Raw genomic sequence first — 40,874 nt, 5'->3', positions numbered from 1 at the left:
GCGCCGAAGCTCCCGGGTCTGGCGAAGAGCCTCGGGCAGTCGATGCGCATCCTCAAGAAGGAGGTGCGCAACGACGGCGAGGCGGGTACCGCGCAGAGCGACGCCGCGGAGTCGGCTCCGCCCGCTCCGCCCGCGGCTCCTCCGGCTCCGAAGCCGCAGGCGAGCTCCCCGGATCTGCCCGCCGTGCCCCCGGCTCCGTCGGCTCCCTCCGCCTCACCCGACCTGCCCGCCGTGCCGCCCGCGCCTCAGAGCGGGCCGTCGAACTCCCCGGACCTGCCCGCCGTGCCGCCCAGCTCCGACGATGACGGGTCGAGCGGCGACGACGAGGGCCGCACCGACAAGCCCCGGGCGTAGGCCCGCGGGCACCGCATCGGGCACGCGTGAATCCGCCCGGGTGCTCACGACTCAACGATCCGAGTCGCGAGCACCCGGGCGGATCTCTGTGCGAGGCCGGGATCCTCAGCTCTCCTGGGTGGCCTCCACCCAGCTGAGGTACTCCTCGCTCACGTTCCCCGCGATGTACTCGCCGGTGAAGCAGCTCTGCTCGAGCTCGGTGACGCGGTCCTGTCCCGCCAGGATCGCGCGGTTCATGCCCTCGACGCTCATGTAGATGAGGTGGTCGGCGCCCATCTCGGCGGCGATCTCGTCGGTGGTGCGCCCGTGCGCGATGAGCTCCTTGCGCGAGGGCATGTTGATGCCGTACACGTGCGGGTACACGACGGGCGGGGCGGCCGAGGCGAAGGTGACGGACTTGGCCCCCGCGGCACGGGCCATCTCCACGATCTCGCGCGAGGTCGTGCCGCGCACGATCGAGTCGTCGACGATGAGCACGTTCTTGCCCTTGAACTCCACGCTCATCGCGTTGAGCTTCTGGCGCACGCTCTTCTTGCGCACGGCCTGCCCCGGCATGATGAAGGTGCGGCCGACGTAGCGGTTCTTGAAGAAGCCCTCGCGGTACTCGATGCCGAGTTTCTGCGCGACCTGCATGGCGCTGGGGCGGGCCGAGTCCGGGATCGGCATGACCACGTCGATGTCGACGCCCTGCAGTCGTTCCGCGATCTCCTCGGCGAGCACGTCGCCGAGCCGCAGCCGCGCGTCGTACACCGAGATGCCGTCGAGCACCGAGTCGGGGCGGGCCAGGTAGACGTACTCGAAGGCGCACGGCACCAGACGCGGATCCGTCGCGCACTGCTGCGAGTACATCCAGCCGTCGGGCGAGATGAGGATAGCCTCGCCCGGCTCCACGTCGCGCACGACCTCGTAACCGCCCGACTCGAGCACCAGGGACTCTGAGGCCACGACCCACTCGTCCTGCCCGTTCCCGCCGGTGCGCCGGCCGAGCACCAGGGGGCGGATGCCGTACGGATCCCGGAACGCGAGCAGCCCGTAGCCCGCGATGAGCGCGATCGCGGCGTAGGATCCCTCGACCCGCTCGTGCACGCGCGCGACCGCGTCGAACACCTGCCTCTTGTCGAGCGAGAGGCCCGTGATGCCGGCCTGCAGCTCGTTGGCGAGCACGTTGAGCAGCAGCTCCGTGTCCGAGTGGGTGTTGAGGTGGCGGCGGTCGACGTTGTAGAGGTCGGCGGTGAGCTCGCGCGTGTTCGTCAGGTTGCCGTTGTGCACCAGGATGATCCCGTAGGGGGCGCCCACGTAGAAGGGCTGCGCCTCCTGCTCGGCCGCCGCGGACCCCTTGGTGGCGTAGCGCACGTGCCCGAGGCCGACGTTGCCGAGCAGGCTGCGCATGTCGCGGGTGCGATAGGCCTCGCGCACCTGGCCCCTCGCCTTCACCATGTGGAAGAAGTCGCCGTCGAGCGTGGCGATGCCCGTCGAGTCCTGACCGCGGTGCTGCAGCAGGAGCAGGCTGTCGTAGATCTGCTGGTTGACCGGCTCGGACGAGACGATACCGACGATGCCGCACATAACTGTTGTGTTCGCTCCCTGCAGGATGGGGTGAGACGTCGAACAGACGCGACCTCTAGTGTCCCACACGCCGCTGTCCGTCGGCTTGCTCTCCGCCCGCCCGCTCTGCGCTCCCCGGGGGCCGGGCCGGGAGCGGGGTGGGTAGACTGACCGGGTGAGCGAAAACCCCTCGAACAGCGCCCTCTCAGCCTACGTCCGGTCCGGGGTGGACACGGCCGCCGGCGACCTCGCCGTCGAGCTGATGAAGTCGGCCGTCGCCCGCACCCACGGGCCCGAGGTGCTCGGCGGCGTCGGCGGCTTCGCGGGCCTGTTCGACGCGTCGGCGCTGCTCGGCTACCGGCGTCCGCTGCTCGCCTCGTCGACCGACGGCGTGGGCACCAAGGTGGCGATCGCGCAGGCCGTCGACAAGCACGAAACGATCGGTCAGGACCTCGTGGCGATGGTCGTCGACGACATCGTGGTGGTGGGCGCCAGGCCGCTCTTCATGACCGACTACATCGCCTGCGGCAGGGTGGTGCCCGAGCGCATCGCCGACATCGTGCGCGGCATCGCCGAGGCCTGCGAGGCCACCGGCACCGCGCTGGTCGGCGGCGAGACCGCGGAGCATCCGGGCCTGCTGGGCGTCGACGAGTACGACGTGGCGGGCGCCGCGACGGGCGTGGTCGAGGCCGACCGGATGCTGCGGCCCGCCCGCGTCGCCGACGGCGACGTCGTGCTCGCGATGGGCGCCTCGGGCCTGCACTCCAATGGATTCTCCCTGGTGCGCCGCATCCTCGCAGACCGCGGCGTCGGGTACGGCGACCGCAGCGAGGAGCTCGGTGCGAGCTACGGCGAGGCGCTGCTGACGCCCACCGCGCTGTACACGGCGCCGCTGCTGCGGGTGCTCGAGGACCCCGCGCTCGACGGCGCGATCCACGTGCTCAGCCATGTCACGGGGGGCGGGATCGCGGCCAACCTCGCCCGGGTACTGCCCCGAGGGGCGTGGGTCGAGCTGGATCGCGGCACCTGGTCGCCGCTTCCGGTGTTCCGGCACCTCGCCGAGATGGGCGGCCACGCACTCGAGTCGCTCGAGGGCGCGTGGAACCTGGGCATCGGCATGCTCGCGGTGGTCGATCCGGATCGGGCGCCGCGGGTCGCCGCAGCGCTCACCGCCGAGGGGCTCGAGACCTGGGTGGCCGGCGTCGTCTCCACCGCGGCGCGCGACCTCGAGGGCTTCGAGCAGGGCGCGAAGGGCGTCGACGGCGGCGCGGTGCGCCTGGTCGGTGCGTATCGCTGATCCACCGGTTCCCGACGCGCACCGGTTGGACGGGCGATCGACGCCCAGGAGGACGATTTGCCGATCTTCGTCCTCCTGGGCGTCGATCGTCTACTCGGTCGGTGCGCGCTCGATCAGGGCCGTCGCGATCGCGGCCAGGCCCTCGCCGCGGCCCGTGAAGCCGAGGCGATCGGTGGTCGTGGCCCCGATGCTCACGGGAGCCCCGACGAGCCCGGACATGGCGCGCTGAGCCTCCTCGCGCCGGGGCGCGAAGCGCGGGCGCTCGCCCACGATCTGCACCGAGACATTGACGGGGCGCCAGCCGTGCTCGGCGAGCCTCGCGATCGCGACTCGCACGAAACCCGCGCTCGCCGCGCCCGCGGTGTCCGGCTCGTCCACGCCGATGAGCCCGCCGATGTCGCCGAGCCCCGCGGCCGAGAGCAGCGCGTCGACCACCGCGTGGCAGACGGCGTCGCCGTCGCTGTGCCCCGAGAGCCCCGGCTCGCCCGGCCAGTCGAGGCCGGCGAGGCGCAGCGGTGACCCGGCGTCGTAGGCGTGCACGTCGAAGCCGGTGCCGATTCGGATCACGCGTCGTCCTCCAGGCCCAGCACGTTCGCGGCGAGGAAGTACTCGAGGATCGCCAGGTCGGCGGGCGTGGTGAGCTTGTGCGCTCGGAGCTCGCCGGCGACCGTGCGCACCCGGCCGCCGGCCCGCTGCACCACCTCGGCGTCGTCGGTCGGCGGGCGGGCCGACGGGTCTGCGCCAGACTGCAGCTCGTCGGTGACGTGCGCGGCGGCGAGCGTTTCGCGGAGAAAGCCCTGCGGGGTCTGCACCGCGACGAGCGGGGCCCGATCCACCGTCTCGTGCACGACCCCCTCGTCGTCGACCCGCTTCAGGGTGTCCGCGACGGGCAGGGCGGGCACCACGGAGCCGCCGGTGCGGCGCACCTCGGCGATGACGCGCTCGAAGAGCGCCGCGCTCGCGAAGGGACGCGCGGCGTCGTGCACGAGCACGGTGTCGACCGTATCCGGTAGCGCGTCGAGGCCGAATCGCACCGACTCGTGGCGCTCGCGTCCGCCCGGAACCACGGAGACCTCCCACGGGGATCCCGGCGGCAGTACGAGCTCCACGAGTTCGAGGGCGCGCGCCGCGTGCGACTCCGGCACGACGACCACCAGGTGCCCGGCGTGCGGCAGAGAGGTGACGACGCCGATCCCGAACTCCACGAGGGTGCGGCCGTGCAGTTCGACGAAGGCCTTGGGCTGATCGGCCCCCAGCCGTTCGCCTCTCCCCGCCCCGACCAGCACCACCCCCAGCGCGGCGAGCTGATGCGGTGTTGTCCCGGCCGATTCGTTCGCGAGTGCTGACGAGCTCATGGGCCCAGCGTACCCGCGGGCCGGGCGCCGATGCAGAACGGCCGCGTGCATCGGCTGCCCGGGGATCCGAGCCGCGTCGTCGCGGGCCCCCGCGAGGCGCCCTTTCGCGTGGTCGTTCCGAGGCGAGGCGCCGGGTTCAGAGACCCTGTTCGCTCAACCAGTCGTCGGCGATCGTCCCGATATCGTCACCGGCGGCCACTCGTCCGTTCATCCGCATCAGCTGCTCGGTGGTCAGCGTTGCCGAGATACGGTTGAGCACCGTCCTCACCTTCTCGGTGGCTGCTTCTTCGCGGATCACGGGCAGGATGTTGGCCGGCGGGAACAGCCCCTTGTCGTCGACGAGCGCCACAAGACCGTTCTCCGCGATCGCGGGATCGGAGCTGAACATGTCGCCGACCTGGGCTTGGCCGTTCTGCAGCGCGGCGAGAGTCAGCGGGCCGCCCGCATCGAGCACTTTGAACTCCTCGAACTCGAGGCCGTACACCTCCTGCAGGCCGGGCACGCCCTCGAAGCGCGACTTCCATTCCGCGGGGCCGGCGAGCGTGAGCTTCTGCGCGATCGGTGCCAGGTCGGAGATGCTGACGAGGCCGTACTGGGCGGCGACATCGGAAACGGCCACGAGCGTATCGGCGTTCTCGGCCTCCGCCTCGTCGAGCACGATGATGCCCTCGGGCGCGAGCAATGTGTCGAGCTGGGCGCGGATGCCGGTGCGATCGCTCGAGTCGGCATCGTTGTCGAGCTGCTTCAGCAGCGAGCCGTTGTATTCGGGCAGCAGGTTGATCGAACCGTCGCGCAGCGCCTGGAGGTACACCTCGCGGCTGCCGATGTTGAGCTTCTCCTCGACCTCGACGCCGGCGTTCTGCAGCGCCCGTGAATAGATCGTGGCCAGCAGTTGGCTTTCGGCGAAGTCGGCCGAACCGACGATGATCTTGCCGGGGTCTCCGCCGGCGCCGCCCGTGTCGGAGCTCATCGGGTCGTTGCCGGAGCAGGCGGTGAGGACGATCGCGGCCGCGGCCGCGATCCCGGCGAGCAGGAGCTTCTTGCGCATGGGGGTCCTTTCGAGTGGTGGTTCTGTCGGAGGGCTTAGGAACGGGTCAGGCTGAGCACCGCGGTCTCGGTGTCGAGGGGCGTCGGAGCCTGCGCTCTGGCGCGGCGGGTGAGACCGGGCGAGACGAGCACGCGACCCAGAGCCGCGAAGCCCAGCTCGAGCAGGATCGCGAGCACCGCGAGCGCGATCGCGCCGCCGGCCATCTCGGCGTAGTCGTTGCCGGCCCGGCCGTCGATGATGAACCGTCCGAGGCCGTCGAGCGAGACGTAGGCGGCGACCGTCGCGGTCGAGACGATCTGCAGGGTGGCGCCGCGGATCCCGGAGAGGGCGAGCGGGAGCGCGCAGGGGATCTCGACCTTCCAGATGATCCGCGCCGTCGAGAAGCCCATGCCTCGCGCCGCGTCGATGACCGAGCGGTCGATGGCCCGGATGCCGCTGGCCACTCCGCTGAGGATCGGCGGAACGGCGAGCAGGACGAGCACGATGAGCGAGGGGACCACGAAAGCCAGGTTGCTGCTGAACACCGGTGAGATCACGAGCACCAGCAGGATCAGGAGACCGAGTGTTGGCAGGGCTCGCATCGCGTTGACCGATCCCATGATCAGGCTCTCGCCTCTGCCGGTGTGTCCCACGAAGATGCCGAGTGGCGTCGCGATCAGTACGGCCACGATGAGGGCGATCAGCGAGTAGAACAGGTGCATGAGCGCCTGGTAGGGGATCGATCCGGCGCCGCTCCAGTTGGCGGGATCGGTGAGCCATCCAAGAACATCCATTACAGGGCTCCCTTCTGGCTCCACGGCGTGACGACCTTGCCGAGCAGCACGAGCAGCCGGTCGAGTACCAGTGCGAGCAGCAGGCACACCACGAGACCGACGATGATCGGAACGAACAGGCGCCTCGTGAATCCCATGGTGAAGAGCGAACCGAGCTGCGCGATGCCGATCACGGCGGCCATGGTGACGATCGAGATGTTCGAGACCACCACCACCCGAAGACCGGAGAGGATGGCGGGCACCGCGATGGGCAGCTGAATCCTGAAGAAGGTCTGGGCGCGGGTGAAGCCGACGCCCTGCGCGGCCTTGACTACGTCGGGCGAGACCGAGCCGAGTCCGTCGGCGACCACGCGCACGAGGAGGGCGACGGTGTAGATGATGAGCGCGACGACGACGTTCATCGGATCGAGGATCTTGGTGCCCAGCGCCTTCGGCAGCAGGATGAAGAGCGCGAGCGAGGGGATCGTGTAGAAGAGGCTCGTGCCGCCGACGATGAGGGGGTAGAGCCGGCGGTGCGTGAAGGCGAGGTAGCCGAGCGGGATCGAGAGGAGCAACCCGATCAGCGTCGGCAGCAGCGTCAGCCAGAGGTGCGCGACGGTGAGCTGGAGGATCTGATCCGCGTTGCCGATGATCCAGTCGAGCCTCATGCGCGCCGCTCCTCCGCGAGGGCGTCGACCGCACTGCGGATGACCGCGTCGGAACCGAGCGTGCCGATGTACCGCCCGCCGCCGTCGACCACCACGGCGCGCCCGGCGGGGCTCGAGAGCGCGGCGTCGAGCAGCTCGCGGTAGCTGCCGTGATCGTGGGAGACCGGGGTGGTGGGGCTCAACCGGTCGGTCGCTACGATTCCGCCCTCGGCGCGGGCCCAAGCGACCGGCTTCTCGAGGGCGTCGCAGACCACCACCCAGGCGTCGTCGCGCACAGCGACCGGCGCTTCGAGCTGAACGGACGGCGTGCGCTCGGGATCGAGGCTCGAGATGCGCTCGAAGTTCAGCGCGTGGTAGCCGCGCGACTCGCCGAGGAAGTCGGCGACGAACTGATCCGCGGGGTTCGCGAGGATCTCGGCGGGCGAGCCGATCTGGGCGAGGACTCCGCCCTCCTTGAGCACGATGATCCGGTCGCCGAGCTTCAGCGCCTCGTCGATGTCGTGGGTGACCATGACGATGGTCTTGGCCAGGTCGCCCTGGATGCGCAGGAACTCGGCCTGCAGCTGCTTGCGCACGATGGGATCGACCGCGCTGAACGGCTCGTCCATGAGCATGTAGGGAGGGTCGGCCGCGAGGGCGCGGGCGACGCCCACGCGCTGCTGCTGCCCGCCCGACAGCTGCCATGGGTAGCGCGAGCCGTAGCTGCGGTCCAGGCCCACCAGCTCGAGGAGATCGAGTGCCCGGGCCTGGGCGCTGCGTTTGTCGCTCTTGTTCAGATAGGGAACCGCGCAGACGTTGTCGATCACCGTCTGGTGCGGGAAGAGGCCTGCGTTCTGGATAACGTAGCCGATCTTGCGCCGCATGCGGATGGTGTCGGTCTTCGCGTTGTCCTCGCCGCCCAGCAGGATCGACCCGGAGGTCTGCTCGATCAGGCGGTTCACCATGCGCAGAGTCGTGGTCTTGCCGCACCCCGAGGGGCCGACGAGCACGGTGATCTTGCCCGTCGGGGCGACGAACGAGAGGTCGGCGACGGACGTGGTGCCGTTGTCGTAGGTCTTGACGACGTCGATGAACTCGATCATGCGCGTTCTGTCTCCTCGATTCGGTGCGCGCACGATCCGTGCCGCGCTGCGGTCGCGTCTGAATGCGCGGTGTTGTTGCTCGTGGTGTGGGGTGACAACTTCGTCTCCGTAATCTCTGCGTCGGCGCATCGAGGTGTACGAGGGGGCTCCGAGGCCGCAATACTCAACTATTTTCAACTAGTGGAATTTATGTTTTTTATAGAGTAATAAAGTAGGGAGAAAGTTGCAATACTCCCGAACACGACGGCAGGGGCAGATGACGTACACACTCCCGAGCAGACTTACCGTTCACGATGTCGCGGCTATCGCGCGCGGTGCTGCAGTGCGGGTCTCGGGCCCGGCGCGCGCCGAGATCGAGAACTACTATCACCAGGCGAACAGGATCGCGGAGGAGCAGCCGGTCTACGGGCGCTCGACGGGGGTCGGAGCGAATCGGTCGTCCGCCGCTTCGAGCGACCCCGTGGCGCACGGGATGAACCTCCTGCGGAGTCACGCCGTGGACGCCGGACCCCCGTTCGACTCCGAGACCACTCGTGCGATGCTGGTGGTGCGCCTCAATCAGCTCCTGCACCCCGGTTCGGGGATCGACCCCGTGCTGATCGACGGGCTCGAGCGCATGCTCGTGAGCGGGAGCCTGCCCGAGGTGCGCCGATACGGCGGGATCGGTACGGCCGATCTGTCGGCGCTGGCCGGCACGGCGCTCGCCCTGGTCGGAGAGCGCCCCACGAGCGGCGAGGGCTTCGAGCCGATCGGGCCGATTCGGGCCGATAGCGCGCTCCCCTTCATGAGCTCGAGCGCGTTGACGCTCGGCGGAGCCGCGCTCGCCTGCGCTCGCCTCGCCGCACTCGCGGACGCGGGAATCGCGGCTTTCGCGTTCTCCGCCGCCGCAGCTCGTGCCAACGCCTCGGCGTTCTCCGCCGAGGCGGCTCTGGCGGTCGGGAGTCCGACGGCGGCCCGGACGGCCTCCCGGCTCGCGGGTGTCCTCGGAGAGCAGGCGTGGGACGCCGTCCGCATCCAGGACCCGTTCGCCTACCGGGGCTTCCTACCGGCGATGAGCGTGCTCACGAGCGCGACGCAACGCCTCGGCGAGTCGATCGAGACGCTGGTCAGCAGTTCGCAGGAGAACCCGCGGTTCTTCGCCGAGCAGGGGATCGCGGTGCATCACGGCGCCTTCCTCGAGAACTGGCTGGCGCACGAGCTCGATGCCACGGCGATCGCGCTCGCGCAGACGGCTTCGCTCGTGCTCGGGAGGCTGCGCTTCATCAACGACGATGCCTTCTCCGGACTCCCGCGCTTTCTCGCGCCCGAACCGGGAGCGAGCTCGGGCACGATGATCGTCGAGTACGTCTCGGCCAGCGCGATGGGGGAGGTGCTCGCCGCCGCCGCGCCGGTGTCGACGCACAGCGCGGTGCTCTCGTGCGGCATCGAGGATGACGCGACGTTCGCCCCGACCGCGCTGAGCAAACTGCAACGCGCACTCGACGGATACGAGATCATGGTCGCTTGCGAGATCGTGGTCGCCGTGCGCGCCCTGCGGTTGCAGGGAGCTGCGACGACGGGAGTCTCCGCCGCACTCGTTCGGCTGCTCGAGATCGCAGACGAGTTGCCGGACGATCTCGGCGATCGTGATCTGCGCGAGGACCTGGAGATCGCGGCTCGTCTGATCGGCCGGATCGCCGACGCGGTCGACGCCTCGGAGGCGCCCGCACCCGGCGCGCACTGAGCGAAGCGTCGGACGGTTAGACTGCGATATGACCGAACGCAGGCGATCGACACGGAGAACGAAGATGGCCGATAAGGCGACGGCTGGTCAGGGGCAGGAGGTCGACGCGTCGCTCGGCCCCCAGGCGGTGCATCGGGCGCTCGAGGTGCTCACCCTGGTCGTGGATCAGGGCCCGCTGCCGCTGAGCGACCTCGCCCGGGCCAGCAGACTGCCCACCAGCACGACGCTGCGCATGCTGCGCGCTCTCGAGAGCTGGGGATACGTCTCCCGGGCTTCGGATGGGCGGTACTCGCTCGGTCGGCGCTTCATCCAGTCGCGCGTTTCCGCCGAGACGGCAAGACCCGAAGATCTGATCGACCTTTCCGCGCCGGTGATGCGGCGATTGACCGAGACCACCTCGGAGTCGAGCTATCTGGCCGTACCGGGACCCGCCAACACCTGCACCTTTCTGCGAGAAGTGCAGAGTCCGCTGCCGATCCGCCATGTCGGCTTCGACGGCTGGGAGGGACGCACGGTGTCCGCGGCAGGCTCGGCCGCGGGTGAGGTGCTCGACGGCCGGGTGCCGGAGTGCGGCTACGTGGTGATGGCCGCGGTCGACGACGCCGACTCCACGGTGATCGCCGCGCCCGTGCTCGCCGAAGACGGGAGACGCGTGGCGGCGCTCAGTATCGCCGGCCCGAGTTTCCGCCTCTCCCCGGCAATGGTGCAGGAGATGGGTGAGGCGGTGAAAGCCGCCGCGTCGGAACTCACCGTGTCGCTGGGGTCCGTGAGGTAGCAGCCGACGGTCGCGGAGACTCGCGTGCACCCCGGAGGCGCGAACCGCCCCGCTCGGCGCAGAGCTGCTACGAGGCGAGCACCTGGTCGAGCACCTCGGAGGCCTGATCCTCGTCGGTCTTCTCGGCGAGCGCCAGCTCGGAGACGAGGATCTGGCGCGCCTTCGCGAGCATGCGCTTCTCTCCGGCCGAGAGCGAGCGCACCTCCTGGTCGCGGCGCCACAGATCGCGCACGACCTCGGAGACCTTGATCACGTCGCCGGAGGCGAGCTTCTCGAGGTTCGCCTTGTAGCGCCGGGACCAGTTGGTTGGTTCCTCCGTGAACGGTGCGCGCAGCACCTCGAACACGCGCTCGAGCCCCTCCTGATCGATGACATCGCGCACGCCGACGAGATCGCAGTTCTCCGCGGGTACCTCGATGGTGAGATCGCCCTGGTTGACCTGCAGCTTCAGGAAGAGCTTCTCCTCTCCGCCGAGCTTGCGCTTCCTCACCTCGATGATCTTGGCTGCGCCGTGGTGGGGGTAGACGACGGTCTCTCCGACCTCAAATTGCATCGAGTGGCTCCTTTACAGTCCAACCACTAGAATACCACACCTCCCTTTTGCGGAGTTAGGGTTGCCTAAGCTGCATCGCGTGTGGCAGGCCCGTTATGATGATCCCGAACCGTGCTCGTTTGAGGGCGGCGTAGCTCAGCGGATCGAAACACGGCTCGGAGGACCTCTTGAAGATTCGGATTGCTTCGTCAGTCGCGCTCGCGGCGGCTCTGGCGCTCGGCGCGACCGGATGCAGCCTGATCGCACCGCAGGGCACGCTCGAGCCGTACGCGCCGAGCGACGGCATCAACGTCGACGTCAAGAACGTCGAGGTGCGCAACATCATGCTCATCGCAGACGAGAGCGGTGAGAACTTCAACGTCGTGTTCGGCGCCGTCAACCGCACGGGCGACGCGCAGGACATGGCGGTCAGTTTCGTCGGCGAGGGATCGCAGCAGGCACGCGCCGAGTTCACGGTGCCCGTCGGCAACACCAGCTTCGGCGACCCCGGGGGCGACGAGAAGCCCGTGCTGGTTTCGCTCCCCGGCCTCGAGCCCGGCGCAACCGTGAGGGCCTATTTCCAGGCGCCCGGGGCGCCCGAGGTGGAGCGCGAGGTGCCCGTGCTCGACGGCACTCTCCCGGAGTACCGCGACTATGTCCTGCCCGCCGGCTCCGGCGGGCAGGACGGGTCGGCCGCGGGGACGCCGGCCGGCGAGGGCCAGGAAGCAGCCCAGTCGACGGCCGGCGACGGAGCCGCGGCGGAGTAGCCCTCGGCGAAGCGCCCCCGCGGTTCCCTCTCGGGCCGCGGGGGCGCTTCCCATGCGCCTACCCGAAGCGGTACCCGACGCCCCGCACGGTCGAGATGAGCTTCGGCTTCGAGGGCTGCTCCTCGATGCGCGCGCGGATGCGCTTGATGTGCACGTCGAGCGTCTTCGTGTCGCCGTAGTAGTTGCTGCCCCACACGCGGTCGATCAGCTGTCCGCGCGTGAGCACGCGGCCGGAGTGCCGCATGAGCATCTCCAGCAGCTCGAATTCGCGCAGCGGCATGGCGATCTCCTCGCCGCGCACGGTGACGGAGTGGCGCTCGGAGTCGAGGCGGATCCCGAGCTCGTCGAGCACCTGCCCGTCGAGATCGTCGCCCCGATCGTCCTCGCCGGCTCCCGACCGGCGCAGCGCGGCCCGCACGCGTGCCAGCAGCTCCCGGGTGGAGTAGGGCTTCGTGATGTAGTCGTCGGCGCCGAGCTCGAGTCCGACAACGATGTCGATCTCGCTGTCCTTCGCGGTGAGCATGATGATGGGCACCTGCGAGGTCTGGCGGATCGTGCGGCACACCTCGGTGCCGGGCAGGCTCGGCAGCATGAGGTCGAGCAGCATGAGATCGGGTTGGTCGGAGGCGAACGCCCGCACCGCCTCGGCGCCGTCGTCGACCACGGTGACCCGGTAGCCCTCGCGCTCGAGCAGGAAGGAGAGGGGACGGGAGATCGACTCCTCGTCCTCGACGAGCATGATGTGCTGTGCCACTACTGGGCTCCCTTCTGGGGTTCCGGCGCCTGCCGTTCCGGCGTCTGTCGGGCCTGCGCCGAGGTGTCGCCGCTCACCCGCGCGGTCCGGCGCGCCTTCTTGGCTCGTTTCGCGCTCTTGGACGGTCCCGGGGTCTCGGAGAGCGGGAAGGTGAGCGTGAAGCTGGAGCCGATGCCCGGTTGCGACCAGACATCGACGTCGCCGCCGTGGGCGCGCATGGTGTGGCGGGCGATGCTGAGGCCGAGGCCCGTGCCGCCCTCGCCGCGAGTGCGCGCGCCGTCGACGCGGTAGAAGCGCTCGAAGACGCGCGCCAGGTGCTCGGGGGCGATGCCCTCGCCCTGGTCGGTGACGGTCACCACGAAGCTCTTGCGCTCGAACGACATGCCCACGCCCACGCGCCCGCCCTCGGGGGAGTGCCGGATCGCGTTGCTGAGCAGGTTCGCGATCGCCGAGCCGAGCGAGGTGGGGCGGCCGAGGATCATCGCCTCCCGGCCCAGCTCGGAGGCGTCCGTGACCACGAGCTCGACGCCGTGCTGGGTGGCGAAGGAGCGGTGCGACTCCACCTCGCCGCGCACCAGGTCCCGCAGCGAGACCGCCTCGCGATCCTCGGGCCGCAGCGCGGACTGCGCCTCCGAGAGCTGGATGATGTCCCGCGACAGCTCGCCGAGTCGCCGCGACTCCTTGACCAAGCTCTTCGAGAAGTCGCGCACGAGGCCCGGGTCGTCGGCCGCCTGCTGCACGGCCTCGGCGAGGAGGCCGATGGCGGCGATCGGCGTCTTCAGCTCGTGGCTGACGTTCGCGATGAAGTCGCGACGCATCGTGTTCACCCGCTGTTCCTCGCCCAGATCCTCGGCGAGGATCACGACGAAGCGCCGCTGCAGGCGCACGATATGGATCTTGACCGTGTCGGAGGGGTCGCCCGGGTCCGGTTCGTGCGTGTCGGGCACGCCGGTGGACATCACCCGGCGCGCGCGGCTGAGGAACGCCGCGTCATGGATCTCGTCGTCGCTGATGTGGCGCTCCTGGCGCGCGGTCGGATTCGCATACACGGGGGCGAGCGAGGAATCGAGGATCACCGCGAAGATGTCGATCTCGTCGAGGATCGCCGTGGCCACCTCGGGCAGCTCGGGGCGCATCTCCGCCGCTCGGCGCACGCCCGCTCGGCGCGCGCCCTGAATCGCGAGCGCGGTGCCCGCTCCGACCAGTACGCCGAGCCCCGCCGAAGCGAGAACGAGCAGAGTCGGATCCATGCCTCTCATCGTAGAGGGGCGGGTCTCGCGCGAAGAGTAGAGTTCAACTGTTGTTCACCTGTCGGTGCTGCCCGGTTCACCGAGGCCGCACAGACTGATTGAGGTGCGTGTCGGCACCCGTGCCGGTGCGTCGACACACCAGAACCAGAGAGGAAAGCGCATGCGTGAGGTCTTTCAGCAGTCGCTGCACGAGGTGCAGGAGCGCCTGGTGAAGATTGCCGAACTCGTCGAGGAGGCCATCGAGAACGCGACGACGGCCTTCGGCAACTCGGACGTCTCCGTCGCGGAGCGCGTGTTCGACGGGTCGGATGAGATCGAGGAGCAGACGGCCGAGCTCGACCAGCTCACCATCGACATCCTCGCGCGCCAGCAGCCCGTCGCCTCCGATCTCCGCCTGATGGTGGGTGCGCTGCGCATGAGCGCCTCGCTCGAGCGCATGGGCGATCTCGCGCAGCACATCGCTCAGCTGGCCCGCTACCGCTACCCGGAGAGCGCGATCCCGAAGGGGCTCAAGAAGATCTTCGTGCGCATGGGCGCTCTCGACGTCGAGATGGCGAGCAAGATCGTCGAACTGCTGCGCACCCAGGACGCGGCGCTGATCGACGAGGTGCGCGACCTCGACGACGACCTCGACGAGCTGCACGCCAAGGTGTTCGAGAAGGTGCTGAGCGACAAGCTCGCCGACAACCCCATGGGAGCCGTCGACGCGACGCTCGCCAGCCGCTACCACGAGCGCTTCGGCGATCACGCGGTGAGCATCGCTAAGCACGTGCAGTTCTTCCTCAGCGGGTCGACCGACTGAGCCGAACGACTCCTTCGACCGCTCGTCGGCGCGACGCCAACGGCTCGGCGTCCGACCTCCGGCGGGTAGGCTTGTAGGGTGAAGCAACGCATCTACGATTCGCGCGCGCAGGAAGTCGTCGACTTCGAGCCGCGCGAGCCCGGCCGGGTCGGCATGTACGTGTGCGGCCCGACCGTGCAGTCGGCCCCGCACATCGGGCACCTGCGCAGCGCGCTCGTGTACGACCAGATGCGCCGCTGGTTCGAGGCGACCGGCCACGAGGTGACCCTCATCCGCAACGTCACCGACATCGACGACAAGATCCTCGACCACTCCCGTGCGGCGCAGCGGGACTCGGGATCGACGGAGCAGTGGTGGGCGCTCGCCTATCGGGTCGAGCGCGAGTTCACCGCCGCATACGACGCGCTGGGCGTGCTGCCGCCCACGTACGAGCCGCGCGCCACGGCGAACATCGCCGAGATGGTGGCGCTCATCGAGCGCCTCCTCGAGCGGGACCACGCCTACCCGGCGGACGACGGCTCGGCGAGCGTCTACTTCGACACGGGCAGCTGGCCCGCGTACGGGGAGCTGACCCGCCAGCGACGCGACCAGATGGAGGACGCGGCCGACTCGGAGCCCGTGGGCAAGCGGGATCCGCGCGACTTCGCGCTGTGGAAGGCGCACCGCGACCACGAGCCGGCCTCGGCGTCGTGGCCGTCGCCGTGGGGCCGGGGCCGTCCCGGCTGGCACGTCGAGTGCTCGGCCATGGCCACCCGCTATCTGGGCGAGGAGTTCGACATCCACGGCGGCGGGCTCGACCTGCGCTTCCCGCATCACGAGAACGAGCTCGCGCAGTCGAGCGCGGCCGGTCTCGGCTTCGCGAGGCACTGGATCCACAACGGTCTCGTCAACACCGGCGGGCAGAAGATGTCGAAGTCGCTCGGCAACTCGCTGTTCGCCTCGGAGCTGCTGGGGACTGCGAGGCCGATCGTGCTGCGCTACTTCCTCGGGTCGGCGCACTACCGCTCGGTGCTCGAGTACTCGGAGACCTCGCTCTCCGAGGCCGAGGCCGCGTTCGGCAGGATCGAGGGTTTCCTGGGGAGAGCTGGAGAACGGGCTCTGCCGGTGGTGATCTCGTACGACTGGCGCGAACGACTCGAGCGACTCCCCGAGGCGTTCGTCGAGGCGATGAACGACGATTTCGGGATTCCGCAGGCGCTCGCGGTGCTGCACGGCAAGGTGCGCGAGGGCAATGCGCTGCTCGACGCCGACGGTGACGAGTTCGCCGCCGCCGAGATCGTGGCGCAGGTGAGCATCATGCTCGACGTGCTCGGACTGAACCCGAGTGATCCCGGGTGGGTCGCGGGATCCGGAACCGCCGACGATGCCGCCCGCAGTGCCCTCGACGCGCTCGTCGACGCGCTCCTCGAGCAGCGCCGCGACGCTCGCGCGAACAGGGACTTCGCCACGAGCGATGCGATCCGCGACCGGCTGCAGGCCGCGGGAATCGCCCTGGAAGACACCCCGAACGGAACCCGCTGGAGTCTGTCATGAGTACCAAGAAGAGCCGCGCCGGCGCGGTCCGGAAGAGGGGCCTCGGCCGGGCCGTCGGATCGGGCGGCCAGGGGCGCCAGGCGCTCGAGGGCCGCGGCCCCACGCCCAAGGCCGAGGATCGCGAGTACCACCCCGCGCACAAGGCGAAGAAGGCGCGCGAGCGCTACGAGGCCGCCAAGCAGCGCCACGCGGCGAGCTCCGGTCGCACCCCCGAGCGCGGCGGGCGCGGCGGCGCGAAGAAGGACGAGGGCGAGCTCGTCACCGGGCGCAACGCCGTGCTCGAGGCGCTGCGCACGCGCATTCCCGCGACCGCGCTCTACATCGCCGCTCGGATCGAGATGGACGACCGCGTGCGCGAGATCCTGCGCCTCGCGACCAATCGCGGCGTGCCGGTGCTCGAGGTCATGCGGCCCGAGATGGATCGCATGACCGACCGGGACACCGTGCACCAGGGCGTCGTGCTCAAGGTGCCGCCCATCGAGTACGCGCATCCGCTCGACATGGTCGACGAGATCATCGATCGGGATCAGCTGCCGCTGGTCGTCGCGCTCGACGGCGTCACCGATCCGCGCAATCTCGGCGCGATCATCCGCTCGGTCGCGGCGTTCGGCGGTCAGGGCGTGATCATTCCGCAGCGCCGCTCGGCGGGGCTCAACTCCGCCGCGTGGAAGACGTCGGCGGGAGCCGCGGCGCGGATCCCCGTCGCGATGGCCTCGAACCTCACCCAGACGCTCAAAGAGCTCAAGAAGCAGGGGATGTTCGTGGTGGGGCTGGACGGCGACGGAGACGTGGCGCTGCCGGGCCTCGAACTGGCCGACCGGCCGCTCGTGCTCGTGGTCGGCAGTGAGGGCAAGGGGCTCTCCCGGCTCGTCACGGAGCACTGCGATGCGGTGGTCTCGATCCCGATCTCGTCGGCGACCGAGTCGCTGAACGCGGGCATCGCCGCGAGCGTGGCGCTCTACGAGGTGTCGAGGATCCGCGCGGCTACAGAACGGTGAGGTCGGTCGCCCGCCAGCGATCGCCGCTGTGCTCGAACCGCAGCGCCACCGACCGCGAGCGGGGCTCCGCGTAGAGCACGACCGTGGCCTCGAGAATGTGGGGCAGCGGCCGGTCGATGTGCGCCGGGCCCGGGCAGGCGACCACCCGCCGCGCGTCCCGGTACAGGGTGCGCCGCTCGGTGCGGACCGCGCGCCTCTCGAGGAGCGCGCTCGCCACTTCGCGCGTGATCCAGCCGCCGAGCTGAGCGATCGAGCGCGAACCCTCGAGCACCTCGAACGCGTAGAGCGCGAGCTTCTGAATGGTCGCCGTCGACGGCCCGGGGATGTCGGTCCCCGTCCCGGTGTCGAAGGCCGCCAGATCGAGGTAGCGGTCGGGGTGCGGAACAACTCGCAGGTGGGGGAGGCCCGTCGACGAGGGCTCGGGGGCCGACCGGTCGGCACAGCCGGCGGCGGGGGCGTTGCCGGGCGCGATCGGGGCGCGGCTCACTGCGGCGGAGGGCATGGCGGTTCCTTCCGGGGATGAAGCGGCGTCGCACGTCGTCTTGCGTTGCAGCTTGGCGGGACATGTGCGATAACCATAAGAAACTATTCTTGTTTAGCGTCAAGGGACGATTATGATCTGGTCTATTTTGGTGCGTCCCCCCGAAGCGGCGCGAGGCGGCCGCGCGGGGCGGATCATCTAGGCTTGAACGATGGCGACTCTGCGTAATCTGGCGACGAAGTACTCGACTCTGGACGAGGAGGAGATCGAGTGGCTGGAGTTGCTCGCGCTCGACTGGCAGCTGATGGCCGATCTGGCGCTCAGCGATGTCGTACTGTGGGTGCCGGCCGGCGACGGCGGCTACCTGGCCGTCGCTCATAGCCGCCCCGCGGGATCGGTGACGCTCTTCTACCGCGATGTGATCGGCGACTTCCTGCGCGAGGACTGGCGCGAACTGGTCGACGAGGCCATGGAGACCGGCCGGCCGGTCGTCTCGACCTCGCCCGCGTGGTACGAGGAGAATCCCATGCGTCTCGCGGCATATTCCGTGAGCCGCATGGACGGCGATGGCGCGGCGCACGGCCCCTTCGCCGTGGTCACCGTGCACACGAGCGTGGCCGATACGCAGAAGGCGTCCCGCATCGGCGCCGCCTTCCGCGAAGTCTCCGAAGACCTCTTCGCCATGGTCCAGGAGGGCCTCTTCCCCTCGGCCGGGAGCTCCCGCGGCGGCGAGCAGGGAGCACCCCGTGCCTCGGACGGGCTCGTGCGTCTGAACCCCGAGGGCATCGCGACCTTCGCGAGCCCCAACACGCAGACCACCTTCACCACGCTGGGGTACCGCGACGAGATCGAGGGCGAGAACTTCTCCGAGGTCATCGCCGAGCTGATGAAGGGCCACTTCGACACCAACGAGTCGCTGCCCCTCATCGCTCAGGGCAAGGTCGCGAAGCGGGTCGAGATCACCGTGCGCGGGCGCACGGTGACGCTGCGCTCGATCCCGGTCATCCGCGACGGCGCGAGGGTCGGGGGAGTGGTGCTCACGCGCGACGTCACCGAGCTGCGCCAGCAGGCGCAGGAGCTCATCACCAAGGACGCGACGATCCGGGAGATCCACCACCGCGTCAAGAACAACCTGCAGACCGTGGCCTCGCTGCTGCGCGTGCAGGCGCGCCGCGCCCGCAGCGAGGAGGCGAAGCAGGTGCTCGGCCAGGCCATGCGCCGCGTCGCGGCCATCGCCGTCGTGCACGACACGCTCTCGACCGGCCTCTCGCAGATCGTCGACTTCGACGTGGTCTTCGATCGTGTGCTGGGGCTCGCGGCTGAGGTCGCGAGCCTGCACGGCACCACGGTGCACCCGCACAAGGAGGGCGTCTTCGGCGAGCTCCCCTCCGAGTACGCCACGCCGCTCGCGCTCGCGCTCACCGAGATCGTCACGAACGCGGTCGAGCACGGCCTCGCGGGGCGGGAGGGAGACGTGTTCATCCGGGCCGACCGCACCGATGAGCGGCTGGCGGTCGAGGTCATCGACACCGGAACGGGGCTGCCCGGCGGCACGGTGGGGGACGGGCTCGGAACCCAGATCGTGCGCACGCTGGTCGAGGGAGAGCTGGGCGGAAGCATTACGTGGGGGCCCGATGAGCGGGGCGGCACCCGGGTCGCCATTCAGGTGCCGCTGCACTGGATCGCCGTGCAGACGCGCGAGATCCCGCGCGTTCAAGGGTAGGGCGCGCGGGGTCCGGGTCGCGAGCCGATGCGGGCTCAGCGGCGGTTGCGGATCACCACGGCGATGCCGACCCCGAGCAGCAGGAGGCCCAGCCCGATCACCGTCGCGGCGATCCACCACGACGTGTCGAGTCCGTCGCCCCCGAAAGCGCGTTGCACGGTGTAGCCGCAGAAGGCGAGGATCAGCGCGCCCCACACGATCGGCCCCGTCCGCGGTCCGGTGCGCCTCGCCGCCGACCCCGCCGTCCCGGGCCGCCGTGCGGGGGCGGCGGGCGGCCCGGGTGCCGGCGCCTCGGGTGCGGGCGGCACCGGGGCGGGCGGCTCCGGGGCGGGCGCTCCCGATGCGGACGATGCGGACGGCGCGGGTGTCGCCGGTGCGCCGAGGATCGGCGCGGTCGGATCGTGTGGGAGGTGCTCGCGGGGGATCGGGCCGGTCGTCCGGTCGGAGGTCTGCGGCCGCTGCGGGTCCGGGGTCTCGGGATTCGTGCTCATCGTGCCATCTCCTGTTCGAGCTTCCGCCGCTGCTTCTCGGCGAGCGATTCGTCCGGCCCGTTCGACCGGGCCCCTTCGACCCGGACGTTGCCCGCCAGCAGGTACACCGTGACGTGCACCACGGAGTCGTCTGCGAAGGCGTCGTCGACGCGATCCAGCCCCACTCCCGTGTCGTTGCGCAGGAAGGGACCGGAGAGCCGCACGCCGTCGCGCTCGGTGCCCCGCTCGCTGATGTTGCCCGCGAGCACCCGTGCCCGCACCGCGGTGGGCCGCGATTCGGGCAGCGTCACCGTCGTGTTGCCGGCGAGCTGCCAGACCACGAGGTCGCCCCGCTCGCCCGGGTTGGCGTCGAGCGAGCGCAGGTCGACGTCGGCGTTGCCGCCGATGATGACCGCGCCGGGGCTGCTCAGCCCGTCGACGCGCATGTTGCCGAACGGCTGGAATCGAGTGCCCCAGGGGAGCACGACCGCGATGAGCAGCGCGAAGACGCCGCACGCCGCGAGGAAGCCCACCCAGCCCGTGTGCCGTCCGCGCACCCCCGCGACGATCAGCGAGAGCGCGAGCACGGCGAGGGCGGCGACGAGGCCGGCGACGAGGGGGGCGGATGCGACGCTCGCGATGGCGGGCTCCGCCTCGAAACCGAGCACCCAGAAGCCGGTGAGGCCGCCCGCGAGCAGCGCGAGCGCGAGGGTGAGGATCGTCTGGGCGGCGCCGAGCCTGTGGGCCTCGTGGTGCTCGGCGTAGCGCACGCTCCACTCGTCCGCCTGACGGCCGACCTCCTCTCCCCACCGGTTCGCACGCTCGCCGACGCGCTGACCCCAGTCGTTCGCCCGCTGGGAGAAGCGCTGCGCGGAGTCGTCGTCCGTCGCGGAGGGCCCGGGTCCGTCCGCGGCGGGCGACCCCGCTGCTCCTGAGGAGGGTCCGCCGACGGTCGGTTCGTCCGCTCCGCCGGACGGCGCCTCGCCCGCACGCCCGCTCTTCTCGCGGCCCCGGTCCAGGATCACGCGGCGCAGCCAGATGCCGGCGACGGCGATGATCGCGATCCAGAACAGCCACGCGATCGTGGCGGTCACCCAGCCGGGAACTCCGATGGCGCCCCAGACATCCCAGCTCCACACGCTGAACACGGGGAACCCCGTGGCGGCGGGGATCAGGATCCCGAGGACGGCGGGAAGCAGCACGGCGGCGGCGATCACGATCGCGGTGATGAGCACCCAGGTCTCCGCCCGGCCGCGAAAGACGTCCTCCACGTGGATGCGGCCCCGCGAGTCCGGCAGCAGCAGCCAGCCGGTCAGGTAGATCAGCAGCCCCGGCCCGCCGAGCAAGGCCAGCACCACGAAGACGCCGCGCACGATGAGCGGGTCGATGCCGGCCTTCGCCGCGATGCCGCCCGCCACGCCGCCGAACCAGCGATCCGAGCCGCGCACGATGCCGAGGTCGCGCAGCCAGGCGAAGAAGGCGCTGCCGGGCGGCGGTCCGCCGGGGCGGGCGCCGGGGCGTTCTGAGTCCGGTGACGTGTCCATGCCTCGAGTCTGCCGCCCGCCACCGGCACCGCGCCATCGGGGTTCACCCTGATCCGTCCCTGAACCGTCGCCCCGGGGTCCCCGAACGTCGGAGGCAGCTGCTTGGATGGGAGCATGGACCGGATCCCGCTCACCCGACCGCGCGACGATCGCGTGATCGCGGGGGTGTGCGGCGGGCTCGCGGCGCACCTGGGGGTGCCGGTCGGCCCGGTGCGCGTCGGCATGCTCGTGATGACCCTCCTCGGGGGCTTCGGCGGCCTGCTCTACCTCTGGCTGTGGGGCACCGTGCCGGGAGCGGGAGACGTCGAGGGGATCGTGCCGCTGCGACGCGCCCTGACCCGCCCGGCGGAGCGGCCGTCTCCCGCGGGTGCCGCCGCTCCGCCGGTCCCGGCCGCCGCGATCTCGCCGCGGGCGCCGGTCTCGAGCGAGCCGACTGCGGCGGCGCCGGATCCCCGACCGGCCGGTGCCGGTCCGCGCGAGCCGGGCCTGCCCGAGAGCGCCCCTCCCGCTCGGGGGCCGGCGGTGCCGCGGCGGCGCTGGCCCGTCGCCGAGCTGCTGCTCGGCGCCTGCCTGCTCGTCACGGGCGCGGGACTGGTGCTCGAGCGCCTCGGCGTGCAGCTCGAACTCGAACTGCTGCTGCCCGCGCTCGCGGTGCTGGCGGGCGTGGGACTCGCCTGGTGGCAGATCGCGGATCGCGACCGCCCCGACCGTCATCAGCTGCCCCGCGTGCTCGCGGCGCTCGCGCTCGTGGCCGTGGGCGTGCTCATGTTCTTCGTGACCGCGCGCGAGCCGAGCGCCTGGACCGTCATAGCCGCGGCCGTCTCGGTGCTGGCCGGGGTCGCGCTCGCCGTCGCGCCGTGGCTGCTGCGCGTCAACCGTGAGCTCATGGCCGAGCGCGCCGCACGTGCTCGCGAGGCCGAGCGCTCGGACATCGCCGCCCACCTGCACGACTCGGTGCTGCAGACGCTCGCGCTCATCCAGCAGCGCTCCGAACCCGGCAGCGACATCGCCCGGCTCGCCCGCGGGCAGGAGCGGGAGCTCCGGGAGTGGCTCTTCCGCGGGGCCGACGGGGGCGCCGCTCCCGCGCGCGCGGCCGTCGACGCCGAGCTGCGCGCGCACGCTCAGACGCTCGAGGCCCACCACCCGGTGCGCTTCGAGATCGTCGCCGTGGGAGTCGGCGCGGGGCTGCTCGCGCCCGACGCTCTCGTCGCCGCCGCGCGCGAGGCCATGCTCAACGCGGCCCGGCACGCGGGCGGAGAGGTGACCGTCTATCTCGAGGCGACGCGGGATCGGATCGCCGTCGACGTGACGGATCGCGGGCTCGGGCTAGACCTCGATGACCTGCCCGAGGGACGCATGGGCGTGCGGGAATCGATTCTCGGGCGCATGGAGCGGGCCGGGGGCACGGCGAGGATCGTGCGGGGACCGGGCGGATCGGGCACCTCGGTGCGCCTGTCGATTCCGCGCGAGAACGTCGACGGGGTTGAGGAGGAGGAGGAGCGATGAGCGAGCGGGTCGACGAGACGGGACGCGATCCGATCAGGGTGGTGATCGTCGACGATCACCAGATATTCCGCACGGGCCTGCGCGCGGAGCTCGGGGAGCAGCTCGAGGTGGTGGGCGAAGCGGCGGACGTCGACGAGGCGGTCGCGCGCATCTCGGCCTCGGCCCCCGACGTGGTGCTGCTCGACGTGCACCTGCCCGGCGGCTCGGGCGGCGGCGGGGCCGAGGTGCTGCAGCGGCTGTCGCGGGCGCCCGCGGCGCGCGGCGCGCGGTTTCTGGCGCTCAGCGTCTCCGATGCCGCCGACGACGTGGTGAGCGTGATCCGCGCCGGGGCGAGAGGCTACCTCACGAAGACGGCCTCCGGCGCCGAGGTCACGGCGGCGGTCGTGCGAGTGCACAGCGGCGATGCGGTGTTCTCGCCGCGTCTGGCGGGGTTCGTGCTCGACGCCTTCGGCGCCGGGCTGGGGGAGACCGCGGCGCGCGACGACGAGCTCGACCGGCTCTCGGCGCGCGAGCAGGAGGTGATGCGCATGATCGCCCGGGGCTACGCCTACAAGGAGGTCGCGGCCGAGCTGTTCCTCTCCGTCAAGACGGTCGAGACCCACGTGTCGAACGTGCTGCGCAAGCTGCAGCTCTCCAACCGCCACGAGCTCACCGCCTGGGCGCTGCAGCGGCGCCTGCTCTGAGTCGCTAGCCCCACCCGGGCAGCCACAGGTGCCACTTCCAGAACCACTCCGCCACGGGCATGCCCGACCAAACCGGGAAGAACAGCACCGCGAGCGCCATCGCGGCCGTGATGAACAGCGCGACGGCGATCCGGCGGCCGCGCAGCGCCTCCGGCGACGAGTCGAGGCGCAGACCGGCAGCGGCGCCCGCGCCGGAACGCAGCGGGATCCCGGTCAGCAAGCCGAGCAGCAGTGCGAGCGCGAGCGCCGAGAACGGCGTGAGCACGACGGCGTAGAACTGGAACACGGCCGAGCGCGAGAACGTGAACACCCAGGGCAGCCACCCCGAGAGGTACCCCGTCAGCACGAAGGCCCCCGCCGCGACGAGCGGATCGGGGGCCGCCGATCCTCGTCCGCGCGTCGAGCGCCGCACGATCAGGTACGCGATCACCAGCAGCGCCGCCACCCCTCCCCAGGTCACCAGCGGGTTCGGCAGCGGAGAGATCGCCGCGACGCACGCGCCCTGCGGGCACCCGTCGGTCCAGCGGGCCTTGTACATGGCGGTGGGGATCAGCGCCAGCGGCCAGGTGAGCGGGGGCGACTGGTAGGGGTGGGGGGCGCTCAGCGTGCTGTGCCAGCCGAGCATCTCGGCGTGATACCGGGCGAGGGAGACCGGCCAGGGCGTGCCGGGGGTGCGCCCCCAGCCGCCGGGGTTCAGGATCCAGCCGGCCCAGCTCGAGATGTAGACGACCGCGGCTGCGGGCAGCGCGATCGCGGCGGAGACCAGCGCTTGCAGCGCGGATCCGGCAACCGCCGACCGCCGCTCCCCGCCGGCGCGCAGGCGGGCCAGCAGGTCCCGCACCGTCACGTACACGAGAAAGAACGCGAGCGCGTACAGCCCCGACCACTTGACCGCGGCCGCCGCCCCGAAGGTGAGCCCGGCCGCCAGCAGCCACGGTCTGCGCCAGACGACGTCGGGTGCGATCGCCCTCCGGCCCGTGGCAGATCCGGCTCCGGCCGGAGGCGTTCGGCCGGAGACCTCCGAACGGACGAGGGCGTCCGACCGGAGCGACACGGCCTCCTGATCTCGCCACACGAACAGCGCGCCCAGCGCCACGAACAGGGTCAGGATCCCATCGAGCAGCCCCACACGGCTCAGCACCACGTGCACCCCGTCGATCGCCAGCAGCAGGCCCGCCGTGCAGGCGACGAGCAGGCTGCGAGAGATCCGCCACCCGAGGCGCATCACCACGGCGACCGTCGCCACGCCGGCGACGGCGACGGCACTGCGCCATCCCCACCCGCTTCCCGGCCCGAAGACGAGGATCCCGAGGCCGATCAACCACTTGCCGAGCGGCGGATGCACGGCGTTCGACGGGGCGTCCGTGAACCCCGTCGCCCTCGCCCCGCTCATGTCGGGGTCGTCATCGGGCCAGACCGTCGGAAAGCCGCGCGCGAGCTGGCTGATGGCGTCGCGCACGTAGTAGAGCTCGTCGAACACCAGGGAATCGGGGCGGGAGAGCGCCCAGAAGCGCAGCGCCGCCGCGATCCCGAGCACCGCTGCCGGCCCCAGCCATCGCCACCACCGCATTCCGCTCACGCCCCCAGCCTAGGGCGGCGGCGGGCTACGATGGTGGGGTGATGACACGGCTCAGCAACTACTTCCTGAAGACCCTGCGCGAGGATCCCGCCGACGCCGAGGTGGCCAGCCACAAGCTGCTCGTGCGGGCGGGATACATCCGCCGCCAGGCCCCGGGGGTGTTCGGGTGGATGCCGCTGGGCCTGCGCGTCAAGGAGAAGATCGAGCGCATCGTCCGCGAGGAGATGGCCGCGGCCGGTGCGTACGAGGTGCACTTCCCCGCGCTGCTGCCGCGCGAGCCGTACGAGGCGACCGGGCGCTGGGAGGAGTACGGCGACGCGCTCTTCCGCCTGCGGGATCGCCACGGAGCCGACTACCTGCTCGCGCCCACGCACGAGGAGGTGTTCACGCTCATGGTGAAGGACATCGTCTCCTCGTACAAGGATCTGCCGCTCGCGCTCTACCAGATCCAGGACAAGTACCGCGACGAGGCGCGCCCCCGGGCCGGTCTGCTGCGCGGCCGCGAGTTCACCATGAAGGACGCCTACTCGTTCGATGTCAGCGACGAGGGGCTCGAGGCGTCCTACCAGCGGCAGCGCGACGCGTACGAGCGCATCTTCACGCGGCTCGGCATCGAGTACGTGATCGTGTCGGCCGATGCGGGGGCCATGGGCGGCTCGCGCAGCGAGGAGTTCCTGCTGCCCATCGAGATCGGCGAGGACACCTTCGTGCGCTCGGAGGGCGGTTACGCCGCGAACGTCGAGGCGTATCGCACGCCGGTTCCGGATCCCCTGCCGGTCGAGGGCCGGCCCTCGGCCGTGGTCTTCGACTCGCCGAACACCCCCACCATCGAGACGCTCGTGTCGCACGCCAACGCGGTGCTGCCCCGTGCCGATGGGCGGGAGTGGACGGCCGCCGACACGCTCAAGAACGTGGTGCTGGCGGTGACCTCGCCGGAGGGCGAGCGCGAGGTCGTGGTCATCGGCATCCCCGGGGATCGCGACGCCGAGATGAAGCGCATCGAGGTGGCGTTCCCGAACTGCGAGGTGGAGCCCGCGTCCGATGAGGACTTCGCGCGGCATCCGGGCCTGGTCAAGGGCTATATCGGCCCGGTGCTGAACGGCTCCGCGGTTCTGGGCATCGAGGGGACGACGGGGATCCGCTATCTGCTCGATCCGCGCGTGGTCGACGGCACGTCTTGGGTGACCGGCGCGAACGAGCACGAGAAGCACGTCGCCTACCTGGTCGCGGGGCGGGACTTCACCGCCGACGGCGTGGTGGATGCGGCGACCGTGCGGGACGGCGATCCAGCTCCGGACGGCTCGGGGCCCGTCTCGCTCGCCCGCGGCATGGAGCTCGGGCACGTGTTCCAGCTCGGCCGCAAGTACGCCGAGGCGCTGGGTCTGCAGGTGCTCGATGAGAACGGCAAGCTCGTCACCGTGACGATGGGTTCGTACGGCATCGGCGTGACCCGCATCATGGCGGCGCTCGCCGACCTCAACCACGACGATCGGGGGCTCGTCTGGCCGCGCGCGATCGCGCCGTTCGACGTGCACCTGGTCGCGACCGGCAAGGACCAGGCGGTGTACGAGCTCGCCTCCGAGCTCGCCGCCTCGCTCGACGCGGCGGGGGTCGAGGTGCTCTACGACGACCGCCCCAAGGCGTCGCCGGGCGTGAAGTTCGGCGACGCAGAGCTGCTGGGGGTGCCGCGCGTGGTCGTCGTCGGCCGCGACGCCGCCGAGGGGTTCGCCGAGGTGTGGGACCGGGCGGCGGGCACGAAGGAGAAGGTGGCTCTGGCGGAGGTGCCGGCGCTGTTCGTCGCGTAGCCCCTCGTCTGCGAGGCCGGGCCGGGACTCCCGCCCGGCCTTTCGCGTGCGTGCGGGGAGGATCTCCTGCTTCGCTCACAACCTCCTCAACGAGGCGATGCGAGCGACTTATGCACAGATTGCTCGATCTCGTCTTCACGCCTCGTCCCGCGTGAATACAGTGAGGATCGTCTCCGAAAAACGGCCGGAGACGACCCCGACCGCGGGCGAACCGGGCTTCGCGCGCCTCACGAACAGGAGCATCCCATGGCCAACATCAACGTCTCGTACTCGGAGATGGAGCAGGCCGCGGCCCAGTTGGGGCTCGGCCGCGACGAGATCACGCAGAAGCTGCAGTCCATGCAGACGCAGATCGCCAACCTGGTGGCGTCGGGGTTCGTAACCGACCAGGCCTCCGGCAGATTCAACGCGGCGTACACCGAGTACACGAGCAGTGCGCACGCGGTGGTGGGCCGGCTCGGCGAGATCCAGAACTTCCTCACGCAGACCGCCAATGCGATGCGCGAGATGGACGCGCAGATCGCCTCGAGGATCGGTTAGAGCCTCCGCGCCGGTACGGACTGTCCACGCGCGTGCGGGAGAGGAGGAGACCTCGTGGCGGAACGGCTCTCTATTCGGGACGATGCCCTCGCGGCCGCCGGTGCGTTCCTCGTCACCGCGGCCGGCGACCTGGCGGCGGGCCGGTCGGCTCCGCCGGCGGCGCCGGCGAGCCTGACGGGGATCGGCGGAGAGGTGCGCGGTTTTCTCGGGGGTCTGCAGACCGGGCGGCTGGCGCTGGCCGACGCGGCGAAGACGGCGAGCGAGCAGATCGCCGGGGTGATGCAGGACAGCTCCGATCTCGACGCGCGCGTGGCCCGGACGCTCGACGCCGGTTTCGCGGTGACGGGGAGCGGGCGATGACCATCTACGTTCCCGGCGACGCCAACGCCCTGCTCGAGGGGACGCCCGTCTTCGGATCCGTCGCCGAGGTCGGTGCGGCGGCGGGATTCGCGAGCGAGGTCGCCGCCGACGCGACCTGGTACGCCCTATCCGCGCAACAGGCCAGGCTCTCCCTGGACGGAGTCGCGAGCGACGGGGTCGACGGGGTGCGCGAGAAGGTCGGCGACCGCCTGATCCCCGGGGCGAACACGCTCCACCGCAGTGCGACGGAGGCGAAGAAAGCGTTCGACGCGTACGCCGCGGAGGTGGATCGGATCCACTCGGAGGCGAGCAGCGTCGTGCGGGAGGTGGGCGACCAGCTGGCGACGATCCGCTCGCAGGCCGCCGCCATCGAGGACATCGCCTCGCTGATCAGGGTGCCCGCGCCCTACTCCTGGAACGCGGGGGCGCCGGGTGCGATGCCGGATCCGCAGCTCGGCTTCGGCAGCGAGGAGTTGGAGGCCGGCGAGCGCAGGATCGCGGTTCAGCAGTTGCGGGCGATGCACGAGCAGGGATGGCTGGCCGCCGCTTCACGGTGGCGGGCGGCGATCGAGGCCGTCGACTCCGCAACCGGGCGGTGGTCCGCGCTCATCGAGGATCGCGGGCGCGCCGAGGCGCGCCTCGTGGGAGCCCTGGACGCGACCACGATCGGTCGGCTGCTCAGCGTGAGCGAGAACGACCGGGCATCGCGCAGGTTCACCGTGGCCACGGCCATCTCGGGAGAGCTGTGGGGGACGAGCGGGGGCGCCCCCGCACTCGTGAAGGAGCACCCCTTGCTGACGGGACCGCTGGGGAGCGCGTCGGGCGAGGGCGTCGGGGAGGCGCCGACCGATCCCGAAGCGGTGGCGGCCGCGTGGGCGGGGCTGAACGATGATGAGCGCCGACGGCTCATCGACGAGGCGCCGTGGGTGATCGGCAATCTGCCCGGCCTGCCGTTCGCAGTGCGTGACGAGGCGAATCGGAGGCTGGTGGAGTACTACCGGTCGTACCCGCAGGAGCTCACTCCGGATCAGCTCGAGCTGCTGGCCGCCGTCTGCGAGATTCTCAAACGGGAGGAGTCCGACCTCGTGCGGTACGGGAGCGCCCGCCCGCCGGTGCAGCTCGTCGCCCTCGACATGACGGGCGAGGCGCCGACCATCGCGGTCTCCTACGGAGACCTCGACGTGGCGCGCTACACGACGTGGGAGGTTCCCGGCATGAGCAGCGATGCGCGGCGAGCGCTCGCGAGCTGGGACGAGGCGAGCCGGAACCTGTACGAAGCCCAGCAGAGCAAGCTGAGCCTCACCGACCCGACAGCCAACGCGGTGGTGGCGTGGCTCGGCTACGACACCCCCGACCTGCCGTACGAGGGGGATTTCGGGGTGCTGGGTTCGGCGTCGGCCGCCACGGGCGCCGCGCGCTTCGCGGCCGAGCTCGACGGGGCGCGCGCCGCCCGCGAGAGCGGGAAGCGCGGTGCGCCGGCGACGGGCGTGCTCGCCCACTCCTACGGCACTACGCTCGCGGCGATCGCGCTCACGCGGGTGCGGCATCCCGTGGACACCCTGACGATGCTCGGCTCCGCGGGGCTGGACACGCGGCTCGTCGGAGGTCTCGACGAACTGCGCGTCGCGGAGGCGGCTCCCGGCCAGAAGGCGATCTACACCACGCACGCGTCGGGGGATCGGATCGCGCCGTTCGGAGCGGGGATATCCGGGAGGGGCCAGCCGAACCCCTCCGCGCGCGCCCCGTTCGGGGCGCAGCTGAACAGCCCCGTCTACGAGGGCGCCTTCGTCTTCTCCTCGGAGGGCGACCCGCTGAGCGGGTTGAAGCCGACCGACGGGCACTCCACGATCGGGGAGGGAGAACGGCGCGGCCTGATCGGCGTGTCGGCGTCGACGGGGCACGGGTATCTCGATCGGAGAACGCAGTCACTGGACAGCGTCGCCCAGATCACGACCGGCCGGATCGGCGCGGAACTCGGCGCGTCCCTGCGAAGAGCGGGCGACAGCCACTTCGGCCTCACGCCGGCGCTGCCGAATCCGCTGGGGCCGCTTCCGCTGATCCCGCCGCTCCCGATGCTGCGGGAGACGCTGAGCTATGGGGGTGCACCGTGAGACGAGGACGCGGGAGGATCGGCGCCGCGGCACTGATTGTCGTCGTGGGCGCGGCCGGGCTGATCGGCTGCGCGCGCGAGGCGCCGATCGTGTCGCGGGGGAGCCGGACGACCGTCATGACGCTGGACGAGCAGCGGTCCTGGGTGGCGGGGCAGCTCGACCTCGCAGTGCGCGCGAGCGGGGTGTCCGACGGCTGGTACGACAGCTTCGATGAGGCCCTCCTCTGGAGCGCGGGGAGCACCGCCGACCGCGAGAGACTGCTGAACTCGCTGCTGCCCCGCGGGTGCGACGGGTTCGCCGGTCGACTCAGCGTGACGTTGATCAACAACGACGCGCCCGACCCGTTCGCCGCGGCCGGGCGCGTGCGCGCCTTCTGGGAGTCCGAGGGGTGGAAGGTGACCGATATTCGAAGCTATAGCGCTGGCAAGGAACCATATTTCCGGGCTGACAGGGAAGGCGGTGCGGAACTCGCGCTCGAGGCCGCCGAGGGAGGCATCGCACTCGAGGTCGCAAGCGCCTGCTCCGCGCACAACACGGTCACGAGCTGGGAGCGCTATCTCGACGAATCGAGCGAGCCGTGAAGATCCCCGTCACGCTGGTCGCATCGCAGGGCATGGTCCGCGACGTGACGCTCTCGTGCGACGCCACAGCCACGGTCGCCGACGTCGCGCGATCGCTCATCCGCGCGGACGCGGGAGGGGATCCTCGGCTCATCGCGCTCGCCGCGACCCGGGTCGCACCGGTCACGCTCCTCGGCTGGCAGCACGGATCGGACGCGCCCGTCCTGCTCGATCCGTGCACTCCAGCCGCGGTCTCCGGTCTGCAGTCGGGGTGGGTCATCGAGCCGGTTGCGGAGTTCTCGCCCGCGAGGCCGGCTCTCCGGCTCATCGAGGCGGCGGGCTATGCGGAGGTGCGCTCCGGACGGCACGCCGGCGTGGTCTACAGCCTGCTGGCGGGTGCGAACGTCATCGGGCGCGACCCGTCGTGTCGGGTGCATCTCGGCGACGCCAGCGTCTCGCGACGCCACGCGGTCCTCGAGATCGGCGCTCAGCACGTGCTGCGAGACCTCGGCTCGGCCAACGGTCTCCTCGTCGACGGCGAGGCGGCGAGTGAGCGCCGCGTCGAAGGGCCGTGCACGCTGACGCTCGGTGAGGTGGAGCTGCGGGTGGTCCTCGGTCCGCCTCCGGTCATTCAGCGCGAGCGGTCGCATCGCACCCTGCACACGCGACCCCCGCGGGTGACCCCGCGCTTCCCGAGCTCGGAGCACGAGCTGCCCGCGCCGCCGGAACCGCCGAGCACCGGCGGCATCCCGATACTGGCCGTGCTCGCTCCGATGCTGATGGGAGGAGCGGTGTACGCGGCGACCCGGTCGCCGATGAGCCTGCTGATGGTGGCGTTCTCGCCGGTGATGATGATCGGGTCCTGGCTCGACGGGCGCCTCGGCGGTGCCCGCCGGCACGGACGCGAACTCGCGCGGTTCGAGGAGGCGCTCCGGGTCGAGCGCGATGAACTGCGGGAGCTTCGGGACCGCGAGATCCGAGTGCGGGCGGCCGAGGCGCCGGGGCTCGCCGATGTCATCGCCGCGATCGGCGAGCGCAACGGGCTTCTGTGGACGCGCCGTCCCGAGCATCGCCGGTTCCTCGAAGTGAAGCTCGGCGAGGGAAGCCTCCCGAGCCGCACGGCGGTCGTGCTCCCGCCGCGGGGCGGGGCGGCGGGAGCGTCGTGGAGAGCGCTGCGCGACGTCGAAGCGGAGTTCCGGGAGGTCGGGCCCGTCCCGGTGCTCGAGCGGCTCGACCGCTGCGGTGCGCTCGGCGTCGCGGGAGAGCCGCGGTGGGCGGACGGGATGGCGCGCTCCCTCGTGATGCAGCTCGTGGGGCTCCACTCGCCCGCGGAGCTCGTCGTCGCCTGCTTCGCCCGTCCCGGTCAAGCGGAAGCTTGGGGCTGGCTGAAGTGGCTGCCCCACGTGGATCCGACGACGAGCCCGATCGGCGTCTGGCAGCTCGCCGACGACATCGCCGACGCGGCGCGCCTGCTCACCTCGCTCGAGGAGCTGCTCGCGGCCAGACTGGCGAGAGCGGGATCGAGCAGGACCGTGCGATCCCGCGCCGAGGAGGAGGACCGCGCCGACGACGCGGGAGGGGCGGGTCCCGACGCGCTGCCGGTGACGCCCTGCGTGCTCGTTCTGGTGCTCGACGACGGCTGCACCGACCGCTCCCGGCTCATCTCGCTCGCCGAGACCGGACCCGATGCCGGGATCCACGTCATCTGGATCGGCGAGACGCTCGACGAGATCCCCGCGGCCTGCCGAACGTACGTCGAGTTCCGGGCGGGGGAAGGCCGGGTCGGATTCGTGCGCTCGGGAAAGACGGTTCTGTTGCAGCGGCTGGAGCTTCTGGATGCGACCGTCGCGCTCGCCGCAGCCCGCCGCCTCTCACCCGTGGAGGATGCGGGAGCGCGGGTGCTCGACGAGAGCGACCTGCCGAGAACCGTGGATCTGCGCGAACTGCACTCCGCCGACCTCATCGGGGGCGCCCCGCCGATCCTGCGGGCGTGGGCGGCCTCCGGCAGCCTGACCGCGCGATGGCGCGAGGGCGAGGAACGGGCCCCGATAGCACTCGCAGCGGTGGTCGGGCAGGGCGCGGAGGGCCCCGCGGCGCTCGACCTCAGGGCGCAGGGGCCGCACGCCCTCGTCGGCGGGACGACCGGTGCGGGCAAATCGGAGTTCCTGCAGACCTGGCTCATGAGCATGGCGGCGAACGTGAGCCCGGATCGGCTGACCTTCCTACTGGTCGACTACAAAGGAGGCGCCGCATTCGCGGAGTGCGTCGATCTTCCGCACACCGTCGGCCTCGTGACGGATCTGAACCCTCGTCTGGTGCGTCGTGCGCTCACCTCTCTGCGTGCGGAGCTGCGCCACCGCGAGGAGTTGCTCGTCCGGCACGGAGCCAAGGACCTCATCGCCATGGAGCGCCGTTCCGATCCCGCCGCTCCTCCGATGCTCGTCATCGCGATCGACGAGTTCGCCGCACTCGCCGCCGACGTTCCCGAGTTCGTTGACGGGGTGATCGACATCGCGCAGCGCGGCCGCTCGCTCGGTCTGCACCTCATCATGGCGACGCAGCGCCCCGCCGGGGTCATCAAGGACGGTCTCCGGGCCAACACCAATCTGCGGGTGGCGCTGCGCATGGCGGACGAGGCCGACAGCATCGACGTGATCGGTGTGAGGGACGCGGCCCTCTTCGACGCGGCGGTTCCGGGCCGGGGCGCGATCAAGGTCGGCGCGGAGCGCATCGGCCACTTCCAGACCGGCTATCTCGGCGGACGCGCCTCGACGACCGGCCCCGCGCCGCACATCGGGATCCGGTCATTGCGCTTCGCCGAGGGCGCAGAGTGGGAGGTGCCGCCCGACCCAGGTCGGGGTCGCCGCAGCCGGGCGGATCAGCCGCGCGACATCGAGCGGCTGCGAGACGGCATCGTCGACGCCGCCCGGCTCGCCGGGCTCGTCGTTCCGCGACGGCCCTGGCTCGATGCGCTACCGTCGATCCTCGACCTCGCCCGGCTGCGGGAAGCGGCGAACGTCGATGAGGGGACCGGCGAGAGAGCGGGGGCGGGTGACGCGGCCCTGATCGCGCTCCGCGACGAACCCGCGGCGCAGGCGCAACGACCGTGCTTCGTCGACCTGGAGCAGTGCGGCAACGTCGCGTTCGTCGGCGCGAGTGGAACCGGCAAGACGAGCGCCCTGCTCACGCTCGCCGCCGCCCTGAGTATCGACGCAGACCGATCTCCCGTGCACCTCTACGCCATCGATGCCGCTGGAGGGGCGCTCGGGGCGCTCGCCGCACTCCCCACGGCGGGTGCGGTCGCCCCGCTCTCCGACATGGAACTGGTGGGCCGGGTGCTGCAGCACATCCTGGACGCGATCGCCGAGCGCGGGCCCCGTTACGCCGCCTCCCGCGCGGCGGGTCTGTCCGCCTACCGCGGCGCTCCCGGCGGCGAGCGCGAGCCGCGCCTCGTGCTCATGCTCGACGGGCTCGGGCCGTTCCGGCAGGCGACTGAGACCCTCGGCGCCCCAAACTCGCCCTTCCAGAAGCTGGTCGAGATCATGACGACGGGGCGTTCCGTGGGCGTGCACGTCGCTCTGACGGCCGACCGCCCCTCCGGCATTCCGGCGTCGCTGGCATCGGCCCTGCAGCAGCAGTGGGTGCTGCGATTGGCGAGCCCGCACGAGTACGGTCACGCGGGCGTCAGGAGCGACGCCCTCGAGAACGCTCCGCCCGGCCGGGCCGTGATCGTCGGGGCGGAGGAGGAGCTCCAGATCGCCCTGTACGGTGCCCGGCCCGAGCTCGACGAGCAGGCGCGCTCGCTCGAGCGGCTGGCTTCCGCGCTGCAGCGGCGCGGAACGCTCCCGGCGCCGCTCGTGCGCAATGCTCCTCGAACGCTTCCGCTCCGAAACCTCCCGACTGAAACGGAGGGGAGGCCGGTCTACGGCATCGACACGAGAAGCTTCGCCCCCGTCGGCCTGCCGGCGCGCGGCCTCGGCGTCGTCGCCGGCCCGAGCGGGTCGGGGCTCTCCACCGCAGCGCTCGCCTGCGTCGAAGCGATGGTGCGGCGGGCCGCAGCACGCGGCGGGTCGTGCGAGACCACGCTGCTGACCTTCACTCTCGACGGCCTGCGCGGGTCGCGGGACTGGGGGCGCGTGGCGTGCGGCGAGGAGGAGGTGCGGGACCTCGCCCGCGGCCTCGTTCTCGCGCTCGGGGGAAGGCCCGCGGCACTCGCGCGCGGTGCACCGGGCGGGGTCATCGGAGCGAGGCGGGGGCGACCCGATGTGACGCCTCCCTCGGCGGATGAGCCCCGTGTCGAGACCGGGAGACCGGCGCTCCTGAGCGCCGGCGCCCGCAGCGTGATCGTCATCGAGCGCCCCGCCGACGCCGAGGGGACCGAGGCGCTCGGGGAACTGGTCGCGCTCGCGAGGGCCGCGCGACGGGCGGAGGCGCTGGTGCTCTTCGAGTTCGAACAGGGCACGGGCGGTCCCGTCTGGGAGCTCCTCTCTGCGCTCAGGCAGCCGAACTGGGGCCTTGCGCTGCAACCGGACGAGGGTGAGAGCCAGTCGCCGTTCCGAGAGTCGTTCGGGCGGACCGGGCGGGCCGATTTCCCTCCCGGTCGCGGCTTCGCGGTCGAAAGCGGTCGAGTGACGCCGGTGCAGGTCGCGCTCCCGGCGCCGTTGTAGCCGAGTGCGGTATTCTGATGGATCCGCCCCGCCCGGGAACCTCCGGAACGGCACAGTTGAATAGACATCTCAATACCCAGGGAGGCCACCGTGAAGATCGAACTCATCACGCTGCGACAGATCGAGCGCGAGAAGGAGATCCCCTTCGATGAGCTCGTGGAGATCATCGAGCAGGCGATCCACTCGGCCTATCTGCGCCACGCCGAGAACCAGAACATCCCGGTGCCCCGGGAGGACGAGGTGCGGGTCACGCTCGATCGCAAGACCGGCGATATCTCGGTGCTCGTGCCCGAGGTCGATGACGAGGGCCGGGTCATCGGAGAGGCCTACGTGACCGCGGACGAGTTCGGCCGGGTCGCGTCGAGCGCGGCGAAGCAGGTCATCAACCAGCGGCTGCGCGATCTCACCGACGATGCGGTGCTCGGCGCCTTCAAGGACAAGGAGGGGCAGGTCGTCTCCGGCGTCGTGCAGCAGGGCCCCAACCCGCGCATGGTGCACATCGACCTGGGGGAGCTCGAGGCGATCCTGCCGCCCGAGGAGCAGGTGCCGGGGGAGCGGTATCCGCACGGCACGCGGATGCGCGTGTATGTGACCAGTGTCTCGAAGGGCACCAAGGGGCCCCAGGTGATCGTCTCGCGCACGCACCCCGGCCTGGTGCGCAAACTGTTCGAGCGGGAGGTGCCCGAGCTCGCGCAGGGACTCGTGGAGATCGTCTCCCTCGCCCGAGAGGCGGGGCACCGTACCAAGGTGGCGGTGCGCGCGAAGCAGGCCGGTATCAACGCGAAGGGCACCTGCATCGGCGAGATGGGCAGCCGCGTGCGCGCCGTGATGAGCGAGCTCGGCGAGGAGAAGATCGACATCGTCGACTACTCGCCCGAGCTGCCGAGCTTCGTGGCCAATGCGCTGTCGCCGGCCAAGGTCACCGACGTGTTCATGATCAACGAGTCGCTCAAGCAGGTGCGCGCGCTGGTTCCCGACTTCCAGCTCTCGCTCGCGATCGGCAAGGAGGGGCAGAACGCCCGGCTCGCCGCCAAGCTGACGGGCGCGAAGATCGATATCCAACCGGACTCGATCATGAATGATTGAATCCGCGGGTGCGCCGCGGCTCAGGGATGAGATCGCCGTCCACCCGGAGCTTTTCCGGGGATCCGCCCGGATGAACCGCGCCGCGCTGCGCGAGCTGTGCGACCTTCGCCCGAGGAGCGGGCGAGAGCGGGAAGTGGGAAGCTGGTAGGATGAATTCGGTTCGGACCTGTGTCGCGTGTCGCAAGCGCGCTCCGCGCACAGAACTGCTGCGGGTGGTACTGCACGATGGACGGCTGATTGCCGATGATCGGGCTGTGCTTCCGGGGCGGGGAGCCTGGGTGCATCCCACGGCTCGCTGTCTGGACCGAGCAGTGTCGCGCGGATCCTTTTCGCGCGCACTGAGGGTATCGGGGAAGCCCGATGCCGGCCCCTTAGAGAACAGGCTGAAAACACTCATGGACAACTAATGAGCGGCTCACGATGAAGCCCGTCCGATAATCAATGGTTCTCGCCTGTCTGGCGTGGACCCAGACAGGAGAAAAGTGGCAAACCCACGCGTACACGAGATCGCTGCGGAGATCGGTGTCGATAGCAAGGTCGTTCTGGCCAAGCTGAAGGAGATGGGCGAGTTCGTCAAGGCGTCCTCGTCGAGCGTCGCGCCCCCCGTGGCGCGCAAGGTCAAGGCCGCCCTCGAGGCGGAAGGCGTCGCGAAGCCCAAGGAGGATGAGACCGCCGCGAACCCGGCGGCCAAGAATCCCGCCGGCCCGAAGCCCGGCCCCAAGCCACCCGCTCCCCGGGCGGAGGAGCCCGCTCCCGAGCCCGAGAAGAAGCCGGCGGCCCCGAAGGCGAGCGCTGAGGCCCCGACGCCCGATGCGGCCAAGTCCGGTTCGAAGCCCGGCCCCAAGCCGGGTGGCCCCAAGCCCGCCGGCCCGCGTCCGGGGAACAACCCGTTCGCGTCGAGCCAGGGCATGGGGATCCCGCGTCCCCCGCGTCCGGGGAACAACCCGTTCGCTCCCAGCCAGGGCATGGGGCGCGGCGGCAATCGCCCCAATCCGGGCAACATTCCGCGGCCCGCTCCGCGCCCCCAGGGCGCAGGCGCCGGTGGCGGTCGTTCCGGCGGTCCGGGCCGTCCGGGCGCCGGCCGGCCCGCTGGCGGCGGCGGTTTCAGCCGCCCCGGCGGCGGGAGCGGTGCTCCCGGTGGCGGCGGTGCGGGCTTCGGCGGCCCCCGTCCCGGCGGCGGATTCGCGGGTCGCGGCCGAGGCGGGCGCGGCGCGGGCACTGCCGGCGCCTTCGGTCGCGGCGGCTCCAAGAGCAAGGCGCGCAAGTCGAAGCGGGCGAAGCGGCAGGAGTTCGAGATGCGGCAGGCGCCGTCGATCGGCGGCGTGCAGGTACCCCGCGGCGACGGCTCCACCCCGATCCGTCTGCGGCGCGGCGCGTCGCTCTCCGACTTCGCCGACAAGATCGATACGAGCGCATCGAACCTCGTGACGATCCTCTTCCACCTGGGCGAGATGGCGACCGCCACGGAGTCGCTCGACGAGGCGACCTTCGAGATCCTCGGCGATGAGCTGGGCTACAAGATCCAGATCGTCTCGCCGGAGGACGAGGACCGCGAGCTGCTCGAGGGCTTCGACATCGACATCGAGGGAGAACTCGAGGGCGAGGGCGACGAGGTGCTGCAGCCGCGGCCGCCGGTGGTCACGGTCATGGGCCACGTCGACCACGGCAAGACCCGCCTGCTCGACGCGATCCGCAAGGCGGACGTGGGCGGCGGCGAGGCCGGCGGCATCACCCAGCACATCGGCGCCTACCAGGTGCACACCGAGCACGACGGCGTCGAGCGCGCGCTCACCTTCATCGACACCCCGGGCCACGAGGCGTTCACCGCCATGCGCGCCCGAGGCGCGCAGGTGACCGACATCGCGATCCTCGTGGTCGCGGCCGACGACGGCATCATGCCCCAGACGATCGAGGCGCTGAACCACGCGCAGTCGGCGAACGTGCCGATCGTGGTCGCGGTCAACAAGATCGACAAGGAGGGTGCGAACCCGGAGAAGGTGCGCCAGCAGCTCACCGAGTTCGGTCTCGTGGCCGAGGAGTGGGGCGGCGACGTGATGTTCGTCGACGTCTCGGCGAAGAACGACATCGGCATCACCGAGCTGCTCGACGCCGTACTGCTGACGGCCGACGCGGGTCTCGACCTGCGCGCGAACCCGGACAAGGACGCGCGCGGCGTGGCGATCGAGGCCAAGCTCGACAGAGGCCGCGGCTCGGTCGCGACCGTGCTCATCCAGTCGGGTACGCTGCGCGTCGGCGACGCGATCGTGGCGGGCACCGCCTACGGCCGCGTGCGCGCCATGAGCGACGAGAACGGCGAGTCCGTGACCGAGGCGCTGCCCTCGCGTCCGGTGCAGGTACAGGGCCTCTCGAGCGTGCCGCGGGCCGGTGACAACTTCATCGTCACCTCCGAGGACCGCACCGCCCGTCAGATCGCCGAGAAGCGCGAGGCCGCCGAGCGCAACGCGCAACTGGCCAAGGCACGCAAGCGCATCAGCCTCGAGGACTTCACGAAGGCTCTCGAGGACGGCAAGGTCGAGTCGCTCAACCTCATCATCAAGGGCGACGTGTCGGGTGCCGTCGAGGCGCTCGAGGAATCGCTGATGAAGATCGAGGTCGACGAGTCGGTGCAGCTGCGCATCCTGCACCGCGGCGTCGGCGCGATCACGGAGTCGGATGTGGATCTCGCCACGATCGACAACGCGATCGTCATCGGCTTCAACGTGCGCCCCGACGTCAAGGCCCGGGAGCGCGCCGCGCGCGAGGGCATCGACATCCGGTTCTACAACGTCATCTACAACGCGCTCGACGACATCGAGGGCTCGCTCAAGGGCTTGCTCAAGCCCGAGTACGAGGAGGTCCAGTCGGGCGTGGCGGAGATCCGCGAGGTGTTCCGCTCGTCGAAGTTCGGCAACATCGCGGGCGTCATCGTGCGCAGCGGCACCATCACGCGCAACGCCAAGGCGCGCGTGATCCGCGAGGGCGTCGTGATCGTCGACGGCCTGGCCATCGAGTCGCTGCGTCGCTTCAAGGACGACGTGACCGAGGTCAAGACCGACTTCGAGGCCGGCATCGGGCTGGGCAGGTACAACGACATCCAGGTGGGCGACGAGATCGAGACCACCGAGATGGTGGAGAAGCCCCGGGCGTGACCTCGGAGCGACCGTCAAGGGGCGGGGCGGATCGGTGCGCAGCCGATCCGCCCCGCCCCTCTTCACCCCGCAGCAGTAAACCGCGCGAGCGGTGCGCTCAGCCCAGCTCCTGCACGCGCACCGTGTTGCCGGCCGGGTCGCGGAACGCGAAGTCGCGCGTTCCCCAGTCCTGGTCCATGGGCTCCTGCAGCACGTCGACACCGGACGCCTCGACGTTCTCGAACAGCTGCTGCAGCTCGTCGGTGGCGAACACGATCGAGGCGTAGGCGCCCTTCGCGACGAGTTCGAGCACGACGCGGCGCTCCTCGTCGGTGAGGCCGGGATCCACGGCGGGAGGGGTGAGAACGATCGAGGTGTCCGGCTGGCCCGCGGGTCCGACAGTGATCCACCGCATATCCTCGTAGCCGACGTCGCCCCGCACTTCGAAGCCGAGCACGTCGCGGTAGAACGCGAGCGAGGCCTCCGGATCGGTGTGGGGCAGGAACGTGACGTGAATGTTGATCTTCATGGCACTCACGCTACCGCGCGGGATCGGTCGGAACTTCTCGATCCCTGATCGGTTTCGTCGCGCGCATGGTGACGATCCCGGGCAGCCCGGTGAGCGGGGGCGGGCCCTCGCGCCGGTACCGGCCGGGCGAGGTGCCCACGAGTTCCGTGAAGCGCGTGGTGAACGTGCCGAGCGAGCCGTAGCCCACGGCATAGCACACCTCGGTCACGCTGAGGTCTCCGCGGCGGAGCAGGGTCATTGCGCGCTCGATGCGCCGCGTCATGAGGTACCTGTAGGGCGATTCGCCGTAGGCCGCCCGGAATTCCCGGCTGAGGTGCCCCGCCGACATCCCGACCCCTCGCGCGAGCGATTCGACGTCGAGCGGGCTCGCGTACTCCCGGTCGATGCGATCGCGCACCCGACGCAGCAGGCTGAGGTCGTGCAGACGCTGCGTGAAGCGTGCGTCTGCGGTCACGAGCGTCGTCCCCCTACCCCGGGAGCCGACTCAAGAGACGTCGAAGCGACGCCCCTCGGGGTTCGACGACAGCACCATGAAGATGAGCACGATCAAGCTGCCCACGGACGGGATGAGCGACAGGCACCAGAAGGCGCCGGAGAAATTGGCGTCGTGAAGGCGGCGCCAGGAGATCGCCAGGCCGGGCACGAGCAGCGCGAGTCCGATGAGGATGATCAGGCCGAGGCCGATGATCAGCAGCGCGACCCCGCCTCCGATGCCGGGGGCCGCCCCCGGAGAGGTCATGGTGTCGCCGTACTCGTCGATGTAGGTGGAGCTCGCGGCGGACGTCGCCAGCATGACGACTCCCACGATGTAGAGCACGAGCGGGATCAGCTGGACGAGGAAGATGAAGAGCGCGGTCCACCAGTATT

General features: G+C 70.9%; 37 protein-coding genes. 20 read left to right on the top strand and 17 right to left on the bottom strand.

Annotated elements, in window-relative coordinates:
* On the top strand, window positions 1-354 hold a 354-nt coding region (locus tag D1J51_RS18410; protein WP_119075409.1), incomplete at its 5' end, for a Sec-independent protein translocase family protein.
* 105 nt (window positions 355-459) lie between these two features.
* Here the strand turns inward: D1J51_RS18410 and purF are convergent.
* Complete coding sequence (gene purF / locus D1J51_RS11630; RefSeq protein WP_119075407.1) at window positions 460-1,920, bottom strand: amidophosphoribosyltransferase; 1,461 nt, start codon at window positions 1,918-1,920, stop codon at window positions 460-462.
* Between the two features lie 154 nt (window positions 1,921-2,074).
* Here purF and purM point away from each other — a divergent pair, with 154 nt between their 5' ends.
* Complete coding sequence (gene purM / locus D1J51_RS11625; protein ID WP_119075406.1) at window positions 2,075-3,196, top strand: phosphoribosylformylglycinamidine cyclo-ligase; 1,122 nt, start codon at window positions 2,075-2,077, stop codon at window positions 3,194-3,196.
* 90 nt (window positions 3,197-3,286) lie between these two features.
* On the opposite strand, the gene ispF is transcribed toward purM, so the two are convergent.
* The 6 genes from ispF to D1J51_RS11600 form a co-directional block, all read right to left on the bottom strand.
* Window positions 3,287-3,763 carry a 2-C-methyl-D-erythritol 2,4-cyclodiphosphate synthase gene (ispF, locus tag D1J51_RS17965; RefSeq protein WP_162903795.1) on the bottom strand — a complete coding sequence of 159 codons (477 nt, stop codon included), beginning with the start codon at window positions 3,761-3,763 and terminating at the stop codon, window positions 3,287-3,289.
* The gene (gene ispD / locus D1J51_RS17960; protein WP_162903794.1) at window positions 3,760-4,551 is read right to left on the bottom strand and encodes a 2-C-methyl-D-erythritol 4-phosphate cytidylyltransferase; all 792 of its coding nucleotides are present in this window, start codon (window positions 4,549-4,551) and stop codon (window positions 3,760-3,762) included. The genes ispF and ispD overlap by 4 nt, the downstream gene beginning before the upstream one ends.
* Before the next feature lie 136 nt (window positions 4,552-4,687).
* Window positions 4,688-5,599, bottom strand: coding sequence for an ABC transporter substrate-binding protein (locus D1J51_RS11615; RefSeq protein ID WP_119075404.1), 912 nt, complete (start codon window positions 5,597-5,599; stop codon window positions 4,688-4,690).
* A gap of 35 nt (window positions 5,600-5,634) precedes the next feature.
* Window positions 5,635-6,372, bottom strand: a complete 738-nt coding sequence (locus D1J51_RS11610; RefSeq protein WP_119075403.1) for an ABC transporter permease — start codon at window positions 6,370-6,372, stop codon at window positions 5,635-5,637.
* Window positions 6,372-7,019, bottom strand: a complete 648-nt coding sequence (locus tag D1J51_RS11605; RefSeq protein WP_119075401.1) for an ABC transporter permease — start codon at window positions 7,017-7,019, stop codon at window positions 6,372-6,374. Before D1J51_RS11605 ends, D1J51_RS11610 begins: the two co-directional genes overlap by 1 nt.
* On the bottom strand, window positions 7,016-8,101 hold the full coding sequence (locus D1J51_RS11600) for an ABC transporter ATP-binding protein (RefSeq protein ID WP_119075399.1): 1,086 nt from the start codon (window positions 8,099-8,101) through the stop codon (window positions 7,016-7,018). Before D1J51_RS11600 ends, D1J51_RS11605 begins: the two co-directional genes overlap by 4 nt.
* Window positions 8,102-8,357: 256 nt before the next feature.
* Between D1J51_RS11600 and D1J51_RS11595 the strand changes: the two genes are divergently transcribed.
* Both D1J51_RS11595 and D1J51_RS11590 read left to right on the top strand, forming a co-directional pair.
* Window positions 8,358-9,824, top strand: a complete 1,467-nt coding sequence (locus D1J51_RS11595; protein WP_119075397.1) for an aromatic amino acid lyase — start codon at window positions 8,358-8,360, stop codon at window positions 9,822-9,824.
* A gap of 64 nt (window positions 9,825-9,888) precedes the next feature.
* Window positions 9,889-10,599 carry an IclR family transcriptional regulator gene (locus D1J51_RS11590; RefSeq protein ID WP_162903793.1) on the top strand — a complete coding sequence of 237 codons (711 nt, stop codon included), beginning with the start codon at window positions 9,889-9,891 and terminating at the stop codon, window positions 10,597-10,599.
* 67 nt (window positions 10,600-10,666) lie between these two features.
* Here the strand turns inward: D1J51_RS11590 and D1J51_RS11585 are convergent, their stop codons facing one another.
* Window positions 10,667-11,152 (bottom strand): CarD family transcriptional regulator, encoded by a 486-nt coding sequence (locus tag D1J51_RS11585; protein ID WP_119075394.1) that lies wholly within the window; start codon window positions 11,150-11,152, stop codon window positions 10,667-10,669.
* Between the two features lie 167 nt (window positions 11,153-11,319).
* Between D1J51_RS11585 and D1J51_RS11580 the strand changes: the two genes are divergently transcribed.
* A complete protein-coding gene (locus tag D1J51_RS11580) occupies window positions 11,320-11,898 on the top strand; it encodes a DNA modification methylase (protein ID WP_119075392.1) in 579 nt (192 codons plus the stop codon).
* 58 nt (window positions 11,899-11,956) lie between these two features.
* Here D1J51_RS11580 and D1J51_RS11575 read toward each other — a convergent pair whose 3' ends face one another.
* Window positions 11,957-12,637 carry a response regulator transcription factor gene (locus tag D1J51_RS11575; RefSeq protein ID WP_162903798.1) on the bottom strand — a complete coding sequence of 227 codons (681 nt, stop codon included), beginning with the start codon at window positions 12,635-12,637 and terminating at the stop codon, window positions 11,957-11,959.
* Between the two features lie 14 nt (window positions 12,638-12,651).
* The gene (locus tag D1J51_RS11570; protein WP_119075388.1) at window positions 12,652-13,902 is read right to left on the bottom strand and encodes a sensor histidine kinase; all 1,251 of its coding nucleotides are present in this window, start codon (window positions 13,900-13,902) and stop codon (window positions 12,652-12,654) included.
* Between the two features lie 160 nt (window positions 13,903-14,062).
* Between D1J51_RS11570 and phoU the strand changes: the two genes are divergently transcribed.
* From phoU to rlmB, 3 genes are all read left to right on the top strand, one after another.
* Entirely contained in the window at window positions 14,063-14,704 is a 642-nt protein-coding gene (phoU, locus tag D1J51_RS11565) for a phosphate signaling complex protein PhoU (protein ID WP_119075386.1), read from the top strand.
* Between the two features lie 78 nt (window positions 14,705-14,782).
* Complete coding sequence (gene cysS / locus D1J51_RS11560; protein ID WP_119075384.1) at window positions 14,783-16,237, top strand: cysteine--tRNA ligase; 1,455 nt, start codon at window positions 14,783-14,785, stop codon at window positions 16,235-16,237.
* The gene (gene rlmB / locus D1J51_RS11555; RefSeq protein ID WP_119075382.1) at window positions 16,234-17,235 is read left to right on the top strand and encodes a 23S rRNA (guanosine(2251)-2'-O)-methyltransferase RlmB; all 1,002 of its coding nucleotides are present in this window, start codon (window positions 16,234-16,236) and stop codon (window positions 17,233-17,235) included. The genes cysS and rlmB overlap by 4 nt, the downstream gene beginning before the upstream one ends.
* Here rlmB and D1J51_RS11550 read toward each other — a convergent pair.
* Entirely contained in the window at window positions 17,222-17,737 is a 516-nt protein-coding gene (locus tag D1J51_RS11550) for an Rv3235 family protein (protein WP_240423186.1), read from the bottom strand. The two genes, rlmB and D1J51_RS11550, sit on opposite strands and share 14 nt — an antisense overlap.
* 190 nt (window positions 17,738-17,927) lie before the next feature.
* On the opposite strand from D1J51_RS11550, the gene D1J51_RS11545 reads away from it, so the two are divergent.
* Window positions 17,928-19,439, top strand: a complete 1,512-nt coding sequence (locus D1J51_RS11545) for a sensor histidine kinase (protein WP_119075381.1) — start codon at window positions 17,928-17,930, stop codon at window positions 19,437-19,439.
* A 35-nt stretch (window positions 19,440-19,474) separates the two neighbouring features.
* On the opposite strand, the gene D1J51_RS11540 is transcribed toward D1J51_RS11545, so the two are convergent.
* The gene (locus tag D1J51_RS11540) at window positions 19,475-19,930 is read right to left on the bottom strand and encodes a hypothetical protein (RefSeq protein ID WP_119075379.1); all 456 of its coding nucleotides are present in this window, start codon (window positions 19,928-19,930) and stop codon (window positions 19,475-19,477) included.
* Entirely contained in the window at window positions 19,927-21,453 is a 1,527-nt protein-coding gene (locus D1J51_RS11535) for a PspC domain-containing protein (RefSeq protein ID WP_119075377.1), read from the bottom strand. Before D1J51_RS11535 ends, D1J51_RS11540 begins: the two co-directional genes overlap by 4 nt.
* A gap of 114 nt (window positions 21,454-21,567) precedes the next feature.
* On the opposite strand from D1J51_RS11535, the gene D1J51_RS11530 reads away from it, so the two are divergent.
* Both D1J51_RS11530 and D1J51_RS11525 read left to right on the top strand, forming a co-directional pair.
* Window positions 21,568-22,959, top strand: a complete 1,392-nt coding sequence (locus D1J51_RS11530; protein WP_119075375.1) for an ATP-binding protein — start codon at window positions 21,568-21,570, stop codon at window positions 22,957-22,959.
* The gene (locus tag D1J51_RS11525) at window positions 22,956-23,642 is read left to right on the top strand and encodes a LuxR C-terminal-related transcriptional regulator (protein WP_119075373.1); all 687 of its coding nucleotides are present in this window, start codon (window positions 22,956-22,958) and stop codon (window positions 23,640-23,642) included. The genes D1J51_RS11530 and D1J51_RS11525 overlap by 4 nt, the downstream gene beginning before the upstream one ends.
* A 4-nt stretch (window positions 23,643-23,646) precedes the next feature.
* Here D1J51_RS11525 and D1J51_RS11520 read toward each other — a convergent pair whose 3' ends face one another.
* A complete protein-coding gene (locus tag D1J51_RS11520; protein WP_240423203.1) occupies window positions 23,647-25,212 on the bottom strand; it encodes a dolichyl-phosphate-mannose--protein mannosyltransferase in 1,566 nt (521 codons plus the stop codon).
* Window positions 25,213-25,259: 47 nt separating this feature from the next.
* Here D1J51_RS11520 and D1J51_RS11515 point away from each other — a divergent pair, with 47 nt between their 5' ends.
* The 9 genes from D1J51_RS11515 to infB all read left to right on the top strand — a co-directional run bounded on the left by D1J51_RS11515 (window position 25,260) and on the right by infB (window position 39,499).
* The gene (locus D1J51_RS11515; RefSeq protein ID WP_119075369.1) at window positions 25,260-27,026 is read left to right on the top strand and encodes a proline--tRNA ligase; all 1,767 of its coding nucleotides are present in this window, start codon (window positions 25,260-25,262) and stop codon (window positions 27,024-27,026) included.
* A 246-nt stretch (window positions 27,027-27,272) separates the two neighbouring features.
* Window positions 27,273-27,566 carry a WXG100 family type VII secretion target gene (locus tag D1J51_RS11510; RefSeq protein ID WP_119075367.1) on the top strand — a complete coding sequence of 98 codons (294 nt, stop codon included), beginning with the start codon at window positions 27,273-27,275 and terminating at the stop codon, window positions 27,564-27,566.
* 54 nt (window positions 27,567-27,620) lie between these two features.
* Window positions 27,621-27,926 (top strand): hypothetical protein, encoded by a 306-nt coding sequence (locus D1J51_RS11505; RefSeq protein ID WP_119075366.1) that lies wholly within the window; start codon window positions 27,621-27,623, stop codon window positions 27,924-27,926.
* Window positions 27,923-30,037, top strand: a complete 2,115-nt coding sequence (locus D1J51_RS11500; RefSeq protein WP_119075364.1) for an alpha/beta hydrolase — start codon at window positions 27,923-27,925, stop codon at window positions 30,035-30,037. The genes D1J51_RS11505 and D1J51_RS11500 overlap by 4 nt, the downstream gene beginning before the upstream one ends.
* Window positions 30,034-30,618 (top strand): hypothetical protein, encoded by a 585-nt coding sequence (locus D1J51_RS11495; protein WP_162903792.1) that lies wholly within the window; start codon window positions 30,034-30,036, stop codon window positions 30,616-30,618. The genes D1J51_RS11500 and D1J51_RS11495 overlap by 4 nt, the downstream gene beginning before the upstream one ends.
* Window positions 30,615-35,264: an FtsK/SpoIIIE domain-containing protein gene (locus tag D1J51_RS11490; protein ID WP_119075360.1), complete on the top strand. Its 4,650-nt coding sequence runs from the start codon at window positions 30,615-30,617 to the stop codon at window positions 35,262-35,264. Before D1J51_RS11495 ends, D1J51_RS11490 begins: the two co-directional genes overlap by 4 nt.
* 90 nt (window positions 35,265-35,354) lie before the next feature.
* On the top strand, window positions 35,355-36,350 hold the full coding sequence (nusA, locus tag D1J51_RS11485; RefSeq protein WP_119075359.1) for a transcription termination factor NusA: 996 nt from the start codon (window positions 35,355-35,357) through the stop codon (window positions 36,348-36,350).
* Between the two features lie 149 nt (window positions 36,351-36,499).
* A complete protein-coding gene (locus tag D1J51_RS11480; RefSeq protein ID WP_119075358.1) occupies window positions 36,500-36,757 on the top strand; it encodes a YlxR family protein in 258 nt (85 codons plus the stop codon).
* 75 nt (window positions 36,758-36,832) lie between these two features.
* A complete protein-coding gene (gene infB / locus D1J51_RS11475) occupies window positions 36,833-39,499 on the top strand; it encodes a translation initiation factor IF-2 (protein ID WP_119075356.1) in 2,667 nt (888 codons plus the stop codon).
* A 97-nt stretch (window positions 39,500-39,596) separates the two neighbouring features.
* On the opposite strand, the gene D1J51_RS11470 is transcribed toward infB, so the two are convergent.
* From D1J51_RS11470 to D1J51_RS11460, 3 genes are all read right to left on the bottom strand, one after another.
* The gene (locus D1J51_RS11470; protein WP_119075354.1) at window positions 39,597-40,007 is read right to left on the bottom strand and encodes a VOC family protein; all 411 of its coding nucleotides are present in this window, start codon (window positions 40,005-40,007) and stop codon (window positions 39,597-39,599) included.
* 10 nt (window positions 40,008-40,017) lie between these two features.
* Window positions 40,018-40,461 (bottom strand): helix-turn-helix transcriptional regulator, encoded by a 444-nt coding sequence (locus D1J51_RS11465; protein ID WP_119075353.1) that lies wholly within the window; start codon window positions 40,459-40,461, stop codon window positions 40,018-40,020.
* Window positions 40,462-40,491: 30 nt separating this feature from the next.
* Window positions 40,492-40,874 (bottom strand): DUF805 domain-containing protein (locus D1J51_RS11460; protein WP_162903791.1); only part of this gene is annotated, 383 nt, incomplete at its 5' end.

This window comes from Leucobacter sp. wl10, assembly GCF_003569785.1.
Taxonomy (GTDB): domain Bacteria; phylum Actinomycetota; class Actinomycetes; order Actinomycetales; family Microbacteriaceae; genus Leucobacter.
Note: the sequence above shows the minus strand (reverse complement) of the source record. Positions and strands in the feature narration are given on the sequence as shown.

What these genes read in the sequence shown, in the direction of transcription:
- purF (WP_119075407.1), bottom strand. Translation starts at nt 1,920, where the DNA reads ATGTGCGGCATCGTCGGTATCGTCTCGTCCGAGCCGGTCAACCAGCAG.
- ispD (WP_162903794.1), bottom strand. Translation starts at nt 4,551, where the DNA reads ATGAGCTCGTCAGCACTCGCGAACGAATCGGCCGGGACAACACCGCAT.
- D1J51_RS11615 (WP_119075404.1), bottom strand. Translation starts at nt 5,599, where the DNA reads ATGCGCAAGAAGCTCCTGCTCGCCGGGATCGCGGCCGCGGCCGCGATC.
- D1J51_RS11610 (WP_119075403.1), bottom strand. Translation starts at nt 6,372, where the DNA reads ATGGATGTTCTTGGATGGCTCACCGATCCCGCCAACTGGAGCGGCGCC.
- D1J51_RS11605 (WP_119075401.1), bottom strand. Translation starts at nt 7,019, where the DNA reads ATGAGGCTCGACTGGATCATCGGCAACGCGGATCAGATCCTCCAGCTC.
- D1J51_RS11600 (WP_119075399.1), bottom strand. Translation starts at nt 8,101, where the DNA reads ATGATCGAGTTCATCGACGTCGTCAAGACCTACGACAACGGCACCACG.
- D1J51_RS11595 (WP_119075397.1), top strand. Translation starts at nt 8,358, where the DNA reads ATGACGTACACACTCCCGAGCAGACTTACCGTTCACGATGTCGCGGCT.
- D1J51_RS11590 (WP_162903793.1), top strand. Translation starts at nt 9,889, where the DNA reads ATGGCCGATAAGGCGACGGCTGGTCAGGGGCAGGAGGTCGACGCGTCG.
- D1J51_RS11585 (WP_119075394.1), bottom strand. Translation starts at nt 11,152, where the DNA reads ATGCAATTTGAGGTCGGAGAGACCGTCGTCTACCCCCACCACGGCGCA.
- D1J51_RS11575 (WP_162903798.1), bottom strand. Translation starts at nt 12,637, where the DNA reads ATGCTCGTCGAGGACGAGGAGTCGATCTCCCGTCCCCTCTCCTTCCTG.
- D1J51_RS11570 (WP_119075388.1), bottom strand. Translation starts at nt 13,902, where the DNA reads ATGGATCCGACTCTGCTCGTTCTCGCTTCGGCGGGGCTCGGCGTACTG.
- phoU (WP_119075386.1), top strand. Translation starts at nt 14,063, where the DNA reads ATGCGTGAGGTCTTTCAGCAGTCGCTGCACGAGGTGCAGGAGCGCCTG.
- rlmB (WP_119075382.1), top strand. Translation starts at nt 16,234, where the DNA reads ATGAGTACCAAGAAGAGCCGCGCCGGCGCGGTCCGGAAGAGGGGCCTC.
- D1J51_RS11550 (WP_240423186.1), bottom strand. Translation starts at nt 17,737, where the DNA reads ATGCCCTCCGCCGCAGTGAGCCGCGCCCCGATCGCGCCCGGCAACGCC.
- D1J51_RS11545 (WP_119075381.1), top strand. Translation starts at nt 17,928, where the DNA reads ATGGCGACTCTGCGTAATCTGGCGACGAAGTACTCGACTCTGGACGAG.
- D1J51_RS11540 (WP_119075379.1), bottom strand. Translation starts at nt 19,930, where the DNA reads ATGAGCACGAATCCCGAGACCCCGGACCCGCAGCGGCCGCAGACCTCC.
- D1J51_RS11535 (WP_119075377.1), bottom strand. Translation starts at nt 21,453, where the DNA reads ATGGACACGTCACCGGACTCAGAACGCCCCGGCGCCCGCCCCGGCGGA.
- D1J51_RS11530 (WP_119075375.1), top strand. Translation starts at nt 21,568, where the DNA reads ATGGACCGGATCCCGCTCACCCGACCGCGCGACGATCGCGTGATCGCG.
- D1J51_RS11525 (WP_119075373.1), top strand. Translation starts at nt 22,956, where the DNA reads ATGAGCGAGCGGGTCGACGAGACGGGACGCGATCCGATCAGGGTGGTG.
- D1J51_RS11520 (WP_240423203.1), bottom strand. Translation starts at nt 25,212, where the DNA reads ATGCGGTGGTGGCGATGGCTGGGGCCGGCAGCGGTGCTCGGGATCGCG.
- D1J51_RS11510 (WP_119075367.1), top strand. Translation starts at nt 27,273, where the DNA reads ATGGCCAACATCAACGTCTCGTACTCGGAGATGGAGCAGGCCGCGGCC.
- D1J51_RS11500 (WP_119075364.1), top strand. Translation starts at nt 27,923, where the DNA reads ATGACCATCTACGTTCCCGGCGACGCCAACGCCCTGCTCGAGGGGACG.
- D1J51_RS11480 (WP_119075358.1), top strand. Translation starts at nt 36,500, where the DNA reads ATGAATTCGGTTCGGACCTGTGTCGCGTGTCGCAAGCGCGCTCCGCGC.
- D1J51_RS11470 (WP_119075354.1), bottom strand. Translation starts at nt 40,007, where the DNA reads ATGAAGATCAACATTCACGTCACGTTCCTGCCCCACACCGATCCGGAG.